This is a genomic window from Roseateles sp. P1_C6 (assembly GCF_056406315.1).
In genome coordinates this window covers 276,916-331,207 of the sequence record NZ_JBFUAK010000006.1, presented here as the reverse complement: position 1 = coordinate 331,207, position 54,292 = coordinate 276,916, and the positions used below count along the sequence as shown (strand labels likewise).

The following is a 54,292-nucleotide window of genomic DNA, read 5'->3' as shown; positions in this document are numbered from 1 at the left end:
GCATCGGCCGCATCACGGTCGAGTCCGGGGGCTGGATGCCGCGCATGGAGCTGGGCGACGTGCGCGTGCTGGACGCCGCCGGCCGCCCGGCGCTGCAGCTGCCGCGCATCGCGGCCGTGCTGTCGGCCCATTCCCTCGTCGTGCTGCAGCCGCGCTTCTCGCAGCTGCTGGTGGACGCGCCGGAGCTGACCATACGCCGCGACGCCCAGGGTCGCATCTTCATCGGCGGCATGGGCCTGGACGACGCCGAGCGCACCGACACCGGCACCACCGAGGCCGGGCTGGACTGGCTGTTCAGCCAGCCGGAGCTCGCCATCGTGCACGGCCGCGTGCGCTGGGTGGACGAAAAACGCGCCGACGCGCGGCCGCTGGAGCTGACCGAGCTGAACTTCATCATGCGCAACGGCCTGCGCCGCCACCAGCTGCGGCTGGACGCGACGCCGCCGGCCGACTGGGGCCAGCGCTTCAGCGTGCGCGGGCAATTCCGCCAGTCCCTGCTGAAGCGGCCAGGCGAGTTCCAGCACTGGAGCGGCCAGGTCTACGCCGAGCTGCCGCGCGCCGACCTGAGCCAGCTGCGCCGCCATGTCGACCTGCCCTTCCAGCTCAGCGAAGGCGACGGCGCCGTGCGCGCCTGGGCCGACGTCAAGGAAGGCCAGCCAACGGCCGCGACGCTGGATCTTGCGCTGCGCTCGGTGCGGCTGAAGCTGCTGGACGCCGCGCCGGAGCTGGACCTGGACCACATCGAGGGCCGATTGGACCTGGCGCGTGCCAAGGACAGGCTCAGCGTGCAGGCCCGCCAGCTCGGCTTCGTCAGCGGCGACGGCGTCGTCTGGCCACGCTCGGACTGGGGGGTGAGCCTGCAGCTAGGCGCCAACGACGCGGTGCAGGGCGGCGAGGTCAACGCGCAGCGGCTGGACTTCGCGCTGATGGCGCAGATCGCTCAGCGCCTGCCGCTGGGCGAGCGCGCGCACCAGCTGCTGACCGAACTGGCGCCGCAGGGCGTGCTGAGCGCGCTGTCCGGCCAGTGGCAGGGCGCGCTGGACGCGCCGCGCAGCTACCGCGTCAAGGCCCAGCTGGATGGCCTGGCGATCGCTGCCAAGGACAGCGCGCAGGAAGGCCATCTGGGCCGGCCGGGCCTACGCGGCGCCAGCCTGACGCTCGATGCCAGCGAGCTCGGCGGCTCGGCCAAACTGACCGTGCACGACGGCGAGGTCGAGCTGCCAGGCCTGTTCGAGGAGTCGCGGCTGCCCATCACCCGGCTGGCCACGCAGCTGAGCTGGCGGCTGCCGCCGGCGGGCGGCAAGACGCCGGGCGACGTGGAGCTGAAGCTGCGCGAGCTGCAGCTGCAGACGCCCGACCTGAGCGGCGAGTTCGACGTCACCTGGCGGCGCCAGGCCGGCGCGACGACGCCGGGCTTCCTGGACCTCAGCGGCCGCGCGCAGCGCGTCGACGCCACGCGCGTGGCGCGCTACATCCCGCTGCGCCTGCCGGCCACGCGCAGCTATGTGTCGCGCGCCGTGCTGGGGGGCGAGGCGCGCAACGTCAGCGTGCGCATCAAGGGCGAGCTGAGCGACTTCCCGTTCGACGCGCCGCGCGCCAACGGCATCTTCCGCGTCGCGACGCATGCGCAAGGCGTCACGCTGGCCTATGTGCCGCCCAGCGACAACGGCCCCAACTGGCCGGCTTTTGAAGGCGTGGACGCCGAACTGATCTTCGAGCGCGCCGGCATGCAGATCAAGGACGGTCGCGCCAAGGTGCTGGGCTACGAGTTGAGCGGCGTCAACGGCGGCATCAAGGACTTGCACCACGGCCGCACGCTGACGCTGGACGGCGCAGGCCGCGGCATGGGCGCCGACCTGCTGCACTTCGTGCGCGCGTCGCCGCTGGACGACTGGCTGGGCCATGCGCTGAGCACGACGACGGCCCTGGGGCCGGTGGCGCTGAAGCTGGGCATCAGCATCCCGCTGGAAGACGTCAGCCAGACGACGCTCAAGGGCCAGCTGCAGCTGGGCGGCGTGGACCTGAAGCTGCGGCCCGAGCTGCCGGCGCTGGCCACCGTGCGTGGCCGCGTGGACTTCGACCGCAAGGGCTTGCAGCTGGCCGGCATGACGGCACGCCTGCTCGGCGGCGACGCCGGCATCGAGGGTGGCAGCTTGGCCGGCGGCGGCCTGCGCTTCGCCGTGCAAGGCCAGGCCACGGCCGACGGCCTGCGCCGCGCGACCGAGCTGGGCGCCGTCACGCGGCTGGCCCAGGCCGCCAGCGGCCAGACGCCCTACCGCTTCCAGCTCGCGGTCAGCAAGGAGGGGCAGAGCGAGCTCAGCGTGACCAGCTCGCTGCAAGGCCTGGCGCTGGACCTGCCCGCGCCAGCGCGCAAGGAGGCCGACGCCACGCTGCCGCTGCGCCTGCTGATGACGCCCACCGGCACCGGCCGCGACGAGCTGCGCCTGGAAGTGGGCACGGCCGCGATGCCGCTGCTGCAGGCCCAGTTGCAGCGCGATGTGTCCGGCGCCAGCTCGCAGGTGCTGCGCGGCGCGCTGGCCGTGCAGGACAAGCTGCCCGCGCTGCCGGCCTCGGGCGTGCTGCTGCAGGTCAATGTCGCCAGCCTGGACCTGGACGCCTGGCAGCAGCGCCTGGGCGCGCTGGCGGGTGGCAATGGCGCGCCGGGCAACGGCACGCCAGCGGAGGGCGACGACCTGGGCCTGCTGCCCAGCCAGATCGGGCTGCGCAGCCAGGCGCTGAAGGTGGGCGGCCGCCAGCTCGGCCGCGTGACGGCGGTGGTTGCGCGCGACGGCGCGAACTGGCGCATCAACCTTGACTCCGAACAGATCACGGGCCGCATCGAGCTCAAGGGCGTCAAGGGCGGGCAGATCGACGCGGTGCAGGCGCGCCTCGTGCGGCTGTCGCTGCCGCGCCAGGAGGTCGACTCCGTCACCGACCTCATCGACCCCGGCAAGCCGAGCGCCAGCAGCAGCCCGCTGCCGTCGCTGGACATCGAGGTCGACGACTTCGAGCTGCGCGGCAAGCGCCTGGGGCGGCTGGAGGTGCTGGCCCAGGCGCCGGCGGCGTCGCGCGACTGGAAGCTGGACAAGCTGCAGATCCAGTCGCCCGACGCGACGCTGCACGCCAGCGGACGCTGGGGCGACACCAGCGGCCGCCGCCGCACGCTGCTGGACTGGAAGCTGGACATCGCCGACGCCGGCAAGCTGCTGGAACGCCTGGGCCAGGGCCAGAAGGACAGCCCCGTGCTGCGCGGCGGCAAGGGTGTGCTGGCCGGCCAGGTCGGCTGGGACGGCTCGCCGCTGGCGCCGCACTACGCCAGCATGGCCGGCGCGCTGAACATCCAGCTCGACACCGGCACCTTCATGAAGGCCGAACCCGGCGTCGGCCGGCTGCTGGGCGTGCTCAGCCTGCAGTCGCTGCCGCGCCGGCTGCTGCTGGACTTCCGCGACGTGTTCGCCGAGGGCTTCACCTTCGACGGCGTGACCGGCGACGTGAAGATCGCCGCCGGCGTGGCGCGCAGCGACAACATCCGCATCCGCGGCCTGCAGGCGGCCGTGCTGGTGGACGGCAGCACCGACCTGGCGGCCGAGACGCAGAAGCTGCGCGTGGTGGTCGTGCCCGAGGTGTCAGCCGGCGGCGCGTCGCTGGCCTACGCGGCCATCAACCCGGCCATCGCGCTGGGCGCCTTCCTGGCCCAGCTCATCCTGAGCCGCCCGGTGGCCGCGGCGAGCACGCGCGAGTTCCACATCACCGGCACCTGGGACGACCCCAAGGTGGAGAAGGTCGACGGGCCGGCCGCCAAGGCGGCCAGCGCACCCTAGCGCGCCGACCGCGCCGTCCTGAACGTGACCGACCAGCGCAGCGCATCCACCGGCGCGACGCTGTGCTGCCAGCCCCAGCGCGCCTCGCCGCGCAGCGCGTAGATGGACCGCGGCTCGGCGCGCAACCTGACGATGTCTTCGCGCCGCGGCTGCTGCGGCGGATAGGGCCGAAAGCGCAGCAGCGCATCGCTGCCCAGCGACACGCCGAAGACGTCCTCGAAGTCCGGCACGTCGCGGTGCCAGCCCAGCGGCGTGCCGGGCGCGTACTCGGCCACCAGCACATGCACCAGGCCATCCGGCGCCACGCCGGCCCAGCGCGCGACACGTTCGCGCAGCGGATGCAATTCCTCGACCAGCGCCGCGGACGGCAGCAAGGCGTTGCTGTCGTCATCGAACTGCCCGCCATAGCTGACGACGCGGCGGCGCGCCACGTAGCCCTTGTAGCTGGCCTGCTGCAGCGGCAGCTGCCTGATCAGCGCGATCAGCGCGGCTTCGTCGGCCACGGACAGCCAACCCGTCTCGTAGCGCAGCCCCGCTGGCAGCGCCCCCGGCGACGGCGGCAGGTCATCGAACAGTCCGGCCTGGTTCATGCCACGCAGTTCAGGCCGGCGCGTAGGCCTTCAAGTCGGCGGCCGTGACGCGGGCCTCGGCGCGCACCCAGTCGGCAAAGCGCCGCACCACCGGCAGCGCCGCCGCGTCCTCGCGCACGACCAGCAGGTTGGCACGCGGCGACGGCAGCAGCAGCTCGTGCGCCTGCACCAGCGTGCCCGCGCGCAGCCGCGGCAGCGCCAGCGACAACCGCGTGACGGCGACACCCAGGCCCGCCTCGGCCGCGTCCAGCGTCAGGCCGGCATCGTTGAAGGCCGGGCCCTCCGGCGCCGCCGTCGCGCCGGCCGCGGCCAGCCACAACGGCGCGTCGCCCGTCACATGGCTGAGCAGGCGCGCGGCCGGCCAGCGCGCGGCGTCGCGGCCCAGCTCGGCCGCCACCGTGGGCGCGGCCACGGCCAGCAGCCGGTCGTCGAACAGCCGCTCGCCGCCGTCCTCGGGCCGGCCGTGGCGCAGCGCGACCAGCGCCACGCGCGGCGGCGGCCGCACCAGCGCGTAGTCGGTCTGCACGATGAGGCGCACCGTGGGCGCCTGCGCGATGAAGCGGCTCAGCCGCGGCAGCAACCACGCCCGAGCCAGCGAGCCCAGCGTCGCGACCTGCAACGTCGTGCGCACATCGGCCGGCTCGGGGTAGACGGCCTCGTGCAGCGCCGCCAGCGGCCCGCCCAGCCGCGCCAGCAGCTCCTGGCCCTCGGCCGTCAGCCGCATCGCGTTGCCGACGCGCTCGAACAGCGTCTGGCCGCACCAGTCCTCCAGCTGGCGCACCTGGCGGCTGATGGCGCCGGGCGTCAGGTGCAGCTCCCGGGCGGCACGGCTGAAGTTGCCCAGCCGCGCGGCCGCCTCGAAGGCTTGCAGGGAGAACAGCGGCGGCAGGCGGTCGCGGGTGGGCATGTGAGAAAAACGCAAAGCAGGTGTGCGAAGGCCTCGCTGGCGCGCCTGGCGCGCGGGGCCGACAGTGGCGCGACGTTACCGGAGAGCTGGATCCCCATGCCCACACAAGCCATCGTCATCGAGCAGTTCGGCGGCCCTGAGGTGCTGAGCCCGCGCGAGCTGCCGCCGCCCGCCGCCGCGGCCGGCCAGGCCGTCGTGCGCCTCGCGTTCGCCGGCGTCAACTTCGTCGACCTGTACCAGCGCGAGGGCCGCTACCCCGGCATCTCGCTGCCCTGGCGGCTGGGGCTGGAGGGCGCGGGCGAGATCGTCGACATCGCGCCCGGCCAGGGCTTCGCCGTCGGCGCGCGCGTCGCGTTCACGACCGGCGTGCAGGGCGCCTATGCGACGCACCTGGCCGTGCCCGTCGACCACCTCGTGCCGGTGCCCGACGCGCTGCCGCTGCGCGACGCCGCCGCGGCGCTGGAGCAGGGGCTGACGGCGGCGATGCTGCTGGACGACGTCGCGCGCCTGCCGCCGGGTGAGCCGGTGCTGGTGCATGCCGCGGCCGGCGGCGTGGGCGGCTGGCTGGTGCAGTGGCTGGTGGCGCGCGGGCACAAGGTGTTCGGCACCGTGTCCAGCGCGGCCAAGGCCGACTGGCTGCGCACGGTGGGCGCCACGCCGCTGCTGGCCGACAGCGACTGGGCCGCGGCCGCGCGCGGCGTGGCGGTCGTCTTCGACTCGGTCGGCCGCACGACGTTGGCCGGCAGCCTGGATACGCTGCGCGTGGGCGGCCACCTGGTGCTGTTCGGCGCGGCGAGCGGACAGCCCGAGCCCGTGGACGTGCTGGCGCTGCAGAAGAAGAGCCTGACGCTGACGCGGCCCGTGCTGCCGCATTTCCTGCCCGACGCCGGCAAGCGCCGCGCGCGCGCCGCCACCGTGTTCGACGCGCTGCTGAGCGGTGCGGTGCAGCTGCGCATCCACGCCGAGTTCCCGCTGGCCGACGCGGCCCGCGCCCATGCGCTGCTCGCGTCACGCACGACGCAGGGCAAGCTCCTCCTCCAACCTTGAACGCCATGAACACCTTGAATGACCGCCTCGCCGAGCTGGGCCACACGCTGCCGGCGCTGGCCGCACCGGCCGCCAACTACCTGCACCACCGCGAGGGCGATGGCCTGCTGGTCATCGCCGGCCAGATCGGCACGCCGGGGCTTGGGGCCGGCCTCGATGCCGACGCGGCGCGCGTCGAAGCCGAGGTCGCCGCACTCAAGCTGCTGGCCGTGCTGAATGAAGCCGTGGGCGGCGACCTGGGCCGCGTGCGCCAGGTGCTGCGCCTGGGCGTGTTCATCGCCGCCGCGCCGGGCTTCACGGCGCACAGCACGGTGGCCGACGGCGCGTCGGACCTCGTCGTGGCCGCGCTGGGCGAGCGCGGCCGGCATGCGCGCGCCGCCATCGGCGTGGCCAGCCTGCCGGCCGGCGCGGCGGTGGAGGTGGACGCCCTCGTGCAGGTGGCGCCGTGATCACCGCCGCGCAGGTGGCCGCCGGCCGCGCGGCCACGCCGGGCTGGGGCGAGTCGCTGCTGCTGAACCATGCGGGCGCGTCCGTGATGTCCGCCGCGGTGCTCGCCGCGTTGCAGGGCCACCTCGCGCTCGAAGGCCGTGTCGGGCCCATGGACGCCGCCGATGCCGCTGCACCACGCCTGCAGCAACTGCGCGCCAGCGCGGCCCGGCTGCTGAATGCCGGCAGCGACGAGGTGGCGGTGCTGGGCAGCGGCTCGGCGGCCTTTGGCGCGGTGTGGTCGGCCTTCACGCACACGGCGCCACTGCGCGCGGGCGACCGCATCCTCGTCGGCCGCCAGGAATGGGGCGGCAACCTCGCGACCTATGAGCGTGCCGCCGCGCGGGCCGGGGCGACGGTGGAGGTGCTGCCCAGCCGCGCGGACGGCAGTGTCGACGTGGAGGCCAGCGCGGCGCTGATGGACGCTCGCGTGCGCTGGCTGTCGCTGACCTGGCTGCCAGCCAATGGCGGCCTCATCAACGACGCCGCGGCGCTGGGGCGGCTGGCGCGCGCGGCCGGCGTGCCCTACCTGATCGATGCCGGCCAGGCGCTGGGCCAGCTGCCGGTGGACGTGCAAGCGCTGGGCTGCGACGTGCTGAAGGGCGCCGGCCGCAAGCACCTGCGCGGGCCGCGCGGCACAGCGTTGCTGTATGTGCGGCGCGGCTTCCTGGAGCGGCTGGAGCCGCCCTGGGTGGATGTGCAGTCCGCGCCGTGGCAGGCCGGCCTGCGCGACGACGCGCGGCGCTTCGAGACCTCGGAGCAGCCGGTGGCCCTGCAACTGGCCTTGGGCGTGGCGCTGGCGGAGGCGCTGGCACTCGGCGTCGACCGCATCGCCGCTCGCGTGCAGGCGCTTGCCGCGCTGCTGCGCGAGCGGCTGAGCACCCTGCCCGGCGTGCAGGTGCGCGACCTCGGCACCGGGCCGCGCTCGGGGCTGGTCAGCTTCACGGTCGATGGCGAGGCCGCCGGTGACGTGAAGGCACGGCTGGCGGCGCAAGGCGTCCGCGTGGGCGCCAATGGTCCGGCCTACACGCCGCGGGACATGCAGGCCCGCGGCCTGGCCGGCGTCGTGCGCGCGTCGCTGTCATGGTTGAACGACGAGGCCGACGTCGACCGACTCGTCACAGCGCTAGCATCCGGCGCATGAAGATCGCTGCCTGCCAAATGGTCTCCGGCCCCGACCTGGGCGCCAACCTCCTCGCCGCGCGCCGCCTGCTCGAATCGGCCGCCGCTCAAGGCGCCCACCTCGCCGCGCTGCCAGAGTACTTCTGCCTGATGGGCCACCAGGACAGCGACAAGCTGGCCTATGCCGAGACGCCGGGCCAGGGGCCCATCCAGGCCATGCTGGCGCGCGCGGCCCGCGAGCTCAAGCTGTGGATCATCGGCGGCACGCTGCCGATGAAGGCCGAGACGCCCGACCGCGTGCGCAACACGACGCTGGTGTTCTCGCCCACCGGCGACTGCGTGGCCCGCTACGACAAGATCCACCTGTTCGCCTACGACAACGGCCGTGAAAGCTACGACGAGGCGCGCGTGCTGGAGGCCGGCAGCCAGCCCACCCGTTTCGACGCCGAAGGCGTGCGCACGGGCCTGTCGGTCTGCTACGACCTGCGCTTCCCCGAGCTGTACCGCAGCTACAACCCCTGCGAGCTGATCGCCGTGCCCGCCGCGTTCACCTACACGACCGGCCAGGCGCACTGGGAGCTGCTGCTGCGCGCCCGCGCGGTGGAGAACCAGTGCTACGTCATCGCGCCGGCCCAGGGCGGCAGGCACGAGAACGGCCGCCGCACCTGGGGCCACAGCATGATCGTGGACCCCTGGGGCGAGGTGCTGGGCGTGCTGCCCGAGGGCGAGGGCGTCGTCTGCGCCGACATCGACCCGGCGCGGCTGGCCCAGGTGCGCCAGCAGCTGCCCGCGCTGGGGCACCGACGCCTGGGTTGACCCCAGGTCAGTGACTTTGGGCTCGGCAGGGGGCGGCTCTTAGACTCGCCGGCTTCAGTCATTCCCTGCACTGCCATGAGACTCAAACTCGCAGGCGCCGCACTGGCGCTGGCCCTGGCTTTCCCCACATGCCAGGCGCAGGCTGCTGCCGGCGCGCCGCTCGGCCCAGTGACTCAGCCGCTGTGGCTGCGCCAGTCCAGCATGTCCCCGGACGGCCGGCAGATCGCCTTCACCTTCCAGGGCAACCTCTACCTCGTGCCCGCCGCGGGCGGCACGGCGCGGCTGCTGGTGGCCAGCGGCCACCACAGCTCGGCGCCCGTGTGGTCGCCCGACGGCAAGCTGCTGGCCTATGCGGCCAATGTCTACGGCAACGACGACGTCTTCCTGGTCGCCGCCGACGGCGGCCCGTCGCGCCGCTTGACCACGCACTCCGCCGGCGAGCTGCCCATCGCCTTCACGCCGGACGGCAAGTCGGTGCTGTTCTCGGCCCAGCGCCAGGACACGCGCACCAGCCTGGCCTTCCCGTCGCCGGCCCTGGGTGAGCTCTACAAGGTCGGCATAGCCGGCGGCAAGCGGCCCGAGCAGGTCTTCAGCGAACCGGCGCTGGCCGGCCGCTACAACAAGGCCGGCACGCAGCTCGTCTACGAGGACTGGAAGGGCTATGAGAACGCCTTCCGCAAGCACCATGTCTCGCCGGTGGCGCGCGACATCTGGCTGTGGGACGCCAAGACCGGCCAGCACCGCAAGCTGACCAGCAGCGGCGGCGAGAACCGCAACCCGGTCTGGTCGGCCGACGAGACGGCCATCTACTACCTCAGCGAGAAGAGCGGCTCCTTCAACGTCTGGAAGATGCCCGTCAACCAGCCCGAGGCGGCGCGCCAGATCACCCAGTTCACGAAGAACCCGGTGCGCTTCCTGTCGGCCGCGGCCGACGGCACGCTGGCCTTCGGCTACGAGGGCGAGATCTACACGCTGGCCGGCGACGGCGCCACGCCGCAGAAGCTCGGCGTCAGCATCGCTGCCGATGCGCTGGTGCCCAAAGTCGAGAACCTCAAGCTCTCCGACGGCGCCACCGACATGGCGGTCAGCCCGGACGGCAGCGAGGTGGCGCTGGTCGTGCGCGGCCAGGTGTTCGTCGCGTCCGCCGAGTTCGGCAACACGCGCCGCATCACCGAAGGGCCGGGCCAGAAGCGTTCGGTCAGCTTCAGCCCCGACGGCCGCAAGCTGCTGTACGCCTGCGAGCAGAACGGCCAGTGGAGCCTGTGCGAGGCGGCCCTCCAGGGCGACAAGAAGGCGGTGCCCAGCTTCTTCAACGCACCGCGCGTGAGCACCAAGGTCCTGCTGAAGAACGAGCACCAGAACTTCCAGCCGCGCTACTCGCCCGACGGCAAGCAGGTGGCCTACCTGCGCGACCGCGCGGCGCTGCACGTGCTGGACATCGCCAGCGGCAAGACCCGCGAGGTGCTGTCCAGCGAGTTCAACTACTCCTACGAGGACGGCGACCAGTGGTTCGACTGGGCGCCCGACGGCAAGCGCCTGATCGTGCAGTTCGTCGACCGCAACCGCTGGAGCAGCGAGGTGGGCGTGGTGCCGGCCGACGGCAGCGGCAAGCTGGTCAACCTGAGCAACAGCGGCTACGAGGACCTGCGGCCGATGTTCGCGCGCCAGGGCCAGATGGCGATCTGGCTCAGCGACAGCCACGGCCTGCATGGCAACGGCGGCGGCGCACGCACCGACGCCGATGTGTACGGCATGTTCCTGACCCGCGCCGCCTTCGACCGCTACCAGCTCGACAAGGCCGAGTACGCGCAGCTGAAGAAGCGCGAGGAGGACGAGAAGAAGGACGCGGCGAAGAAGGACGACAAGAAGGAAGAAAAGAAAGACGGCGACAAGAAGGACGCCGACAAGAAGGACGAGAAGAAGGACGACAAGAAGCCCGAGGAGCCGGCCAAGCCGGTCGTCATCGAGATGGCCGGCCTGGAGAACCGCATCGCGCGGCTGACGCAGACCTCGGGGGACATCAAGGACTTCGCCCTGACGCCCGACGGCGAGCAGCTGTTCTACGTCGTCAAGGCCGGCGAGGGCTATGAGGTCTGGCAGGCCCGGCTGCGCGACAAGGAAAGCCGCCGCGTGGCGTCCCTGCCGGCTGGCCGCGGCAGCGACGTCGGCATCGCGCTGGACGCCAAGGGCGCCACCGGCTTCGTGATGGCGGCCGGGCGGGTGCAGAAGTTCAAGGTGCCCGGCGACGACGGCAAGGGCGACGTGAAGGCCGAGCCGCTGAAGTTCAGCGCCGAGCTGCGCATCGACCACGCGGCCGAACGGGCGCAGATGTTCGACCACGCCTGGCGCCAGACGCAGGAAAAGCTCTACGTGTCCGACATGGGCGGCGTGGACTGGGCCTACTACCGCAAGGTCTACGAGCGCCAGCTGCCCTTCGTGGCCGACGGCGTGGACTTCGCCGAGCTGCTCAGCGAGATGCTGGGCGAGCTCAATGTCTCGCACACCGGCAGCAGCTACCGCCCCAGCCCGCGCGGCGACGCGACGGCCGCGCTGGGCGTCTTCTACGACCCGGCCCACCAGGGCGCGGGCGTCAAGGTCGGCGAGGTCATCGAGGGCGGCCCGCTGGACACGGCGCTGAGCAAGCTGAAAGCCGGCATGGTCATCGAGTCCATCGACGGCGAGGCCATCGCGGCAGGCGCCGAGTTCGACTCGCTGCTGAACCTGAAGGCCGGCAAGCAAGTCGTGCTGGAGGTGCTGGATCCGGCCACGGGCAAGCGCTTCGAGGAGACGGCCAAGGCCATCAGCATCGGCGCCGAGCGCGAGCTGCTCTACAAACGCTGGGTGCGCCAGCAGCGCGCGCTGGTGGACAAGCTGTCCGGCGGCCGCCTGGGCTATGTGCACGTGCGCGGCATGAACGATGCGAGCTTCCGCCAGACCTACGCCGACGCGCTGGGCCGCGCCAGCGGCAAGGAGGCGCTGATCGTCGACACCCGCTTCAACGGCGGCGGCAACCTGCACGATGAGCTGGCGACCTTCCTGGCCGGCAAGCCCTACCTGGAGTTTTTGCCGCGCGGCCAAGGCCTGGGCTGGGAGCCCATCGGCAAATGGGTCAAGCCGTCCGCCGTGCTGATCAGCGAGAGCAACTACTCCGACGCGCACCTGTTCCCGTGGACGTACAAGCATCTGGGCATCGGCAAGCTGATCGGCATGCCGGTGGCCGGCACCGGCACGGCCGTCTGGTGGGAGACCATGCAGGACGGCGCCACGGTGTTCGGCATCCCGCAGGTGGGCTTCCGCGCCAAGAACGGCGACTTCATGGAGCGCGCGCTGATCACGCCGGACATCGTCGTGCCCAACGACAAGGCCAAGCTCGACGCCGGCGACGACCAGCAGTTGGAGGCGGCCGTGAAAGCGCTGCTGGCCAAGTGAGCGGCGTGCTGCAAGGGGCGGCCGGCGCGCAGCCGGCGCGCACGACGGCCTGGATCGTCGGCGTGCTGGTGGCGATCTCGCTGTTCGGCAACTTCTACGTCTACGACTCCATCGGCCCGGTAGCCGACCTGCTGCAGCAGCAGCGCGGCTTCAGCGACACGCAGGTGGGCCTGCTGAACGCGATCTACAACCTGCCCAACGTCGTGCTGATCCTGGTCGGCGGCGTGCTGGTGGACCGCTTCGGCGCGGCGCGCATGACGCTGGTCACGGCGGGCATCTGCGCTTTAGGCGCGGCGCTGACGGCCTTCAGCCCCAACTTCACCGGCATGGCCGCCGGCCGGCTGCTGTACGGCATCGGCGCGGAGACCTTCAACATCGCGACGCTGGCCGCCGTGGCGGACTATTTCGGCGGCCGCGGCCTGGCGCTGGCCATGGGACTGGAGCTGGCCATCGGGCGCCTGGGCTCCTACGGCGCCGACATGTCGCCCACCTGGTTCGCCGACGCCTACGCGCAGGGCTGGCAGCCGCCGCTGGTCATCGCGGCCGTCATCGCCGCCACGTCGTTCGCGGCGTCGCTGGCCTACTGGTGGGTGGACCGCGGGCCACGCCGCGCCGGCCTGCTGCCCACCGGCAAGTCGGCCGAGGGCTTCGTCTGGCGCGACCTGCTGCACTTCGGCAAGGCCTACTGGTACCTGCTGACGCTGTGCGTGCTGTGGTACTCCGTCATCCTGGCGTTTCGCAGCACCTTCTCGATCAAATATTTCCAGCACACGCACGGGCTGGATCTGGCCACCGCCGGCGAGATGAACAGCTATGTGTTCCTGGCGGCCGTGTTCGCCACGCCGGCCTTCGGCTGGCTGTGCGACCGCGTGGGCCGCTACGCGCCCTTCCTGGCCTTCGGCGCCTTCCTGCTGCCGGTGGCGCTGGCCGTCATGGCGCTGACGCCCGCCAGCTTGTGGGTGCCGACGGCACTGATCGGCATCAGCTACTCGCTGGTGCCGGCCGTCATGTGGCCGCTGACCAGCCGCCTGGTCGCGCCCAACCGCTTCGGCACGGCCATCGGCCTGATGTGGGTGGTGCAGAACGCGGGCATCGGCGCCGCCAACCTGGTGGCGGGCTGGCTGAACGACCAGTACAGCGCCAGCGCCGCCAACCCGGCAGGCTATGCGCCCATGATGTGGTTCTTCGGCGTCACCAGCGTCGTGGGCGCGGTCTTCGCGCTGCTGCTGTGGTTCACCGCCGGGCGGCGCGACCAGGAGGCGGTCACGCACGCCGCCTGAACTACGGGCGCAGCGTCACCAGGTCGCGCAGCAGCAGGTTGATGTTGCCGCGCAACGCGCGCTCGTTGGCGATGCGCAGCCGCTCGTTGGGCGACACCACGGCCTCGGTGAAGCCGGCCTCGTCGGTGTTGGCGATGCGGCGCTGGTAGACGACCCGGCCGCCGGCCTTCTCGACCAGCGTGTACTGCACGGCCACGCCCACCGTCACGCCCAGCGCCGGCACCAGCGGCTGCTCCAGCTGCACCAGTTCGGCCCGCAGCTCGAAGCGCGGCGCCGGCTCGGGCGCGGCGGGCTTCATGCCGACGGCGTAGAGCGACTCCTCCAACGCCTGCTGCAGCGCGATGGCGCTGACCTTGGAGCCCCACCAGCGGCCCGTCTCCTGGCCGCCCTGCACCGGCGCCAGCGCAACCTGGGACTTCAGCGCGCCCGGCACCCAGCCGCGGATCTGCAACGCGTCCGCTGCCGTGACGGCCATGGGCAGTGGCTGGCTGGGCGTGCCGCAGCCGGCCAGCACGAAGGCCAGCAGCGCGGCGGGAATGAGGGTCAGGCGCAACATCGGTGGCTCATGCTAGGCCCAGGCGCGCCGGGCGTAGCCAAAAAAAAGAGGCACCAGCGCCGGCTTATTCAATGCCCGGCCAGCGGCTCGGGCGCGCCCAGCGCGGAAATGGCCTCCAGCATGCCGCGCACCTTGAAGGGCTTGAGCAGCAGCCGGCAGACGTCCAGTTGCTTCAGGCGCAGCGCCAGCTCCACGTCGCAGCTCAGCGCCGTGGCGGCGACGGGCAGGTCGCTGGGCTGCGAGGTTTCGCCGGCGCGCAGCTTGCGCAGCAGCTCCAGCGCCTCGCCGTCCTCGTCGATGGCGATCAGCAGCGCATTGAAGCGGCGCTCGAACAGCATCTTCTCGGCCAGCGCCGTGCTGGTGGCCTCCTGCACGTCGGCCAGGCCCATGTCGCGCGCCATGGTCGACACGGTGCGGCGCAGCACGAACTGCGGCTCCACGAGCAGCAGCCGGCCGCTGGGGGTGACACGAGTGCTCATGCGGCCTCGGCCCCGTCGTCTGCTTCACCGGCCAGCTCGGCCACGACCAGGTCGCGCAACGTGCCCAGGATGGCGCGGTCCATCGCGTCGAACTCGCGCGGCTGCGTGTCGATGAGGCACAGCGTGCCGATGCTGGCCCCCGTGGGCAGGATCAGCGGCGCGCCGATGTAGAAACGGATGAAGGGGTCGCCGACGACCAGCGGGTTGTCAGCGAAGCGCGGGTCCTGCAGTGCGTCCATGACCTGGAACAGCTCGCTCTGCACGATGGCATGGCCGCAGAAGGAGATGTCGCGCGAGGTCTCGCAGGCGGCAAGACCCACGCGGGCCTTGAACCACTGGCGCTCGCGGTCGATGAGGCTGATCAGCGCAATGGGCATGTCGAACTCGCTGGCGGCGAACTCGACGATGCGGTCGAAGCGCTCCTCGGGGGGCGTGTCCAGGATGAGCAGCTCACGCAGCGCGCGCAGCCGCTCGTCGTCATTGGCAGGGATGGGGGCGGGCAGCATGGCGTCGCTCGGTGACAGGCTGCGGTCAGTGTAGAGATGCGGGCAGATTTGTCACGGCCGGATTCGCCGTGATGCGGGGCCGCTCAAGCCGTGGGCGCCGGAGCGGGCGGCACGGGCGCCAGGCTGAGCCGCGCGCGCAGGCCCGGGCCGGCGTGGGCGTCCAGCAGCTCGAGCCGGCCGCCGTGGCGCGCGGCGATGTCGGCCGCGATGGCCAGGCCCAGGCCGCTGCCCGTGCCGGCCGCCTTGTCGCCGCGCCGAAAGCGCATCATGGCCGCCGGGCGCTCGGCCGGCGGGATGCCGGGGCCGTTGTCCTCGACCTCCAGCCACGACCCTTCGGCCGACGTGCCGCAGCGCACCGTGATGCGTGCGCCGATGCCGGCATAGCTGACGGCGTTGTGGATCAGGTTCTCCAGCAGTTCGCGCAGCAGGAAGGCATGCCCCAGCGCCGGCGCCTCGGCCAGCTCGAAGCCCAGGTCCACGCCGGTGGGCAGGCTGCGGTGGGCCCAGTCCTGGCCGCTCTCGGTCGCGATGTCGCGCAGGTCGATGCGCTGGCCCACGTCGACACTGCGGTCCTCGGCACGCGCCAGCGACAGCAGCTGCTGGGCCAGGCGGGCACTGCGCACGACGCGCGCGCGCAAGCGCTGCAGCATCGGGTCGACCCGATGGTCGTGCGGCTCCAGCAGCGCCAGCTCGATCTCGGTCTGCAGCGAGGTCAGCGGCGTGCGCAGCTGGTGTGCCGCGTCAGCCAGGAACTCGCGCTGCGCACCGGCGGCCCGGCTCAGGCGTTCGAACAGGCGGTTGAAGGCGGCCTGCAGCGGCACCAGCTCGCGCGGCAGGCGCGCCGTCAACGGCGTCAGCCGGTGCAGGTCGCGCCGCTCCAGCTCCGCGGAGAGGCCGGTCAGTGGCGCCAGGCCCTGCCGGATGGCCCACCAGCCGGCCAGCGCCAGCAGCAGCGCCAGCGCCGCGCCGTTGAGTGCGACGAGGCCGCCGATCTCGCGCTGCAGCGCGTCGCGCTTGTGCAGCGTCTCGGCCACCAGTACCTGGCAGGCGCCCGTGCCGCAGTCGCGCCCCAATTGCACGAGTCGCAGCTCGCGGCCGCGCAGCTTGACGTCGCCGTAGTGCGCATCGCCCGCCGCCTGCGGCCGCAGCCGGGGCTGCAGGTCGGTCAGGCCGGCATCACCCTGCAGCACCTCCCCCCGGGGCCCGAGCACGAGATAGAAGACGTCGTCCTGGCGGTCGAAGCGCAGCGCGCGGTCCATGGTCGCGCTGATGTCGATGCGCGGCTCGCCGCTGCGCAGGTCGATCTGGCCGGCCAGCGTCAGCGCCGTGTCCTCCAGCCCTTCGTCCAGCCAGCTCTGTGCGCTGTGCTGCACCTGCTGGTACAGCGCCGTGCCCAGCACCGGCAGCGCCACCAGCAGCGGCAGCATCAGCCAGCCGAAAAGCCGGCGCTGCAGGCTGGAGCGCGCTCCTTCAGCCAATCTCAGTGGCCTACGGCGCAGAAACCTTGGGCTTGCGGGCCGAGCGCCGGGCCGCTCCCAAGCCGGCCCGGTTGCCGATGTGCTTGCGGCTCGATGCCGCAAGCATCGGCGCCCCCTCGGGGGGCCGGCCAGGATCGCCCGCGTTCAGCGGTGCGAGGCTGGACGAGGGGCTTCATTTCAGCCGATTTCCTCGAGCAGATATCCGAGGCCGCGCACGGTGCGCAGCTGCAAGCCGCCGGGTTCGATCTTGGCGCGCAGCCGCGACAGGCAGACCTCGATGGCGTTGTCGCTGACGCCCTGGTCCCAGGCATTGCTGGCCAGCGCGATGTGCTCCTTGGGCACGACCTTGCCGGCGCGCGCCATCAGGAAGCCCAGCACGTCCCACTCGCGCGCCGACAGCGCCAGCGGCTCCTCGTCGATGTAGGCGCGACGCGCCTCCTGGTCGATGCGGATGCGCGCCAGCTGCAGCTGGTTGCTGGTGCGCGCCTGGCTGCGCCGCACCAGCGCCCGCGCGCGCGCGACCAGTTCGGTCAGCGCAAAGGGCTTGACGAGGTAGTCATCCGCGCCGCCTTCCAGGCCGCGCACGCGGTCCTCGACGGCGTCGCGCGCGGTCAGGATCAGCACCGGCACGGCCAGGCCCTCGGCCCGCACGCGGCGCAGCGTCTCGAAGCCGTCGATGCCGGCCAGGCCGATGTCCAGGATGAGCAGGTCGTAGGCGTCTTCGCGCAGCGAGCGCGGCACCGGCTCGCCGCGAGCCGTGCAGTCCACGACCCAGCCTTGCGAGCGCAGGGCCCGGGCGGTGGTTTCGACGAGTTGTTCGTCGTCTTCGACGAGCAGGATGCGCATGGTGCGTCAGTATGGCGCGGGAGCGCCCAGGCTGCTGACGGGTGGCTGTCACGGTGCGTCAAGCCGTGGCAAGTCCGCGCCCAGGCATGCCGGGCGCAGCGCTGGACTACCATGGCCCGAACTTCAACAGAGCGGGTAGCGCATGAGCCAGATCCACTTCATCGGCGGTGAGAAGGGCGGCGTCGGCAAGTCGCTGGTGGCCCGCGTACTGGCCCAGCATTTCATCGACCGCGGCCTGCCCTTCCTGGGCTTCGACACCGACCGCTCGCACGGCGCGCTGACCCGCTACTACACCGACTTCGCCGCGCCGCTGCTGCTGGACGCCCACGACAGCCTGGACCCCGTCATCGAAGCCGCCGCCGAGCAGCCCGAACGCCGCGTGCTGGTGGACCTGGCCGCGCAGACCCAAGGCGCGCTGACCCGCTGGCTGGACGAGGCCGGCGCGGCCGACGTGGCCGCCGAGCTGGGCGTGCAGCTCAACTACTGGCATGTGATGGACGCCGGCCGCGACTCGGTGGACTTGCTGCGCGCCTGGCTGGACGGCCCCGCCGCCGCGCTGCCGCTGGTCATCGTGCTCAACGAGGTGCGCGGCGAGCGCTTCGAGCTGCTGGCGGCCAGCGGCCTGCTGGCGCGGGCCCAAGCCCAGGGCGCACGGGTGCTGCACCTGCGCAAGCTGCCCGACTCGCTGCTGCAGAAGGTGGACGGCGCCGGCGCGAGCTTCTGGGCCGCCTCCCAGGGCCCGGGCGGCCTGGGCCTGCTGGACCGCCAGCGCGTGCGCGTCTGGTTGCAGCGCGTGGGTGCCGAGCTGGACGCCGCCGGCGTCTGAGCACGAAGGGCCAGGCAGGGCCTGCGCTAGTTGCCGCCGAACTCCTTCAGCCACTGCCTGAGCTTCTTGCGCCCGTCGCTGTTGGTGCCGCGAAAGACCTTCAGCGCCTGCGCGAGGAATTGCTGCTCGGCCGGCGTGAGGCCCGTGGGCTCGCGTTCCTCGTCCATCCAGCCGGCATCCTTGCCGCAGTGGTGCTCGATCTGCCGCGCCAGCTTGTCGCCGATAGGGCGCGCGCCGCTCTTGGCCATGGACCAGGTCGCACCGCTGACGCCGATACGCGCGGCCCAGGCGGCCTCCAGGCCCTTGGGCGGGTCGCCCGCGGTGATGCGCTCCTCGGCGAAGGCCTGGAAGAGCGCGATGGCATTGAGCCGGCGGATGGTGGCGGGACTGGACACGTAGGGCGGCTGGCTGATGGAGTGTTGTGAAAACACTTCACATGCATTCTAGGTGGTCGCCGGCACTTGACCGCGGCGTGAACATTTTTCACAATGCATGGATTCGCTCAAAACACCTGAGCGTTCCGAACCAACCAACCGACGACCAACCGCTTTCTCCCACCGCCATGAACCGCCATCTCGCCACCGTCATCGACCTCACCGGCTCCCTGTGCCGGGGCGATGCCGCACGCAGGGTTCAGGCTCAGGGATCGAAGCAGGCGGGCTTGCCCGCACCGGTCGCCTATGCACATGACTTCGGTCGTGAGAGCAATGACATCCACCCATCGGGTGAAGGCCACGGCTAGACGCCGCCTTCCACGCTCATTTGAGGCCCGGTCTCCGCAAGGAACCGGGCCTTTTGTTTTTCCGCCGCCGGGGCTGCCTCGGTGGCCGTCGATCTTCGGATCGCCGTGGCGCCTGGCGCCCGCATGCTCTTTAACAACTCGCATCGAGTGCAGCGCCGTCTTCCAGTCGGCCCTGCTCTCAGAGAACTGGCAGGCGCCGGGGTTCCCTCGGCCGCACTGCCCCATCTCGGGTGTGCCCACGCACAAGCACCGGCCGGCCCGGTGTGCATGTGCGCTCGGGCGGCCGCCTGTCGCGTGCAGCGACGCATCTCTGGCTTGCGCAGGCCAGTCGCGTCGCGTGTGGACACAGCCGAGATGGTTTCTCTTTTTTGCCTCGTCAGCTCAGCGGAGCGAGAGCACCGGCCTACGAAGCCGGCGGTCGGACGTTCGAATCGTTCACGAGGCGCCAAGCATCTCGACGTAGCCAAGCGGTCGAAGGCGGCGGCCTGCAAAGCCGCCGGCGTCATGCCCACCTCGGTTCGAATCCGAGCGTCGAGTCCATTCATCAACGTGCCCCGTTGGACTTCCGGTTGAGGTCCTCGGCCCTTCAAGCCGAAGGGGCGGGTTCACTCTGAGCGGCGCAGCCGATCAGGACGCAGCTTGCTGCGGGCCGCAGGCCTGGCGCATGGCGCCAGCACTCCCGCACGGGGCACCAGACCCTTCAACCCGAAGTTCCTCGTTGAGCTCACGCCCCGAGGGACGCAAACCGGCCGCAACGATTGGGCGGCGTCGGAACCCGTCACCGACAACCTTTCATTTCGATCATCCGGGTGTAGCTCAACCAGGTAGAGCGCCTGCTTTGGGAGCAGGTGGCTGCACGTTCAACTCGTGCCACCCGGACCATGTCGCCATAGCTCAGCTGGGAGAGCGCCGGTCTGTCGAACCGGAGGTCGCGGGATCAAAGCCCGCTGGCGGCGCCAGATTTTTCTCCTGCATGTTGTGCCACGTAGCCGTCCGGCTGCGCGCGCGCATGCAACAGTCGGAGCATTGCTCCATCCCCGTGCCAGCCCAAGGAAAGGAGGTCACCATGCACGACGTTTTGCAGTTGGACATCACCGGCCTCCCGCAGGCCTGGATCTCGGTGGAGGACGCCGCCGGCCTCGTGGCCACCGACTCGGTGGTCTGGTCGGCGGGTGAGCGGCCGCTGGCCGTGCTGCGCGGCGGCTTCAACACCATCTCCGGCCGGCAGTCGATGCTCGAGGTGCCACCCATCGTGGCGCTGCGCGGCGTGTCGAGGATCAATCTCTTCGACCTGACGCCCACGTTCAGCAAGCTCAAGGTCATCAAGCGCGACCGCTGCACCTGTGCCTATTGCGGCGACGTGTTCGACGTGCGCTCGCTGACCGTGGACCACATCCAGCCCGACAGCCGCGGTGGAGCCTTGAACTGGATGAACACGGTCGCGGCCTGCCGCAGCTGCAACATGCTGAAGGCCGACCGCACGCCGGACGAAGCCCGCATGCCGTTGCTGTTTGCGCCGTTCGTGCCCAGCCGCTTCGAGGATTTCATCCTCAAGGGCCGGCACATCCGCGCCGACGTGCACGACTGGCTGGCCGCGCGCCTGCCGAAGGGATCGCGCCTCAGCTGAACGCTGGGGCGCCAACAAATCTGCCGAGGAAGGCAAAGGCTCACAGGTCGGGGTTCTGAACCCCGCCGGTGCGCCGCGGCCAGGTCCGCCTGTCGCCGCGGCGTATGCCGCCCTGCCGGAATCGGTCGATACGGCGAAGACATGGTTGTCCCGCAAGGGCTCGGGTTCGACTCCCGGTTCGTCACCACTGGATAGCTCAGTTGGGTAGAGCAACGAAATCTGATTTCGTCTGTCGCGGGTTCGACTCCCGCTCCAAAACCTTGGATTTCCCATCCAGGAACCATCGGTCGCAAGACCACCCCGCCGAACGTGCGCCCCGGCCCCGGCCGTACCCGCGCATCAACGACTCGCGCCCGTGCGCCGGGCAGCGAGGCCATGCATCCACGGCCAGCCGAGAGCGTCTTCAAAGGAGGAGGCGCTCGACGCACACCGTGGCTCCAGGCCCTGGCATCCGGCGTCCACGCGAACCGCTGTAACGGCACCCTCATCCCATCACCACGCGTCACCAGAAGGAGAACACCATGACGATCAAGCGTGTGACTGTGAAGAAGAACGAGCGCGGCCTCCTGCTGCGCAATGGCGATTTCGAGCGCGTGCTGCAACCCGGAACGCACTGGCTGTTCGCCGGCCTGGACGAGCTGAAGGTCGAGCTGTTCGCCATCAGCCAGCCGGCCTTCGTGCACCCGCTGACTGACTACCTGCTGGCCAAGGAGCCCGCCGTGGTCGAAGTGGAATTCTTGCGCGTCGAGCTGAACGAACACCAGGCGGGTCTGCGCAGCGAGAACGGCGTGCTGGTCGAAGTGCTGCCGCCCGCCACGCGTCGCCTGTACTGGCGCGGCCTGGTGGACGTGCAGGTCGAGGTGATCGACCTGCGCGCAGCCGTCGAGCTGCCCGCAGCCGTGACCGCACGCCTGGCACAGCCGCAACTGCGCCCGCGCGCGGTGACCGGCCTGGCCGGCGTGCTGCAGGTCGAAGTGCCGGCAACCGGTGCCGGCCTGCTGCGCGTGGACGGCAAGGTGGAACGCCTGCTGACCGCGGGCGCCTACGCCTTCTGGCGGTTCAACCGCAACGTGGCGGTGGAACTGGTGGACCTGCGGCTGCAGGCGCTCGAAGTCACGGGACAGGAGATCCTGACCCGCGACAAGGTGGCGCTGCGGCTCAACCTGTCGGCCACCTGGCGCTACACCGACGTGCTGCGCGCGTTCGAGCAACTGGCCAAGCCGGCCGACCACCTCTACCGCGAGCTGCAGTTCGGCCTGCGCGCCGCCGTCGGCACGCGTTCGCTGGACGAACTGCTGGAGAACAAGTCGGTCATCGACGAGGTCGTGACCGCCCAGGTCACCGCGAAGCTCGCAGGCTACGGCCTGCAGCTGGACGGCGTGGGCGTGAAGGACATCGTGCTGCCGGGCGAGATGAAGACCATCCTCGCCCAGGTGGTGGAAGCCGGCAAGGCCGCCGAGGCCAACGTGATCCGCCGCCGCGAGGAAACCGCGGCGACGCGCTCCCTGCTCAACACGGCCAAGGTGATGGAGGACAACCCCGTCGCCCTGCGCCTGAAGGAGCTGGAGACGCTGGAACGCGTGGCCGAGCGCATCGACAAGATCTCCGTGTTCGGAGGTCTGGACCAGGTGCTCAACGGGCTGGTGAAGCTGCGTTGATACCCCACCCCGCCGCCTCGTGCGGCGGGGTCTTTCAATCCACGACGCAGTGAGACGGGTTCGAATCACGTCGCGTCCATCAACGCACTGAATCGAGCACCTCATGAAAACCAAACGACTCACGTCCGCGCAGCGGCGCCACCTCGAGTGGCTCCCACAGCGCGTTGGCCTCGCGCCGGAGCTCTATGCGGCGGCGGTGCGCCACTTGTTCGACCGGCCCGTTTCCAACAACTCGGCGCAGGATTGGTACTGGGACATCGACGCGCCCGAGTTCGAGGCCACGCCGCTGGAATGGACGCGCATCCAGACCGTACTGTTCGCGAACGCGGGCACCGACCTGGCGGCCTACAGCGACGAACAGGTCGGCCTGGGCCTGAACTATGTGATGAGCAACGGCATCAGCGACGTGCCGTTCGCGGCCACCCACGCCAGCGTGCCGCTCGACGAAGCCATGCGGATGATGCAGGCCATGCCGGCGCTCTGGCGCGACTGCATCGGGCCGCGGCTGGCCCACGTCCGGGCACCCATCGGCGCTTCTCAGGGTCGGCTCGCCTATGTCTGCTACATGTGGTTCGACGTCTGGCCGACGTTCTGGAATGCGCGGCAGGAGCCCCGCTGGCAGGCCGCGGTCTGGCATGTGCTGCGCGAGATGCTGGACGTGCCCTGCCGCGAGGTCCAGGTCGCGGCGCTGCATGGCATCGGCCACGAGCTGAACCACCTCAACCGGCGCGACGAGATCGAGCGCACCGTCGCCGCATTCATACGTTTGATCGACCCGAGCGATCAAAACCTCAAGAACTACGCGGAAGCAGCCCGCCAAGGCATGGTGCTGTGACGCAGGAAGGAATCCCCATGGAACCCCAACACATCCACGAAGACGTCCCCGGCGGCGTGCCGCTGAAGATGTGGACACAAGGCGTGCCGGTCGAAGACTCGGCCAAGCGCCAGTTGCAGAACGCGGCCCGCCTGCCCATCGTCTTCAGGCACATCGCCGCGATGCCCGACGTGCACTTCGGCATCGGCGCCACCGTCGGCTCGGTCATCCCCACCGTCAAGGCCATCATCCCGGCCGCCGTCGGCGTGGACATCGGCTGCGGCATGATGGCCTGCAAGACCACGCTGAGGGCCGAGGACCTGCCCGACAACCTCGGCCCGCTGCGCGCGGCCATCGAGCGTGCCGTGCCGCACGGCCGCCAGCCGGGCAACCGAGACCCGGGCGCCTGGCAGAAGCCGCCCGGCTCCATCAACACCGCCTGGGCGCAGCTGGAACCCGAGTTCACCGCGCTGTGCCGCGACTACCCCAAGATCGCCAAGACCAACCACATCCAGCACCTGGGCACGCTGGGCTCGGGCAACCACTTCATCGAGGTCTGCCTGGATGAAGCGGGCGCCGTGTGGTTCATGCTGCACTCGGGCTCGCGCGGCGTGGGCAACTTCATCGGCACGATGTTCATCGAGCTGGCCAAGCAGGACGCGCTGCGCCACCAGGCGAACCTGCCGGACCGCGACCTGGCCTACTTCGAGGAAGGCAGCCGCTACTTCGGCGACTACGTGCGCGCGGTCAGCTGGGCGCAGAAGTTCGCGGCCACCAACCGCGAAGTGATGATGAAGCGCGTCATCGAGGCGGCCAAGACCGTCATCCACAAGAACTTCCAGAGCCACATCGAGGCGGTGAACTGCCACCACAACTATGTGCAGAAGGAAACGCACTTCGGCCAGGAGGTCTACCTGACCCGCAAGGGCGCCGTGAGCGCCAAGGCGGGGCAGCTGGGCATCATCCCAGGCAGCATGGGCGCGCGCAGCTACATCGTGCGCGGCAAGGGCCATGCGGACAGCTTTGAGAGCTGCTCGCACGGCGCCGGCCGCGTGATGAGCCGCGGCGACGCCAAGCGCCAGTTCACGCTGGCCGACCACCGCGCCGCGACAGAGGGCGTCGAATGCCGCAAGGATAAGGACGTGCTCGACGAGACGCCCGCGGCCTACAAGGACATCGACGCCGTCATGGCCGCGCAGCGCGAGCTGGTGGACGTGGTGCACACCCTCAAGCAGGTGGTCTGCGTGAAAGGCTAGCCAGGCAATGCGCACCGCTTCAGGGCGCCCGACTTCGGTCGGGCGCCCTTTTTTATGGGCGTTTCGCCGTGCGCCAGGGGAGCATTCACGAAGGCCGGTCGGCACCGGCCGGCACTACCATTGCCGCCCCTACGAGGTCACCATGAAACTGCTCGTCAAATTCAACCTGGTCTATCTGCTGGTGATGAGCCTGGGCATCGCCGTCAGCGGCTACATCGCCCGCCAGCTGCTGCAGGACAACGCCCAGCAGGAGGTCGTCGGCAGCGCGCGCATGCTGATGGAGAAGGCGCTGGCCGTGCGCGCCTACACCAACACGCAGATCAAGCCGCTGCTGGCGTCGCAGATGGCGCATGAGTTCCTGCCGCAGACGGTGCCCAGCTATTCCGCCACCGAGGTGCTGGGCACGCTGCTGGCCAAGCACCCCGAATTCGCCTACAAGGAAGCGACGCTCAACCCCACCAACCCGCGCGACCGCGCCACGGCGTGGGAAGCAGACATCGTGGGTCAATTCAGGAGCGTCGCCGACCTGAAGGAAACCGTCGGCACGCGCGACACACCCGCCGGCCCGTCGCTGTACATCGCCCGCCCGCTGCGCATCACCGACCCCGCCTGCCTGGCCTGCCACAGCAGCGTGGATGCCGCGCCGGCCACCATGGTCGCCAAGTACGGCCCCGCCAACGGCTTCGGCTGGAACCTGAACGAGGTCATCGGCGCGCAGATCGTGTCGGTGCCGCTGGGCGTGCCGCTGCAGCGCGCCGACCAGGTGTTCAAGGTCTTCATCACGTCGCTGGTGGGCGTGTTCGTCGTCGTCGGCATCGTGCTGAACCTGATGGTGTGGATGCTGGTGGTGCGCCCCGTCACGCGGCTGTCGGCGCTGGCCGACCGCGTCAGCCAGGGCGACCTGGAAGCCCCGGAGTTCAGGACCAGCGGCCGCGACGAGATCGCCACGCTGTCCGACTCCTTCTCGCGCATGCGCGCCAGCGTCGTGCAGGCCATGAAGCTGCTTGACGCTTGAAGGCCGCGAACACCGTCTTCCTTTCATGGCCACCACGAAGCATCCGACGCAGCTCGGCAAATACCGCATCACCGAGGTTCTGGGTGAAGGCGCGATGGGCGTCGTCTACAAGGGCTTCGACCCCGACATCCAGCGCACCGTCGCGCTGAAGACCATCCGCCAGCAGATCGACGCCGACGACGACAGCCCCGGCGCTGCCGCCTCGCGCTTTCGCAACGAAGCGCAGGCGGCCGGCCGGTTGATGCACCCGGGCATCGTCGCCGTCTACGACTTTGGCCGCGACCAGCAGATCGCCTACATCGCGATGGAGTTCGTCGAGGGCCGCTCGCTGGCGAGCTATCTCAGCGCCAAGCTGCGCTTCACCGACACCGACATCCCCGGCATCATGAGCCAGCTGCTCGACGCGCTGGGCCATGCGCACGAGAACGGCGTCTGGCACCGCGACATCAAGCCCAGCAACATCATCATGACGGCCGCCGGCCGGCTGAAGGTGGCCGACTTCGGCATCGCCCGCATCGAAAGCACCAGCCTCACGCAGACCCACTACATGGTCGGCACGCCCAGCCACATGGCGCCCGAGCAATTCCTCGGCAAGCCCATGGACCGGCGCGTGGACATCTACGGCGCCGGCGTCGTGCTGTACCAGCTGCTGACCGGCCGCGCGCCCTTCGCGGGCACGACCGAGGCGCTCATGTACAAGGTCGTCAACGAAGACCCCATGCCGCCGTCCATGGTGGAGGGCGCCGACCGCCCCGGCTGGTTCGACGCCATCGTCCGCCGGGCGCTCGCCAAGCGCGCGACCGACCGCTTCGCCACCGCCTACGAGTTCAAGCAGGCCCTCATCTCCGGCGCGGGCCGCAGCATCGACGACAGCAGCTGGGAGCGCACCATCATGATGGCCCCGCCGCGGGCCGAGCGGCCGCCGCAGTCGCCACCCACCTTCGCGCCGCCGTCCACGGCCGGCGGCTCCAGCGGCGCGCCACCACCCACCCACTGGGACAAGGCCCAGCTCACGCAGGCCGAGCACACGCTGGCCAGGCATGTCGGCCCGCTCGCCAGCGTGCTGGTGCGCCGCGCCGCGCGCGAATGCCAGGACCTGAACGAGCTCTACAACAAGCTCGCCGAACAGGTCAGCGACCCACGCGCCCGCGACGCCTTCCTCGGCCAGGCCAGCCTGGTCACCGGCGGCAGCGTGAAGACGGCGGGCGGCACCGCTGGCGCGGCGCCAGGCTCCAAGGGCACGAAAGGCTCGGCGGGTTCGGCGGGTTCAGCGTCTGCAACCGCCATCGGCGGGCCGCTGAACGAGGCAGTCATGGACAAGGCCCAGGTGCTGCTGGCCCAGCATGTCGGGCCCATCGCCAAGGTGCTGGTCAAGCGCGCGGCGTCCGGGACGGACAGCCGGGCGGTGTTCTTCAACCGGCTGGCGGAGGCGGTGAGCGACGCGACGGCACGGGAGAAGTTGCTGAAGGAGCTGGGGCGCTTGGCCTGAGGTCAGCCCCCGGCCGACTCCGGCAGCCGGTAAGCCACGACCTTCAATCCCCGGTCCTCCGACACGTCTTCAAACGCCGCCGGATTTGCCACCCGCTGCACAAACTCCAGCGCCGGCGCGTTCTCCGCCACCACGTCGCGCACGAAATCCAACCCCAGCTTCGGCGTGTTCAGACACAGCAGCGCCATGCCACCCGGCGCCAGCAGCGACGGCAGCCGCCGCGCCAGCCGCGCGTAGTCCTTGGTCGCGACGAAGCTGCCCTTCTGGAAGCTGGGCGGGTCGCAGATGACGAGGTCGTAGGGCCCGCCGCGGGTCAGCTTGCCCCAGGAGTTGAAGATGTCGTGCGGCAGGAATTTCGCGCCGGCCGCCACGCCGTTGAGCGCATGGTTGCGGCGGCCGATGGCCAGCGCGCCGTCGCTCATGTCCACGTTGACGACCTCGGCCGCACCGGCCTGCAGCGCGACGACGGAGAACGCGCAGGTGTAGGCGAACAGGTTCAGCACCTTGGCACCTGGCTTCACGTGCTCGCGCACCCAGCGCCGGCCTTCGGCCATGTCCAGGAACAGGCCGTGGTTCTGGCCGCGCAGCAGGTGCACGCCGTAGCGCGTGCCAGCCTCGGTGACGACATGGGGCTCGGGCACCGCGCCGGCCATCAGCCGCGTGTCCGTGCGACCGCCTTCCTGGCGGCATTGGTAGACCCAGTTCAGGGCCTCGCCTTGCCGGGAGATCTCGCGCCAGCGTGCCTCGAGCGCGGCACCGATGGCAGCCAGCCCCTCATCGGCCAGGGGCTCGAAGCTGGTCAGCAGCAGCACCGGCGGGTAGGCATCGAGCGCCAGGTGCTCGCACCCGGGGAAGCGGCCGCCGCGGCCGTGGAACAGGCGCTGGGCGTCCGTCGGGACTGCCGCCAGCGAGGCGATCGTGTCGAGCAGGGCTTGCATGGGCGCGATTGTCCCGGGGACAGAATGGCCGCCATGGACTTTCAAACCCTCCTCGACGAGATCCACACCGAATTGCGCCCCTTGATGGGCACGGGCGGCAAGGTGGCGACCTACATCCCGGCGCTGGCGCGGGTGTCGCCACACCAGTTCGGCATCGCGCTGCGCACCTGCGCGGGCGAGACGGCGGCGGCCGGCGACAGCGCGGTGCCGTTCTCCATCCAGAGCATGTCCAAGGTGTTCTCGCTGACGCTGGCCATCCGCGCGCTGGGCGAGGCGATGTGGGACCGCATCGGCCGCGAGCCCTCGGGCAGCCCGTTCAACTCGCTGGTGCAGCTGGAGACGGAGCGCGGCATCCCGCGCAACCCCTTCATCAATGCCGGCGCCATCGCCGTGGCGGACCGCCTGGTGTCGCAGGGTGACGCCAAGGCGGAGCTGCTGGCGCTGCTGAGCCGCCTGTGCGGTGAGCCCGTCGCCATCGACGCCGAGGTGGCGCGATCGGAAGCCGACACGGGTTTTCGCAACACCGCACTGGCCAATTTCATGAAGGGATTCGGCACGCTGGACAACGACATCGCCACGGTGCTGGACGTCTACTTCAACCAGTGCGCCATTCACATGAGCTGCGAGCAGGTGGCCTGCGCCGCCGGCTATCTGTGCCGCGACGGCCGCCACCCGCTGGCCGGCACGCCCGTGCTCAGCACCGCGCAGACGCGGCGCGTCAATGCGCTGATGCTGACCTGCGGCACCTACGACGCGGCCGGCGAGTTCGCCTTCCGCATCGGCCTGCCGTGCAAGAGCGGCGTGGGCGGCGGCATCGTCGCGGTGGTGCCGGACCGCCTCACGCTGTGCGTGTGGTCGCCCGCGCTGGATGACACGGGCAACTCCTGGCTGGGACGCCAGGCGCTGGAGCTGTTCGTCGCGAAGACGGGGCTGTCGGTCTTTTAGCCCCTCGCCCAGTCTCGCGGCGCTGAACGCGCGCGAACCTGGTCGGTCCCCCGAGGGGACGGCGCTGCTTGCGGCATCGAGCCACAAGCACGTCGCCCGGGCGGGCCGGCTCGGGAGCGGCCCGCCGCTCGGCCCGCAAGGCGCCAAAACGCCATCAGCTCGCGTACTTGACGCTGCAGCCGTAAGGCCGCGTCGACGCCTTCTCGACCTTCTTGCCCGCGGCCACGGCGGCCAGGGCCTCGGTGACATAGGGCTCGGCCTTGGCGATGTCGGCCTTGTCGGACGTGGCGATGCTGTCGATGCCGCCCTTGTAGGCCAGCGTGCCATCGGCCTTGATGACGTACAGGTGCGGCGTGGTCTGCGCGCCGTAGGCTTTGCCGATCTCGCCCTTGGGGTCCAGCAGCGTCGCGGTGGGCGCGGCACCGCGGTCGGCATTGAGCTTCTGAGCCGTTGCACCGTCGACGAAGCCCTGCTGGCCGGGCGCCGACGAGATCACCTGCAGCCAGACGACGCCCTGCGCGGTGGCGGCCTTCTGCTGGTTCTGCATGTTGCTGCTGCCGTAGTGCTTCTTCACGTAGGGGCAGTCGTGGTTGGTCCACTCCAGCACGACGGTCTTGCCCTTGAAATCGGCCAGCGAGACGGTCTTGCCATCGGCCGTGGTGGCCGTGAAGGCGGGCGCGGGCGCCTCCACCGTGGCGTTGGCCAGCGCCAGCACGGGGGCGGCGACGGCAGCGGCAATCAGGGAACGGCGTAGCAGTTTCATCATGTCGAACTCCGGGGGGCGGTGGGGGAGGAAACAGCCTCGACCGTCTCAACGACGAGGCCGGGGGTGAGGATCTGCGGCAGCACCTGGGCCTCGGCAGCGCCCGGCGCGTAGTAGAGGTACAGCGGCACGCCGGAGCGACCATGGGCCTTCAGCACGGCGGTGATCTTGGGGTCCTCGCGCGTCCAGTCGCCCTTCAGGTAGACGACGCTGTGCTTGGCGAAGGCGTCCTTCACCTCGGGGCGGGACAGCGCCACGCGCTCGTTGACGAGGCAGGAGATGCACCACGCCGCCGTCAGGTTGACGAACACCGGCTTGTTCTGGCCACGCAGCTCGGCCAGGCGCTCGGCGCTGTAGGCCTCGGTGCCGGACTCGCCCGCGGCGCGCACGTCGGCCGAGACCGGCTTGATCCACGCCGCCACGCCCAGCGCCAGCACGACGCTGGCGACCGCCGCGCCGGTGCCGACCCAGCTCGCGCCGCTGCTGTGCCGCCACCACAGGCCGAAGGCCATCAGCACCAGGCCGCCCAGCGCCAGCGCCACGCCGTCCGGCCCGGCCTGCTGGGCCAGCACCCACAGCAGCCAGACGACGGCCGCGTACATCGGGAAGGCCAGGAACTGCTTGAACTTGTCCATCCACGCGCCGGGCCGCGGCAGCCAGCGCTGCGCGGCGGGCCAGAAAGCCAGGATCAGGAAAGGCAGCGCCAGCCCCAGGCCCAGCGCCAGGAACACGGCCACCATGACCGCCGCCGGCTGGGCCAACGCAAACGCCAGCGCCGCGCCCATGAACGGCGCCGTGCATGGCGTGGCGACCACCGCCGCCAGCACGCCCGTGAAGAAGCTGCCCGCCAGGCCGTCGCGCGCGGCCAGGCCCGAGCCGATGCCCGTGAAGCTGCCGCCGATCTCGAACAGGCCCGACAGGCTCAGGCCCACGAGGAACAGCACATAGGCCACCACCAGCACGAACACCGGCGAATGGAACTGGAAGCCCCAGCCCACCTGCTGGCCCCCCGCGCGCAAGGCGATCAGCACGGCGGCCAGCGCCGCAAAGCTGGCCAGCACACCAGCCGTGTAGGCCAGGCCTTCGGCCTTGTGGTTGCCCTTGTTCACCAGCGCCAGCGCCTTGATGGACAGCACCGGGAACACGCAGGGCATCAGGTTCAGGATCAACCCGCCCACCAGCGCCAGCGCCAGTGCGGGCAGCAGGCCCAGGTCGCTCTCGGGCGCAACAGCCGGCGCCGGCGCCTCCGCCGCGGGCGCGCTGAGGTCGGCCGGGCCGGGGCCTTTGCCGGCACCCTCGGGCATGGGGGCAGCCACCGTCCAGGCCTGCGGGCCGGTCGCCGTCGTCAGCACGATGACGCCGGACAGCGGCTTGCCCGCCGCGACCGGCTCGTCGCCGGCCGGGATGTCCAGCGCCCAGCCACCGCCCTCGGCCTTGAGGGCTTGCGGCGCGCTGTGGGCCACCGCGCCCCACGTGTCGGCGAAGAAATAGGCCTGGGTCACACCGGCCGTCGGGCCACCGAGCTTGAAGCCCTGCGCCGCGGGCTTGAGCGTCACGGCAAAAGGCGCCGCCTTGGGGATGAGGCCGCGCCATTCGTCGATCTGCGCCGCATCGCCACCCATCTTGGCCTCGGCCGCCGAACCCACGACCGGCAGGTCCAGGCCCAGGCTCACCTGCTCCGGGATGCAGACGTCCTTGCAGACCAGCCAGCGCACCTCGGCGCCCGGCTTGAAGCGGCCGCCGGGCTTGGCATCGGCCGGCACGGTGAGCTCGACCAGCAGCGCCGCGCGGCCCTCGTAGCCGTAGTTGACGATGGGGCCGATGGCCTGGATGGACGGCGTGGGCCACTGGATGGGCGCAGCTTCGGCGCCTGTCCAGGCGATGGTGGTGGCCTGGCCGGAGTCGCCCGGGTTCAGCCAGTAGGTGTGCCAGTGCGCCTTGATGCTCTGCTCCAGCGCGACCGTGAATCGCTGGCCCGGCGCGACGCTGGCCTGGCTGGACACGAGGCGGGCCTGCACATGCTCGGTGGCGGCCTGGCTGGGGGCTTGCGGCGGCGCGGCCAGGGCGGCCAGCGGCGCGGTCAGCAGGGCGAGAAAAACGGAGCGCAGGGAAGAGAGCATCCCGAAATGCTAGGGCATCCCGGTTTCACCCCGCCGATAAAGGCCTGCCTGGACGAAGGCTTCGAACGCCGTCCACAGCGGATCGAAGCGCTCCGGCGCGCCTTCCAGCAGCGCCAGCGCCTGCAGGCCGGCTTCCAAGGTGGACAGCTGGCCGGGGCGGTGGGCGCGGCGGATGGCGTAGCGGCCGGGCTGCTCGGCCAGGCTCACCCGCGGCAGCCCGGCCAACCAGGGGTTGGCGGCCAGCAGGCGGCGGCTCTGGCGCCAGCTGCCGTCCAGCAGGATCAGGCGGCGCACATCCGCCGGGGCTGGGGTGCCGGCCTCGCCGGGGTAGAGCAATGCCGTGCCGGGGCCGGCCAGCGCGGCGTCGAAAGCCTCGCCGCGCAGCAGCCGCGCGGCCTGCAGGCCCAGCGTCAGGAAGGCCGCGGTGTTCTTCGCATGACCGGCCTCGGCCGGGTGCTGCAGGATCAGCAGCTCGGTGCGGTGGGCCAGCGGCGCCGGCAGCGTGGCGCACAGGCAGGTGGACGCCGGGCGCTCACAGCGCGGGCAGGCCGCGCGGGCCATGGCGGTGCGGCCTCAGTGCGGCGGCGAGACGGTGTTCGGGCCGATGGTCGACACCGTGCCGTCGGCGTCCACTGCGGGTTCGGGCTCGTCGACATGGCGGCGCGAGCGCGTGCTTGGCAGGCTCAGCTGCTTGCGCTTGGCCAGCGAGCCGGCCACCCAGGCACCGCCCAGCACGCCGAAGATGTTCAACGCGCCGAACAGCGGCGCCGCGTTGGACGACAGCAGCAGGTTCTGCAGCGGCGCGGAATAGGCGCGCGGCTTCAGCGCGAAGCTGAAGGCGCCGAAGATCAGCCAGCAGGCCCAGGCCACGCCGATGCCCGACATCATCCAGGCGACGTAGGGTCGGTGGCGGCGGCGCGTCGGGCGCAGCGTCAGATAGCCCCAGACGGCCGCGACGACGAACAGCAGCGCCGCAATGCCCAGCGCCTCGCCCAGCATGACCGGCAGCGCATTGCGGCCGCCGAACGGCGCGTAGAGCTGGCGCGGCAGGCCGACGCTGGCGTACCTCATGGCGGCGGCAGTCCCGAAGGAGTACAGCAGCACGCCCGAGGTGAAGGCAATGGAGCGACGGGCAGCTTTCATGGGGGCACATTCTCGGTGCAGCCGCGGCGAAGGCCTGGCCGGGGATGTTTCGCGGCGCGACGTAGTCCACAGATCGCGGCGCCGGGAAAAACAAAACCCGCCGTCCGGGAGCCGGGCGGCGGGTGGGGCGCTGGTCCTGCCAGCCGGCTGGCATGCCGGTTGGCCGTCTTCGCGTGGTTCGGTTCAGCGCTTGCGGTCCAGGCGCATGGCGCGGGCCAGGCCGCGGCGCTCGCCGCTGTAGAAGCCCGTGTCGAAGGCCTCGTGCTTGCGGCCCTTGTCGACGGATTCCTCGGCGCTCCACGCCTGGCCCATCTCGGGCACGGGGAGGCGGCGGTGCTGCGGTTCGGTGCGGAATTGGATCTTCATCATGGCTGTCTGACCTGGTGAGAGGCCATCTCACGCCGATTGCGGCGCGATTGGGAGGCACAACGCCGGCACGGCCGGGCTGGTTGACAGGGCGCTCACACTTCTTTGCACTCTTCTGTGCAGACAATGCCGGCTTCGAATTCCAGGAACCGCGCGATGACCGTCAAGCTGAAGAAGTCCCTCCCGGCCAAGGCCACCCCCATCACCGTCGTCGACCGCGCCGCCTTCCAGGCGCTGGCGCCGGGCCTGCCCGCGGCCACCCGCGCCTGGCTGGCAACGGTCGGCTTCGTCGGCGCCGCCGACAGCCATGCCCTGGTGCCCGCCGCCGACGGCGGCCTGGGCCAGGTGTTTGCCGGCGTGGCGCACAGCGCCCACCCGTTCGCGCTGGCCAGCCTGCCGCTGGCGCTGCCGGCCGGCGACTACCGGCTGGACGAGGACGGCCTGGGCCTGCACCCGGAAGCCGCAGCGATGTCCTGGGAGTTGGGCGGCTACCGATTCGACCTCTACAAGCCGGCCAAGCGCGAGCCGGCCACGCTGCTGCTGAAGGCCGGCGCGGACGCCGAGCGCGGCGTGGCCCTGGCCGCGGCCATCGCCGCGACGCGCGACCTCGTCAACACGCCGGCCGAGCACATGGGCCCGGCGGAACTGGCGGGCGCCGCCAAGCTGCTGGCCCAGCAACATGGCGCCAGCTTCTCCGAGATCGTCGGTGACGCACTGCTGAAGAAGAACTTCCCCAGCATCCATGCGGTTGGCCGCGCGAGCACGCGCTCACCTCGCCTGATCGAGGTAAGCTGGGGCAACCCCAAGCACCCCAAGCTGGCCCTGGTCGGCAAAGGCGTCTGCTTCGACACCGGCGGCCTGAACATCAAGCCCGGCGAGGGCATGCGCCAGATGAAGAAGGACATGGGCGGCGCGGCCAACGCACTGGGCCTGGCCGGCCTCATCATGGCGCTCAAGCTGCCGGTGCGCCTGCAGCTGCTGATCCCGGCGGTGGAGAACTCGATCGCCGGCAACGCCTACCGGCCGGGCGACGTCATCAAGACGCGCAAGGGCTTGCACATCGAGATCGGCAACACCGACGCCGAAGGCCGCGTCATCCTGTGCGACGCGCTGGCCTACGCGGCCGAGAGCAAGCCCGACCTGGTCATCGACCTGGCCACGCTGACCGGCGCGGCCCGCGTGGCGCTGGGCGCGCAGCTGCCGGCGCTGTTTGCCAAGCACATGGACACGGCGCGCGACCTGGTGGACCTGGGCCTGAAGCTGGACGACCCGCTGTGGCACATGCCGCTGTGGGCGCCGTACCACGCCGGCATCGAGAGCACGATCGGCGACATCGTCAACACCGGCAAGAGCCCGCTGGCGGGCGCCATCAATGCGGCGTTGTTCCTGGAAGACTTCCTGCCGCCCCAGCAGGACTGGCTGCACGTGGACCTGTTTGCGTGGAACGACGCGCCGCGCCCCGGCCGCCCGGTGGGCGGCGAGGCGCAGACGATCCGGACGCTGCTGGCCTACCTGGAGCAGCGCTACACGAGGGCCTGATTACTCGGTCGGGTCCTGGGCCGGAGGCTGCTCGGCGGCCGGCTCGGCCTTGGCGGCCCGGGTGGCGGCCTGGAGGGCTTGCGCCATCTGGGACGGCGCGGGCTGATCGGGCTGCTGAGGAGCAGGCTTGCGGCCCGGCTGCGGCGGGCGGCCGCCTTCACCACGCGCAGGGCGTTCGCCGCGCGACTGGTCGCGCCGGCCGCCTTCCAAGCGCTGCTCGGGGCGGCGCGGGCCAGGGCCTTCCGGTCGGCCGGCACCGGGGCGGCGGTCGTCACGGCGATCATCGCGGCGCCCGCCATCACGATCCTGGCGCGGCGGCGCCGGCGGTGCCTCGGCGCGCTCCTTGCGCGCGATCTCCAGCAGGCCGGGCAGCTCTTCGGGCACGACACCCTTGAGCACGCAGAAGTTGGCCTCGGTCAGCGTCGTGCGCTCGAAGTCCCACAGCAGCTGGGCGCGGTTGCGGCGCTGCTGGAACTCCAGCTGGTGGCGCTCCTGCTCGGCCTGCTGGCGCTCCTGCTGCACGCCCTTGCGGCGGGCCAGCTCTTCCCTGGCAGCCGTCAGGTGCTCTTCGGTGATCTCGCCGGCCGGGTTGCCGTCGAGGTCGAAACGGGTCTTGGCCTGGGTCAGTGCGATCAGGTAGCTGGTACCGCCGGTGTGGCGGCGCAGGAAGGCGCTGAGCTGGGCCTTGCTGAACTTGCCGGGCGCGCGCTCCTGGATGTCGGCCTGGATGCGCAGCTTGACGGGCTTGGGCTTGCCGGTGAACAGCGCCGGGAACAAGGCCTTCAGCTCGGCGCTGGCGTCAGCCACTGGTGCGGCGGAAGCGGTCGCAGCAACGGGTTCGGCAGGCACAGGGGCCTCGGCAGTCGCGGCTTCGGCGGCAGCGGGCACCACGGCCTCTTCGGGCACAGGCGCGGGGGCGGCCGTTGCCGGTTCGTCGGACGGGGTGACGGGATCGGGAAGATCGGAATTCATCGCAGAGCGGCTAGAGACGCGAACGGGCAAGGGCCGGGATTGTCGTTCACAAGGGCGAGAAGGCCCAGGCGGCTCGTGGGATGGCGGTGCGGCGCCGGACGCGGCCATCATCGTCCGGGTCGCCACAGCGCGGAGCGCCGCCCATGCACCTCGAAGGTTCCTGCCACTGCCGCAGCGTGAAGTTCTCGGTCCAAGCCGACTCGCCCGTGCCCTTCATGCGCTGCTATTGCTCCATCTGCCGCAAGACGGCGGGCGCCGGTGGCTATGCCATCAACCTCGGTGCGCTGACGCACACGATGAAGGTGAAGGGCAAGCGCCACCTGCGCATCTACCGCGCGCAGCTGGCCGACAAGGATGGCAAGGGCACGCACACCAGCAGCGGGCGGCGCTACTTCTGCAAGCGCTGCGGCAGCGCGCTGTGGCTGTGGGACCCGACCTGGCCCGATCTGGTGCACCCGCATGCCAGCGCCATCGACACGCCGCTGCCGACACCGCCGGACCACGTGCATTGCATGGTGGGCTCCAAGGCACCCTGGGTCGGCATCGAAGGCCAGCCGAACGACCCGCGCTTCGACGGCTACCCGGACCAGTCGCTGGCCGAGTGGCATGAGGCGCACGGCCTCTAGTCCCAGGGCTTCAAAGGCCGCCGAAGACTTTCTTCAGGATGGCGCTGCCCGTGCCGACCGGGTCCTTGCGGATCTTCTTTTCCTCTTCGGCAATGATGCGATAGAGGCCGTCCAGCGCCTTGCCCGTCACGTACTGCTGGATGTTGGCGTCCTCACCGCGCACCAGGCCGAAGCCCGAGGCCTTCTTGGCGACGGCGTTGTACTTGTCGGCCAGCGACACCTTCTCGGTCGCCTTGGTGACGATGGGCAGGAACTGATGCCCCAGCGGCTCGCGGGTCTTGTCAGCGAAGAAGTTGGTGACCGAGTCGTCACCGCCCTTCAGGATCTTCAGGCCGTCCTCGACGCTCATGTCCTTCACGGCCTTGACCAGCAGCGGCTTGGCCGCGGGCACGGCCGCCTCGGCGGCGCGGTTCATCGCGGTGACGAGTTCGTCCAGCTTGGCGCCCTGGCCGGTGGCCTTGAGCAGCTTGGCGGCGTCCTTCAGGTAGCCGGGCAGCTCGATCTTGACGAGCGGGTTGCCGAGAAAGCCATCGGGCCGGCCCAGCAACGCGACGGCCGCGTTGGCACCACGTTCCAGCGCCGTGCGGATGCCGGCATTCGCGTCACCTTCGCTCAGGTTCAACGCCCACGCCGGGCGCAGCAACAGCAAGGCGGGGGCGCTGGCGATGACGAGGCGGCGTTGCATGGCGGGCTCCGGTCGGGTGGAAGCCTCATCTTGCCACCGCCATGTGCCGGTTGGCTCAGGCCGCCACGGGCCGGTGCGCGCGTTTGTGGTGGTACATGCGCTGGTCGGCCAGTTCCATGAGGCGGCCGAGGTCGTCGCCATCCTCCGGGAAGCGCGCCGCGCCCATGCTGGCGCCGACGTGCAGCGTGCGACCCTCGAACAGGAAGCCGCCATTGAGCTGGTGCGTCAGGCGGCTGATGGTGGCCTCCAGGCCGCCCTCCGGCGCCAGCGGGCGCAGCAGCACGCCGAACTCGTCGCCACCCAGCCGCGCGGCCGTGTCGGACTGGCGCACGCTGGCGTTCAGGCGACGGGCAAATTCCAGCAACGCCGCGTCACCGGCCCGGTGACCGTGGCGGTCGTTGATGGGCTTGAGGCCGTTCAGGTCCAGCATCATGACGGCCAGCGGCTGGCCATCGCGCACGGCCTGGGCCAGCGAGGCGCGCAGGCGGTCCAGGAACAGCGCGCGATTGGGCAGGTCGGTCAGCCCGTCGTGCGTGGCCTTGTGGAAGAGGTCGCCCGGCGCATAGCGGGTGGCGAAATACATGGCCGCGCCGACCAGGTCGGACAGCAGTTCCAGCAGCGCGACATGGCGATCATTGAAATGAGCCACGTGGGACGACATCGCCTTCAGCACGCCCACCGTCTCGCCGTCATGGCGCAGCGGCACGACGATCATCGAGCGCAGGCCCAGGCGCTCGCAGGCGGCGCGGTCGGTGCGAGGGTCGGTCAGCGCGTCGTCGCAGAACAGCGCCCGGCCCTCGCGCACGCACAGGCCCGACAGGCTGGTGCCGCGCTGCAGCCGCAAACCCAGGCTGTTGGCGGCCATGCCGGCGGCGGCGCGGTAGACCATTTCGTCGCCCTCGGCCATCTCGACGGCGGCGCCATCGGCCGTGGCCAGGTTCAACGTGCGGCCGACAACGAGGTTCATCAAGCCGCCCAGGTCCAGCCCCAGACGGGCCACCTCGGTCTGTATGGCGATCACCTCCAGCAGCTTTTCCCGGCTCGGCACCGTCTCTCCTTGCCTGCGCCGCCGCGGAGCGATGTGCCCTTGGTCGGATCAGTCTCCGTTGCAAGGTGAATTTTTACATGCCGACATAAATGATGTCGACAGGGATTTTCCGGTGAGGAATGACGTCTATCCGAGCCGCGCCAGGCGCTCGGTCAGCAGCGCGAAGAAGCCGTCCGAGTCGACATGGCGCAGCACCTGGGCATTGGCCGGCAGGCCGGTGACGGCCCACCAGTCGATGACCGTCATGCCGCGCGTCAGCTCGCTCCGCGTTTCGACGCGCACGTTGCAGTCCCGCCCGGTGAAGAGTTCGGGCCTCAGCAGCCAGGCGATGACGCAGGGATCGTGCAGCGGGCCGCCGTCCTGGCCGTACTTGGCTTCGTCGAAGCGCTCGAAAAATTCCATCCAGGCCGCGACGACGCCGCCGGCGCGATTGCCGATCGCGCGGATGGCTTCGATGCGCGCGGCCGTCGTCAGCGCCTCGTGCGTGACGTCCAGCGGCGCCATCGTGATGGGCACGCCGCTCGCAAAGACCTCGTGCGCAGCCTGCGGGTCGACGTAGATGTTGAACTCGGCAGCCGGCGTCACGTTGCCGCCCTCGAAGAAGCCACCCCCCATCAACACGATGCGGCGGATGCGCGGCGCGATGTCGGGCGCGCGGCGCAGCGCCAGCGCGATGTTGGTCAGCGGGCCCAGCGGACACAGCGTCACCGTGCCGGCGTCGCGTTCGCGCAGCGTCTGGATGATGAAGTCGACCGCGTGCCGCGGGTCCAGCGCCAGCGTCGGCTCGGGCAGCTCGACACCGTTCAGGCCGGTGTCGCCATGCACGTGCTCGGCGGTGACCAGCGGCACGTCCAGCGGCCGGTCGGCGCCGGCGCAGATGGGCACGTCACGGCGGCCGGCCAGCTCCATGACCTTGCGGGCATTCAGTGTCGTGAGCGCCAGCGGCACGTTGCCGGCCACCGTCGTCACGCCCAGCAGCTCCAGCTCGGGGCTGGCGGCCGCCAGCAGCAGCGCGATGGCGTCGTCCTGGCCAGGATCGGTGTCGATGATGATGGGCAGGGCGGTCATTCCGGCAAGCTTCCGAGGTCGATGTCGATGGCGCCAAACAGGCTGGTACTGCCGTCGGCGGATTTGAGGTCCAGGCGCAGGCTGTCGCCCGGCGCGAGCGCGATGTCCAGCGCGTCCAGCGCGGCGCCGGCAAGCTGGCCGGCGCGCAGCGCCCGCAGTCGGGCCAGCCGCGCGAGCGATTCACCCGGCACAGCCGTCACATCACGCGGGTCGAGCTTGCTGCCGTTGTGCAGGGCCACGAGACGGGCCTGAAAGCGGCCGGCAGCCCAGGCCTCGCCCAGCTCTTCGGGCGTCACGGCCAGCGGCGCGCAGTGGCTGGCCACCAGCTCGCCGTCCACCCGCCAGTCCACGGCCAGGCCCAGCAGCCGCAGCGCGTCCAGCGCGCCGCCGGCGTCGCTCGCGGCATTCAGGTCACCCGCGATGGCCGCCAGCACGGCCTCGCCGCTGGCCACGGCCCGCAGCGGATGGTGGGGGCCCAGGAAGGCGCCGGCCTCGCGTCGCACGCCGCCGTCCGCGTCGACCACCGCCCAGCCGTAGGCGCGGGGCAACGGCGCCAGGCACTTCTCGGGCTCGAAGGCAAAGGCGTGGCGCAGCTTGCCATGGTTGAGCTGCACGGCGAGGTCTTCGAGTTGCGGCGCGATGAAGCCCCAATCGTCCAGGACTTGCTGCATGCGCGTGGCGATGCCGGTGGCGTAGTGGGCCTGGGTCTGGTCGCGCGACACGACGACGAGGTGGCCGTCGCGCGAGCCGTCGGCGTAGCTGGCGAGTTTCATGGAGTGGGGTGCGGGACGATGGCAGCATTGTGCGATGAGCGCCGCCTTCCCTCCCCGCCGCGCCGCCGCGACCGCGCTGGCGGCCAGCCTGCTCGCGCATGCAGCGCTGCTGGGCGGCGGGCCGGCCGCGCGGGAGCCCGTGCGGCCGGCAAAGGCCGTCAGCCTGGCCTTGCAGCCACCGCCCACGCTGCCGATGGCGCTGCCCGAACCGGCGCCGCCTGCCTTGCCCGCGACCCAGGCACGTTCACCCAGGCCCAGCCCCCAGGCGCCCACGCCCGTCGTGGACGCCCCCGCGGCGGTGGCCGATGCGCCGCCGCTGCGCTTGGCCGGGCCGGCCGCCTGGCTCTACCGGCTGCGCCAGGGCGGCCAGGACGGCGAGGCCCTGCTGGACTGGCAGCCCCAGCCGGACGGCCGCTACAGCCTGCGCCTGACGCGGCGCGTCGGCGAACGCGCCCTGCCCGCCTGGGAAAGCCTGGGCTCCACCGGCGGCGCCGGCCTCTCACCGGAGCGCTTCGCGCTGCAGCAGCGCGGCCGCGACCGCCAAGCGGTCAATTTCGATGCCGAGGGCCGGCGCGTCAGCTTCTCTGCCAGCCCGGCCCAGCTCGATCTGCCCGAGGGCACGCAGGACCGCCTGTCCTGGTGGCTGCAGCTGGCCGCCCTCGTGCAGGCGGCGAACGCCCAGGCCGTCGCCCCGGGCGGGCGCTGGCGCGTCTGGGTGGCCGGGCTGCGCGGCGAGCTGCGCGAATGGACCTTCGAGGCCGTGGACGGCGAGCCCGACGATGCCGGCACGCTGCACCTGCGCCGGCTGCCGCTGGGCGAGCGCGACCCCGGCATCGATCTCTGGCTGGACCCGGCGCGTGGCTATTGGCCGGTGCGGCTGCGCCAGGGCGACCCTGAAACGCGCGGTTTCGAAATCCGGCTATCCCACGTGAACTCCTGACGCTTCCTACACGTTGTCGGCGCATGGGAGGACCCGATCTGGGCCCCGTTCTGCCAGTATCTGAACCGACCGGGGCTTGAAACCACAGGCCTCACCCGCAGTTGAAGCCGAGAGGAGAACTTCATGCACATGCTCTACAACTCCGACAGCTTCATCGTCGTCCAGTTCGACGTGCCGACTGCCGAGCCACAGATCGTGCCCGCGGGTCCGCAGCTGAATCGGGGCGGTTTCGAGATCGTCGACAAGTTCGCCCGCAAGGAGATCTTCATTGAGGGCGCGCTGGCCGAATCCTTCCAGCAGGGTGTGCAGGCGCTCATCGACGAGGGCGAGCCGTCGGAAGACGACCTCGACGCCTTCATCGAGCGCTACGCGCTGATGGGCCAGCAGCCGGTCGTGATGCACTGAACACTCTGAGGAGCCGTTCTTACATTGATCTGCGCCCAAGCCTGATACAAGATGGGTTCGCGCTGGCCGCTGCAGGCCGCGCAAGGAGCCCATCGAATGGTGAAGCGAGCCGCCGCTGAGACAGCCCCCCGGGCACCGGGCCGCGTGCTGCCTTCGCCCGGCCTGGACAGCGCCCCGGTGCTGGACCGCATGTGCTCACAGTTCGTGCTGACGCTGACCGTGCGGCACGCCGGCCGCTTCAACCTGCGACGCGATTTCAACGGCCTGCTGTCCTTCACGGGCCGCCACCTGGTCTGGCCCACCCGCGTGCTGCAACGGTTGCGCGTGTATCTGACGCAACGCTGTGCCGGCAACGAGTTGTGGCGCGGTCATGAAAGCCTGAGCGACGAGGTCTTCCTGGAACGCTTCGGTCAGTGGACCGGCCCGTTCTCCGAAGGCACGCTGTTCTTCTACCTCGACGAGTACGTCAAGGACGCGCCCAAGGACATGATGGCCTTGCTGGCCACCACCTGCGAGCACCTGGACCGCCAGCTCAAGCGCGAGTCCACGCTGGTCGAGAAGAACATCGACGCCCTGGGGCAGCTGCTGCAGCTGAACCCGGCCGAGCGCGCCATCCTGCTGTACGGCACGCTGGCCCGCTACCAACGCGAGCTGCGCGGGGCGCTGGTGGAGTTCAAGGTCAACACGGCGCAAGAGGCCTTTGCGGCCATCGCCGCCGTCGCCGGCGTCGACGAGCGCGAGGTGGCCGAGGCGCTGCGCGCGGGCTCGCGGCTGGAGCGCATCGGCATGGTCGAGAACCTGATCTCGGAGCACAACATCACCGACCTGGCCGACCTGATGAAGGTCAGCGACCAGTTGCCGCCAGTGCTGATGCGCGAGTACCAGGGCCCGCACGACCTGATGGCCGTGTTCACGCGGCCGGCCACGCGCAGCACGCTGGCCAGTGGCGACTTCCAGTTCGTGGCCGAGGACCTCGCGCTGCTGCAAGGCCTGCTGCGCCAGGCCGTGGCCACGCATGCCAGCGGCGTCAACGTGCTGCTGTACGGCCCGCCGGGCACGGGCAAGACCGAGCTGGCCAAGGTCGCGGCCGCGGCCGCGGGGCTGGACTTGTACGAGGTGGAGTACGCCGACCGCGACGGCAATTCGCTGTCCGGCCGCGACCGCTACCGCTCGCTACAGATCAGCCAAGTCTTCCTGAAGGCCAGTGCCAACGTGGCGCTGCTGTTCGACGAGGTCGAGGACGTGTTCCCGCCGCTGTCCAGCGACACGGCGTCGCTGCTGAGCCGGCTGGACGCCAGCGTGGACGGTGGCGTGGGCAATTCGGTCAGCGGCAAGGCCTGGGTCAACCAGATCCTGGAAACGAATCCGGTGCCGGTCATCTGGGTCACCAACCGCATCGAGCAGATCGACCCGGCGTTCCGTCGCCGCTTCCAGTACCACCTGGAACTGAAGTCGCCACCGCCCGGCGCGCGTCGCGGGCTGGTGGCGCGGTCGCTGGGCGAGGTCGCCGTCAGCGAAGCCTTTGTCGGCAAGCTGGCCGAAAGGCCGGGCCTGACGCCGGCGCAGATCCGCACCGCGGTGCGCTTCGCGCAGTTGGCCGGTGCGGCCGACGAGGCCGAGAAGCTCATCGAGCGCCAGCTGCTGAACGCCGACAAGGCGCTGGGTCGCGACGACGTCAGCCTGGCCCGCCCCTGCGTGACCCGCTATGCGCTGGAACTGCTGAACTGCGAGAGCCGCTTCGAGATCCCGCGCATCGTCGAGGCACTGCGCCGCAAAGGCAGCGGCCAGCTGTGCTTCTACGGCCCGCCCGGCAGTGGCAAGACCGCCCTGGCCGAGCACATCGCGCAGGCGCTGGGCCGGCCGCTGATGGTCAAGCGCGCCAGCGACATTGCCAGCAAGTTCGTCGGCGAGACCGAGCAGAACATGGCGCGCATGTTCGAGATGGCGCAGACCGAAGGCGCCGTGCTGCTGCTGGACGAAGCCGACAGCTTCTTGCGCAGCCGCAAGCGGGCCGAACGCAACTATGAGGTGTCAGAGGTCAACGAGATGCTGGCCGGCATGGAGCGCTTCAGCGGCCTGTTCATCTGCACGACCAACCTGTTCGACGACCTGGACGAAGCCGCGCTGCGGCGCTTCGCGTTCAAGATCAGGTTCAAGGCGCTGAGACCTGAGCAGCGCGTGGCGATGTTCGAGCGCGAGGCCGCCGTCGCGCCGGACGACGAGCAGCGCTCACGGCTGGTGGCGATGGACTGCCTGACGCATGGCGATTTCGCGGCCGTGCGGCATCAGGTCGAGATCCTCGGCGAGGCCTTCACGCCGGACGAGTTCCTGGCTCAGCTGGAGGCGGAGCATCGGGCGAAGCCGGAAGTCCGCGAGCGGCGAGGCATAGGGTTCAGAGCGGCTTGAAGTAGTAGGTCGTCGAACACGGCGGCCCGTCAGGCATCAGCGCGTAGTTCGGGATGTCCCCCGCAAGCCGCCAGCCCAGCCTTTCATAGACCCGCGATGCGTCGCTGCCCGTGACGGTGTCCAGCACCAGCGTTGTCTTGCCCAGCTCACGCGCCCGCGCCTCCAGCGCCCGCAACAGCCGCTCGGCCACGCCCTGGCGGCGCATGCGGCGGTGGACCAGCATCTTGCTGACGTCGGCGCGGTGGGGCTGGTTGTCGGGCATGTCGACGACCAAAGACAGCGTGCCGCAGATGCGACCGGCCTCGTCCTCGGCGATGAAGAGGTGGCGATCGCCGGCAGCGACACCTTCGGCAACTCGGCGCCAGAAGGCTTCGGGCCGCCCTTCGGCCAGCGGCAGCATGAAGCCGACCGACGCGCCGCCCTCCACGCAGTCGCGCAGCACCTCGGCCAGTTCGGTCACGCGGGCCAGCGCCTCCGCGCCGTCGAGTTCGCGGATGACAACAACGCTCATGGCCGGGCTCCGGTGAGGGCGACGAGGTAGCGCGCCGGCTTCGCGCCGGGGTTGTGGAAGCGGATGGGCGCGTCCAGCCGCATGGCCAGGCAGTCGCCGGGGTTGAGCTGCCACTGGTCGTCGCCGTGGGCGATCTCCATGACGCCGTCGATCATCCAGACCAACTGGTGGATGTCGGCGTCGCGCTCCGAGGTCTCGAAGGACACGCGCTGGCCGGCCGGGAAGACGACATCCACCAGCTGCAGCGGCGACACGCCGGCGGGCGACACGTTGCGGCGGACATAGCCCGAGGCGGGGTCACTCCAGACGGGCTGCTCGGCCACGCGCGCCAGCGGTGACGGCACCGACGGCGCCGGGCCGGACTCGAACATCGACGCGACGCTGACGCCCAGTGCCGACGAGAGCTTGTCCAGCACGACCGCTGTCGGGCTGCTCTGGCCGCGCTCGATCAGCGAGATGTTGGAGCGGCTGACGCCGCTCTTGTGCGCCAGCGCGTCCAGTGACAGGCCGGCGTCGGCGCGCAAGTCGTGCAGGCGCCGGCCGATGCGTTGTGTGATGTCCATGCATTCCAGTTTACTGGAATTTTTATTCCATCAAAATGGAATAGCCCGTTCGACGGCGCGACGCCAAGCCGGGTCGGGCCAGTGGCGGCCCAGGCGCCAGGCCGCGTGGGTGAGCTTGATGACGTGGGCGTCGTCCTGCGCGCAGGCGGCGGAGATCAGCGCCGGCCAGGGGCGGCTGGGCGGGCGGTCCAGCATCAGCGCGGGCGGGGCACCGCTGGCCAGCAGGCCGGCCGCGGCGGCGACGCTGAAGCCGCGCGCGAGCTCGGGCGCGGGCCACCAGGGCTGCAGCACCGTCATCGCATGGCTGGCCGTCAGCAGGTGCAGCGCGGTGAAGTTGCCGGTGGCCGCATAGGTGCGGGCGGCCAGCAGCGCGAGGTCGCGCAGCGTGTCCGGCCCATGGCGCAGCCGGCCGGCAACGGCGGCGAAGCCGGGCGACGCGCCCCAGGCCTGCATGCGGCCGGTGATGAGGCTGCCGCCCGGGTAGGTGGGGCGTGGCAACTGCATCAGCGCCTGCAGCCAGTCGGCCAGGTCCAGCGGCGGGCCGTCGTGTGCGATCGGCAGCGGCATGCGGTGCGCGGCCCAATGCGCCAGGCCGGCCGCCATTTCGCCCTCGTGGCCGGCCAGCACCGCATGGCCGGTGCGGATCAGGCCATGGAAGGCGATGGCGCCGGCACCCGGCAGCAGCAGGGCCAGCGCCTCGCGCAGCGCGTCGCCCGAGCCCAGTTCCGTAATACGCGCGGCAAAGTGGGCGCGCCAGGCGGCGTCGCTGTCGAGCCGGCCGAGGTCGCGCTCGAGGACGATGCGCGCCGGGCGGCCGGCGGTGCGCGGCTCCAGCATCGTTTCATGCGCCTCGCTCCAGGCCTGCAGCCGCTCGGCCGAGGCGCCCAGCTCCAGCAGCGCCTGCTGGGCCATGGGCAGGTGGTTGCTCAGCTGGCCGCGGTAGGTGGCGGACAGCGCCTGGCCGGCGGCCAGCAGGTGGTGCAGTTGCGCGATGCTGGCGGGCGCGGGGCGCGGCGACGGCGTGGCGGTCTTCATCAGCATGGGGGCCTCGTCTGTGGGAATATCGCGCCATGCTCAAAGTTGAAGTGGACTTGAAGTCAAGCCCTGATTCACCCAGCGCGCCGCTGACCATCGGCCAGCTGGCCCAGCGTGCGGGCGTGGCGACGAGCGCGTTGCGCTTTTACGAAGCCCAAGGACTGCTGGCGGGCAGCCGCAGCGCGGGCGGCCACCGCCAGTACCCGCGCCATGCACTGCGCCGGGTGGCCTTCATCCGCGCGGCCCAGACGGTGGGGCTGACGCTGCCTCAGATCAAGGCGGCACTGGCCACGCTGCCCGATGGCCGCACGCCCACCAAGGCCGACTGGACGCGGCTGTCGACCAGCTGGGCGCCGCTGCTGGACGCACGCATCGCGGCGCTGCAGCAGCTGCGCGGCCGGCTGACCGGCTGCATTGGCTGCGGCTGCCTGTCGCTGAAGGCCTGCGCCCTCTACAACCCCCAGGACAAGGTGGCCGACGAGGGTGCCGGAGCCAGGCTTCTGCGTATCGAAACGGCCTGATGACCCTTATGCGACTCCCGCATATCACTTCCGGGCGAAAATCCCGGGGTTAACCCCGCCAAGATCACCGCCCATGAGTGCCTTCCACGAAGAGACCGTCCTGACCGTCCACCACTGGACCGACCGCTTGTTCAGCTTCACGACAACGCGTGACCAGGCCCTGCGTTTTTCCAATGGCCACTTCACGATGATCGGCCTCAAGGGCGAGAACGGTAAGCCGCTGCTGCGCGCGTACAGCATCGTCAGCGCCAACTACGAGGAACAGCTGGAGTTCCTGAGCATCAAGGTGCCGGACGGCCCGCTGACGTCCAAGCTGCAGCACATCAAGCCGGGCGACAAGATCGTCGTCGGCCGCAAGCCTACGGGCACGCTGCTGGTGGACTACCTGCTGCCAGGCAAGAACCTCTACCTGCTGGGCAGCGGCACGGGCCTGGCACCCTTCATCAGCATCGTGCGCGACCCGGTCACGTACGAGCGCTTCGAGAAGGTCATCATCGTGCACGGCGTGCGCCACGTGAACGAGCTGGCCTACCACGACCACCTCACCGTGGACCTGCACCAGCACGAGTTCCTGGGCGAGTTCGCCAGCGAGCAGCTGCTGTACTACCCCACCGTCACGCGCGAGCCGTTCAAGAACATGGGCCGCATCACCGACCTGATCCAGACCGGCAAGTTGCAGGCCGACCTGGGCCTGCCGCCGCTGGACCCCGAGACCGACCGCATCATGCTGTGCGGCAGCCCCGAACTGCTGAAGGACATGCAGGCGATGCTGGAAGTGCGCAAGTTCAAGGAAGGCAGCACGACGACGCCGGGCGACTACGTCATCGAGCGCGCATTCGTCGAGAAGTGAGCCTCGGCCGCCGCGGGAGCGGCGGCGCGCCACAAACGGCATCAGGATCACATAAGGGCGGCACTGCTGTGGCCCGGTGATTTGTGACTTTCGGCCCCGCCCTTATCGCGGGCACACTCCGCACCTGTCTCAAGGCGAGAACACGACAGGAACACGGCAGGAGGCCAGAAAGTCCGATGAACAACCCCAAGCGCATCGCCGGCACGCTGGTCGTGCTGGCCGTGTTCGGCAGCGCCCTGTTCTGGGCGCTGCGCAGCAACCACCAGACCCAGGCGATCGAGCAGGAGCAGACCGTCATCGCTCAGACGGCGCCGCTGAAGGGACTGATCGCGGTGGACGTGGAGCCCTTCTTCAAGGACGAGCGCGTCGCCAGGCTGCTGGCCGCCCAACGCCTGCCGGTGCAGGCCGTGCGCGTGGGCAGCCGCGACATGGCGGGCAAGCTGGACGAGGCGCCGGACTTCTTCCTGGCCAGCGGCGTCGTGGCGGCCAACATGATCCTGGACGCCGCGCGCAAGGCCAACAAACAAGCCACGCAAAGCTCGCCCTTCCACACGCCGCTGGTGGTGGCGTCATGGGAGCCGGTGGCCAAGATCCTGGTCGCCAACCAGATCGCCAAGCCGCTCGCGCCCAAGGTCTACGGGCTGGACATGGAGAAGCTGACCGAGGCCATGCTGGCCAAGAAGCGCTGGCGTGACCTGAAGGACAGCGGCGAATACGCCGTGTCGCGCAGCGTGCTGGTGTCGACGACAGACATCCGGCGTAGCAACTCGGCGGCGATGTATCTGGCGCTGACCTCGCAGGCGCTCAATGGCGAAGTGGTCAGCGACCGCGCGAAGGGCCAGGCGCTGGCCCTGAAGCTGGCGGAGCTGTTCAAGCGCCAGGGCTTCCAGGAGAACTACGTCAACGGCGCCTTCGACGACTACCTGTCCATCGGCATGGGCAAGACGCCGCTGGCCTTCATCTACGAGAGCCAGATGCTGGCCCAGGCACAGAAGCAAGGCGGCGGCCTGCGGCCCGACATGGTGCTGATGTACCCGCAGCCCACCATCGTCAACAAGCTGGTCATCGTGGCGATGAACGAGCGCGGTCGCAAGCTGGCCGAGCTGCTGACGACGAACAAGGAGCTGCAGGCCATCGCGCTGGAGCAAGGCTTCCGCACCGGCGACCCAGCGTCATTTGCCGCCACGGCCAAGCAGGCCGGCCTCGCCGTGGACACGCAGCTGCGCCAGGTCGTCGACCCGCCGGGCTTCGATTTGATGTTCGACATGATCGACACCGTCAGCCGGGAGATGAACCAATGATGCGACGCCTTGCCCTGGTCGCTTTTGTCGTGTCGGCCGTGGCGCTGTCCGCCTGCGGCAAGCGCGACGAAGCTCCCGCTGCTGCACCGAGCGCGCCAACTGCGCCGAAGACCACGCTGCGCGTGCTGGCCACCAGCGACCTGAAGGACATCGAGCCGCTGGCCGCGCAGATCGAGGCCGCCACCGGCGTGGCCGTGCAGTTCCGCTTCGGCGGCACGATGGAGAGCACGCAGGAGGTGCTCAGCGGCACGCCCAACGCCGACGTGGCCTGGTTCGCCAACGCCAAATACCTGCTCAGCGACGCTGCCGGCCAGGGCCGCGTGAAGCTGCAGGAAAAGATCATGCTGTCGCCCATCGCCGTGGGCGTCAGCGAGAGCGACGCGGCGCGCTTCGGCTGGAACAAGGCCGACGCCAAGCTGACCTGGGCCGACATCACCAAGGCGTCCAGGCAAGGCCAGCTGCGCTATGCGCTGTCCAACCCGGCGACGAGCAACCAGGGCTTCATGGCGCTGCTGGGCGTCGTGGCGGCCGCGGGCGGCAAGGGCGAGGCGCTGACGGCCGCGGACGTGGACCGTCAGGCGATTGCCGACTTCCTGACCGGCTACAAGATCGTGGGCGACAACTCGACCTATCTGGCCGAGCAGTTCACCAAGCTGCAGGGCACGCGCGCCAATGCCTTCATCAACTACGAGAGCTGGCTGCTGACGCTGAATGCCAGCGGCAAGCTGCGCGAGAGGCTGCACCTGATCTACCCCTTCGAAGGCGTGTCGACGGCGGACTACCCCTTCATGCTGCTCAACGACGCCAAGCGCGCGGAATACCTGAAGGTGGTCGACTACCTGAAGGGCGACACCGCCCAGCTGTGGCTGGCGCGCCAGACGCTGCGCCGGCCGATGAAAGCCGAGCTGGCGGCCAAGGTAGCCGACATCCTGCCCTCGCGCGGCTTCCAGGTGGAGCTGCCGTTCTCGCCCGACCGCCAGCTGGCCGACGGCCTCATCGACGCCTACCTGAACGAGTTCCGCAAACCCATCGCTTCCACCTTCGTGCTGGACACCAGCGGCAGCATGCAGGGCCAGCGGCGTGAGCAGCTGGTGGAGGCCATCCACTACCTGGCCGGCGCCGATGTGTCGCTGACCGGCCGCGTGGCCAAGCTGACCAACCGCGAGAAGCTGTGGTTCCTGCCCTTCAGCGACCGGCCGCGCGAGCCGGTGCTGTTTGAGATCCCCGCCGGGAGCCAGAAACGCAAGGGTGTGCTGCCGCAGGCCGACACCGAGGCCAAGACCGCCGAGCTGCAGCGCGTGCGCGACGCGGCCGACGCGCTGCGCATGGCCGGCGGCACGGCGCTGTACGACTCGGTGCTGGCCGCGCTCAACCACATGCTGGAGCAGCGCAAGCTCAAGCCCGACTACCAGTACTCGGTCATCGCTTTCACCGACGGCAAGAACACCGTGGGCCGCAACCTGGAGGCCTTCAAGCAGGCCTACGAGCAAATGCCCGAGGACGTGCGCGGCATCCCTGTCTTCATGGTGTTGTACGGCGACGCGGCCGAGGCGGACCTGAAGCAGCTCGTGTCCATCACGGGCGGGCGCGTGTTCGACGCGCGCAAGACGCCGCTGTATGCCGTGTTCAAGGACATCCGCGCTTACCAATGACGGCACTCTTCCGATGGCTCAACGCGCCGGCCAACTGGTGCGGCCTGCTCGCAGCAACCGGCGTGCTGGTGTTGAAGGCACTGGGCCTGCTCGGCGGGCTTGGCCTCGGCGTCGCCGCGCTGGGCTACGTTGGCGGCCTGGTCGTCGGCGCGATGTGGTGGGGCTGGCCCAGCTTCAAGGAGGCCGAGTGGGAGGCCCTGGAGTTCAAGGACGAGGGCGACGCCCGCGAGGCCATGGGCCGTGCGCTGGCCGGCGTGCGGCGGCTGACCGAGCACAACCCCGGCAGCCGCATCCCCGCGCCGCTGGCCACGCGCATCCAGCAGCTGTGCAGCAAGCTCGAAGCGCTGCTGGATCAGTGGGAGCGCAGCAAGGGCCAGCTGCCGCTGCAGGAGAGCTTCCACGCGCGGCACATCGCCATCAGCTACCTGCCCGACGCACTGAACACCTATCTCAGCATCCCACCGCAGTTCGCGACCAAGAAGCTGCTCAGCAACGGCATGACGGCGCAGGCCACCTTCGAGGGCGTGCTGGCCGAGCTGGAGGGCAAGGTCGAACAGCTGGGCGATGACCTGGCCGGGCAGGACGCCCAGGCCTTCCTGCGCCACAGCGAATTCCTGAAGCAAAAGTTCGGAGCCAAGACACCATGAGCGACACCACCACCCAACCCGCCTTCACGCTGACCGCGCCCGAGGTCATCATCCCCGTCGAGCCGCCGCAGGCTGTCGAGGCCGTGCCGCTGAAGCCCGAGCTGGCCAGCAAGGTCGACGAGCAGGTGCAGCGATTCATCGACGCACTGGAAAAGGAAGACCTGCACAGCGAGCCCTTCAAGGCCCGGCTGGACAGCGCCTTCCAGCTCGGCCGCCAGGAGATCAGCCTGGCCGCCAGCCTGATGCAGGGCAGCCTGATGCAGCGCAACTTCGTCGGCGCAACGGACACGCCGGCCTACCAGGCCATCAACGCCATCCGCGCGCAGCTCGACGAGCTCAACCCCGGCAAGGACGGCGACCTGCTGCAGCCACGCAAGCTGCTGGGGCTGATCCCCTTCGGCAACAAGCTGGAGGCCTACTTCCGCAAGTTCGAGAGCGCCGCCAGCCAGCTGCAGACCAGCATGACGCAGCTGTACGCGGCCAAGGACGGCATCCAGAAGGACGTCATCGACATCGAGTCCACGCGCACCAAGCTGTGGGAGGCGATGCAGAACCTCGCGGCGGCGGCGCGCTTCGCCCGCACGCTGGACACGCGGCTGGCCGAGCGCGTCGACGCGCTCAAGCCCACCGACCCGATCAAGGCCAAGGCGCTGGAGCAGGAGGTTCTGTTCTACGCGCGCCAGAACCTCGCCGACATCCAGACCCAGCAGGCCGTCTGCGTGAACGGCTACCTGGCGCTGGACGTGCTGAAGAAGACCGGCCGCGAAATGATGATCGGCTGCGACCGCGTCGCCACCACCGGCATGAGCGCGCTGGCCGTGGCCCAGACCGTGGCGCGCGCCACCGGCAACCAGATCGAGGTCATGAAGATGCTGCAAGGCGTCAACGCCACCATCGGCAACCTCATCAACCAGACCGGCCAGGCGCTGAACCAGCACATCGACCAGACGGCCGAGTTCGCGTCCAACCCCATGCTGGGCATCGAGCAGATCCAGTCCATGTTCGACCAGACCTTCCAGGCCATGGACGCGATGGACAACTTCCGCTCCAAGGCGATTGCGACCATGGGCGCGAACAACAAGCTCATCGAGGCGCAGTTGCAGCGCGCCGGCAGCTACGTGGACCGCACTCGGCAGCAGCAGGCGCGGGCGGCGGTGTCGGGAGGGGATGTGGCGGGGCCGGTGAAGCTTTAAGGAAGATCGGGCGCTGCCGGGATGCGGCTGCGCGCAATTGCTCCGTGTCCTCCGGGCCGCTGCGCGGCCCTCCCCCTTTACCTGCGCAATTGCGCGCAGCCGCATCCCGGCTTTGCATCCGTGGTGTTTCGCGGCGAAAACCGAGGCAACGTGAAGCAGGATGCCGGGTAGGCCTGATGCGCAAGTAAAGGAGGAGGTCGCGCAGCGGCCGGGGGACATGGAGCATCAGGCCTACCCGGCCTCCTGCGCCCGCCCCACCGGCTCATTCGCCGTACTTCCTGACGATGGCCTGGACGGCACCCGAGCGTTTCAGCGCGTCCAGCGCTGCCTGCCAGCGGGCGACCTCGGCATCGGGGATGTCCTTGCTGCAGGCGATGAACAAGGGCAGCGACAGTATCTTCACGGGCGTCTGGACGACCGCGTCCGCAGCCAGACCCATCTGCTTCAAGGCATGGGCCACGCCCGGCGGCGAATCGCTGATGGCCAGGTCGCATCGGCCGAGCAGCAGCATCTCGTAGACGGCCTTGCCATCGACGGCTCTCGCGTTGAGGTTGGTGAAACCGGCCGCCCTCAGCCGGGAGACCGTCACGCCCGCATGGCGCGCACAGATCAAGGGCACCCTTTTGGCGTCTTCAAGGCTGGAGATCGCCAGCGGGCTGCCCTTGCGCTTGTAGAAATAGATCGAGCTGTCGCCCAGCGGGCCTATCCATTTGTACCGGTCCTCTCGCTCGGGCGTCCTCAGCATGGTGATCATGAAGGTCCTGGGCTGACTCTCCAGCGCCGCGGTCGCGCGCATGCTGGGCAGCAGCCGAAAGTCGACCTGGACCTGCAGCGCCTGAGCAAGCGCCTGGACGATCTCCACCGACGAGCCCTTCACACTGCCGTTCTCGGCATAGTTGTAGGGCGCCCACTCCTCCGTCACGACGTTCAGCTTGGCCTCTGCAGCCCGGACCGGCCCGACCAGCAGGGCCGCCAACGCCAGGGCGATCACGCCCGCCACCGTTGTGGCGCGGCGAGACGCGGTATGGCCGGACGACGCCCGGCGGTTTCGGCTCCATGGGCGGAACGGGTTAGCCCGCATGGCTCGCATGATCCCAAGCGCAAGTCTTTGACCCGCACCGAGCGGAGCACACGCTACATGCCCTTGAACAAATGGGTGTAGCTCCGGCTCACTTCCAGCTTCTCCGTCAGCCCCTTCACGCCCACCAACTGGCGCCCGCGGAAGTCCCGCGTGATGCCGTCGATGGCACGCGCGTTGACGAGCGTCGAGCGGTGCACCTGCCAGAAGACCTGCGGGTCCAGCTCGTCCACCAGCTCCTTGATGGGCTTGCGGATCAGCGCCTCGACCTTGGCGGTCTGCACGCGGGTGTACTTCTCGTCGCTGATGAAGAACAGCACGTCATCGACCGGGATCATCTGGATGGCTTGGCCGACCGTCGCCTGTATCCATTGCAGATAACTCGGCTTGCCGCTCGGGTTGATCTGCGATGACAGCTTGTGCAGCAGCTGCTGCAGCGGTGCCGATGAGGTCTCGACCGACTCGCTGCCTTCGCGCTGTGCCAGGCGCTTCTTGATGCGCGCCACCGTCAGCTGCAGGCGCTCGCGCTCGGCGGGCTTGAGCACGTAGTCGGCCACACCCTGCTCGAAGGCCTCCACCGCGTACTGGTCGTAGGCGGTGATGAAGACGATTTCGGGGACGAGCCAGTCGTCGTCCTCGGGCAGCTGGGCGATCTGGCGCGCAGCGTCCACGCCCGTCAGGCCCGGCATGCGGATGTCGAGGAAGACGAGGTCGGGCTTGTGCTCCTTCGTCAGTTCCACGGCTTCAAGGCCGTTCTTGGCCTCGGCGACGATCTCCAGCTCGGGCCAGACCTCGGTGAGGCGGCTGCGCAGCTGTTCGCGCATCAGTCGTTCGTCGTCGGCCAGAACGGCGCGGATGGGTGCATTGCTCATGGCCGACGATGCTACTAGGTCAGACCGGCTCCGTTCGCGTGGCGGCCGCGGCACGGCGGCGGTTGCGCAGCACGACGAAGAGCAGCAGGCCCAGCAGGATCAGCGGCGAGCCCACCACCGCGCCGACACCCAGCACGGCCACCAGGCCCACGCCCAGCACCGTGGCGACGATGAAGAGCGGCAGGGCCACGCCCAGCAGCAGCACCAGCGGCACGACCAGGCACAGCACCGCGCCGGCGATGAACAGGCCGATGGTGGCGCCCAGCCAGTCGCCGAGGTCGCCGCCGCCGAGGAAGAAGTCACCGTCGTCCAGCACGATGTGCATGTCCGAGCCATGGTGGTGCAGCAGCGCGAAGCCGCCGAACATGGCCATCAACACCATCAGCGCGGTGCCGATGAACAGGATCTTGAACAAGGTCTTCATGCTGTTGCTCCTTCGTCGTTGCGGCTGCGATAGGGCACGGTGATCGTGACGACCGTGCCGCTGGGTTGGTTCTCGGTGACGGTGACGCTGGCGCGGTTGCCGTGCAGCAGCTGCAGGC

The 54,292-nt window shown here is 70.3% G+C and carries 53 protein-coding genes and 6 tRNA genes (2 of these 59 running past the window's edge); 33 read left to right on the top strand and 26 right to left on the bottom strand.

Translation table 11 applies throughout. The features are described 5' to 3' along the window. Positions 1-3,821: the 3' portion of a YhdP family protein gene (locus AC1D29_RS15635; protein WP_477898939.1), read on the top strand. 226 nt of this gene lie to the left of the window's left edge; 3,821 of the gene's 4,047 nt are visible here — the last part of the coding sequence; the start codon falls outside the window, past its left edge; its stop codon occupies positions 3,819-3,821. On the opposite strand, the gene AC1D29_RS15630 is transcribed toward AC1D29_RS15635, so the two are convergent. Both AC1D29_RS15630 and AC1D29_RS15625 read right to left on the bottom strand, forming a co-directional pair. Further along, positions 3,818-4,411: an alpha-ketoglutarate-dependent dioxygenase AlkB gene (locus AC1D29_RS15630; protein WP_477898937.1), complete on the bottom strand. Its 594-nt coding sequence runs from the start codon at positions 4,409-4,411 to the stop codon at positions 3,818-3,820. The two genes, AC1D29_RS15635 and AC1D29_RS15630, sit on opposite strands and share 4 nt — an antisense overlap. A gap of 10 nt (positions 4,412-4,421) precedes the next feature. Then, the gene (locus tag AC1D29_RS15625; RefSeq protein ID WP_477898935.1) at positions 4,422-5,318 is read right to left on the bottom strand and encodes a LysR family transcriptional regulator; all 897 of its coding nucleotides are present in this window, start codon (positions 5,316-5,318) and stop codon (positions 4,422-4,424) included. Positions 5,319-5,414: 96 nt separating this feature from the next. Here AC1D29_RS15625 and AC1D29_RS15620 point away from each other — a divergent pair, with 96 nt between their 5' ends. The 6 genes from AC1D29_RS15620 (at position 5,415) to AC1D29_RS15595 (ending at position 13,498) form a co-directional block, all read left to right on the top strand. Beyond that, complete coding sequence (locus tag AC1D29_RS15620) at positions 5,415-6,365, top strand: quinone oxidoreductase family protein (protein ID WP_477898933.1); 951 nt, start codon at positions 5,415-5,417, stop codon at positions 6,363-6,365. A gap of 5 nt (positions 6,366-6,370) precedes the next feature. Continuing rightward, positions 6,371-6,814, top strand: a complete 444-nt coding sequence (locus AC1D29_RS15615; protein WP_477898931.1) for a RidA family protein — start codon at positions 6,371-6,373, stop codon at positions 6,812-6,814. Beyond that, entirely contained in the window at positions 6,811-7,995 is a 1,185-nt protein-coding gene (locus AC1D29_RS15610; RefSeq protein WP_477898929.1) for an aminotransferase class V-fold PLP-dependent enzyme, read from the top strand. The genes AC1D29_RS15615 and AC1D29_RS15610 overlap by 4 nt, the downstream gene beginning before the upstream one ends. After that, positions 7,992-8,789, top strand: coding sequence for a carbon-nitrogen hydrolase family protein (locus tag AC1D29_RS15605; protein WP_477898927.1), 798 nt, complete (start codon positions 7,992-7,994; stop codon positions 8,787-8,789). The genes AC1D29_RS15610 and AC1D29_RS15605 overlap by 4 nt, the downstream gene beginning before the upstream one ends. A gap of 75 nt (positions 8,790-8,864) precedes the next feature. Then, positions 8,865-12,218 (top strand): S41 family peptidase, encoded by a 3,354-nt coding sequence (locus AC1D29_RS15600; protein ID WP_477898925.1) that lies wholly within the window; start codon positions 8,865-8,867, stop codon positions 12,216-12,218. Then, entirely contained in the window at positions 12,215-13,498 is a 1,284-nt protein-coding gene (locus tag AC1D29_RS15595) for an MFS transporter (protein WP_477898923.1), read from the top strand. Before AC1D29_RS15600 ends, AC1D29_RS15595 begins: the two co-directional genes overlap by 4 nt. A 1-nt stretch (position 13,499) precedes the next feature. On the opposite strand, the gene AC1D29_RS15590 is transcribed toward AC1D29_RS15595, so the two are convergent. The 5 genes from AC1D29_RS15590 to AC1D29_RS15570 form a co-directional block, all read right to left on the bottom strand. After that, the gene (locus AC1D29_RS15590) at positions 13,500-14,054 is read right to left on the bottom strand and encodes a hypothetical protein (protein ID WP_477898921.1); all 555 of its coding nucleotides are present in this window, start codon (positions 14,052-14,054) and stop codon (positions 13,500-13,502) included. 68 nt (positions 14,055-14,122) lie between these two features. Continuing rightward, positions 14,123-14,533: a response regulator gene (locus AC1D29_RS15585; protein WP_477898919.1), complete on the bottom strand. Its 411-nt coding sequence runs from the start codon at positions 14,531-14,533 to the stop codon at positions 14,123-14,125. Continuing rightward, positions 14,530-15,039, bottom strand: a complete 510-nt coding sequence (locus AC1D29_RS15580) for a GAF domain-containing protein (protein WP_477898917.1) — start codon at positions 15,037-15,039, stop codon at positions 14,530-14,532. Before AC1D29_RS15580 ends, AC1D29_RS15585 begins: the two co-directional genes overlap by 4 nt. Positions 15,040-15,122: 83 nt before the next feature. Next, on the bottom strand, positions 15,123-16,517 hold the full coding sequence (locus tag AC1D29_RS15575) for a sensor histidine kinase (protein WP_477898915.1): 1,395 nt from the start codon (positions 16,515-16,517) through the stop codon (positions 15,123-15,125). Positions 16,518-16,694: 177 nt separating this feature from the next. Then, the gene (locus AC1D29_RS15570) at positions 16,695-17,363 is read right to left on the bottom strand and encodes a response regulator (RefSeq protein WP_477898913.1); all 669 of its coding nucleotides are present in this window, start codon (positions 17,361-17,363) and stop codon (positions 16,695-16,697) included. A 142-nt stretch (positions 17,364-17,505) separates the two neighbouring features. Here AC1D29_RS15570 and AC1D29_RS15565 point away from each other — a divergent pair, with 142 nt between their 5' ends. Then, positions 17,506-18,189 carry a P-loop NTPase family protein gene (locus AC1D29_RS15565; protein WP_477898911.1) on the top strand — a complete coding sequence of 228 codons (684 nt, stop codon included), beginning with the start codon at positions 17,506-17,508 and terminating at the stop codon, positions 18,187-18,189. Between the two features lie 26 nt (positions 18,190-18,215). On the opposite strand, the gene AC1D29_RS15560 is transcribed toward AC1D29_RS15565, so the two are convergent. Then, on the bottom strand, positions 18,216-18,620 hold the full coding sequence (locus AC1D29_RS15560) for a hypothetical protein (protein WP_477898909.1): 405 nt from the start codon (positions 18,618-18,620) through the stop codon (positions 18,216-18,218). Between the two features lie 131 nt (positions 18,621-18,751). Between AC1D29_RS15560 and AC1D29_RS15555 the strand changes: the two genes are divergently transcribed. The 13 genes from AC1D29_RS15555 (at position 18,752) to AC1D29_RS15495 (ending at position 26,790) form a co-directional block, all read left to right on the top strand. After that, positions 18,752-18,931 (top strand): hypothetical protein, encoded by a 180-nt coding sequence (locus AC1D29_RS15555; protein ID WP_477898907.1) that lies wholly within the window; start codon positions 18,752-18,754, stop codon positions 18,929-18,931. Positions 18,932-19,301: 370 nt separating this feature from the next. Beyond that, positions 19,302-19,379: transfer RNA gene (locus AC1D29_RS15550), tRNA-Arg, on the top strand. 5 nt (positions 19,380-19,384) lie between these two features. Beyond that, positions 19,385-19,471 (top strand) — tRNA-Cys (locus AC1D29_RS15545). An 11-nt stretch (positions 19,472-19,482) separates the two neighbouring features. After that, positions 19,483-19,625 (top strand) — tRNA-Glu (locus tag AC1D29_RS15540). Positions 19,626-19,736: 111 nt separating this feature from the next. Next, positions 19,737-19,813, top strand: a tRNA-Pro gene (locus AC1D29_RS15535). 1 nt (position 19,814) lies between these two features. After that, positions 19,815-19,890 (top strand) — tRNA-Asp (locus tag AC1D29_RS15530). Positions 19,891-19,997: 107 nt separating this feature from the next. Next, positions 19,998-20,558: an HNH endonuclease gene (locus AC1D29_RS15525; RefSeq protein WP_477898905.1), complete on the top strand. Its 561-nt coding sequence runs from the start codon at positions 19,998-20,000 to the stop codon at positions 20,556-20,558. A gap of 189 nt (positions 20,559-20,747) precedes the next feature. Continuing rightward, positions 20,748-20,813: transfer RNA gene (locus AC1D29_RS15520), tRNA-Gln, on the top strand. A 266-nt stretch (positions 20,814-21,079) separates the two neighbouring features. Next, positions 21,080-22,216, top strand: coding sequence for a slipin family protein (locus tag AC1D29_RS15515; RefSeq protein ID WP_477898903.1), 1,137 nt, complete (start codon positions 21,080-21,082; stop codon positions 22,214-22,216). A 103-nt stretch (positions 22,217-22,319) separates the two neighbouring features. Continuing rightward, positions 22,320-23,051 carry a hypothetical protein gene (locus AC1D29_RS15510; protein ID WP_477898901.1) on the top strand — a complete coding sequence of 244 codons (732 nt, stop codon included), beginning with the start codon at positions 22,320-22,322 and terminating at the stop codon, positions 23,049-23,051. A 17-nt stretch (positions 23,052-23,068) separates the two neighbouring features. Next, entirely contained in the window at positions 23,069-24,286 is a 1,218-nt protein-coding gene (locus AC1D29_RS15505) for an RtcB family protein (protein WP_477898899.1), read from the top strand. A 142-nt stretch (positions 24,287-24,428) separates the two neighbouring features. Beyond that, positions 24,429-25,301 carry a c-type heme family protein gene (locus AC1D29_RS15500; RefSeq protein ID WP_477898897.1) on the top strand — a complete coding sequence of 291 codons (873 nt, stop codon included), beginning with the start codon at positions 24,429-24,431 and terminating at the stop codon, positions 25,299-25,301. A 25-nt stretch (positions 25,302-25,326) separates the two neighbouring features. Further along, positions 25,327-26,790 carry a serine/threonine-protein kinase gene (locus tag AC1D29_RS15495; RefSeq protein ID WP_477898895.1) on the top strand — a complete coding sequence of 488 codons (1,464 nt, stop codon included), beginning with the start codon at positions 25,327-25,329 and terminating at the stop codon, positions 26,788-26,790. Between the two features lie 2 nt (positions 26,791-26,792). On the opposite strand, the gene AC1D29_RS15490 is transcribed toward AC1D29_RS15495, so the two are convergent. Next, positions 26,793-27,728 (bottom strand): class I SAM-dependent methyltransferase, encoded by a 936-nt coding sequence (locus AC1D29_RS15490; RefSeq protein WP_477898893.1) that lies wholly within the window; start codon positions 27,726-27,728, stop codon positions 26,793-26,795. A 24-nt stretch (positions 27,729-27,752) separates the two neighbouring features. Between AC1D29_RS15490 and AC1D29_RS15485 the strand changes: the two genes are divergently transcribed. Further along, positions 27,753-28,673 carry a glutaminase gene (locus tag AC1D29_RS15485; protein WP_477898891.1) on the top strand — a complete coding sequence of 307 codons (921 nt, stop codon included), beginning with the start codon at positions 27,753-27,755 and terminating at the stop codon, positions 28,671-28,673. A 154-nt stretch (positions 28,674-28,827) separates the two neighbouring features. On the opposite strand, the gene AC1D29_RS15480 is transcribed toward AC1D29_RS15485, so the two are convergent. The 5 genes from AC1D29_RS15480 to AC1D29_RS15460 all read right to left on the bottom strand — a co-directional run bounded on the left by AC1D29_RS15480 (position 28,828) and on the right by AC1D29_RS15460 (position 33,068). Beyond that, entirely contained in the window at positions 28,828-29,439 is a 612-nt protein-coding gene (locus AC1D29_RS15480) for a redoxin domain-containing protein (RefSeq protein ID WP_477898889.1), read from the bottom strand. Beyond that, positions 29,436-31,556 (bottom strand): protein-disulfide reductase DsbD family protein, encoded by a 2,121-nt coding sequence (locus AC1D29_RS15475; RefSeq protein WP_477898887.1) that lies wholly within the window; start codon positions 31,554-31,556, stop codon positions 29,436-29,438. The genes AC1D29_RS15480 and AC1D29_RS15475 overlap by 4 nt, the downstream gene beginning before the upstream one ends. 9 nt (positions 31,557-31,565) lie before the next feature. After that, the gene (locus tag AC1D29_RS15470; RefSeq protein ID WP_477898885.1) at positions 31,566-32,117 is read right to left on the bottom strand and encodes a tRNA-uridine aminocarboxypropyltransferase; all 552 of its coding nucleotides are present in this window, start codon (positions 32,115-32,117) and stop codon (positions 31,566-31,568) included. Between the two features lie 12 nt (positions 32,118-32,129). Continuing rightward, a complete protein-coding gene (locus AC1D29_RS15465) occupies positions 32,130-32,699 on the bottom strand; it encodes a hypothetical protein (RefSeq protein ID WP_477898883.1) in 570 nt (189 codons plus the stop codon). Between the two features lie 183 nt (positions 32,700-32,882). Beyond that, positions 32,883-33,068 carry a hypothetical protein gene (locus tag AC1D29_RS15460; protein ID WP_477898881.1) on the bottom strand — a complete coding sequence of 62 codons (186 nt, stop codon included), beginning with the start codon at positions 33,066-33,068 and terminating at the stop codon, positions 32,883-32,885. Positions 33,069-33,221: 153 nt separating this feature from the next. Here AC1D29_RS15460 and AC1D29_RS15455 point away from each other — a divergent pair, with 153 nt between their 5' ends. After that, positions 33,222-34,604: a leucyl aminopeptidase family protein gene (locus AC1D29_RS15455; RefSeq protein WP_477898879.1), complete on the top strand. Its 1,383-nt coding sequence runs from the start codon at positions 33,222-33,224 to the stop codon at positions 34,602-34,604. On the opposite strand, the gene AC1D29_RS15450 is transcribed toward AC1D29_RS15455, so the two are convergent. Beyond that, positions 34,605-35,411, bottom strand: coding sequence for a ProQ/FINO family protein (locus AC1D29_RS15450; protein WP_477898877.1), 807 nt, complete (start codon positions 35,409-35,411; stop codon positions 34,605-34,607). Between the two features lie 308 nt (positions 35,412-35,719). On the opposite strand from AC1D29_RS15450, the gene AC1D29_RS15445 reads away from it, so the two are divergent. Then, on the top strand, positions 35,720-36,202 hold the full coding sequence (locus AC1D29_RS15445) for a GFA family protein (RefSeq protein WP_477898875.1): 483 nt from the start codon (positions 35,720-35,722) through the stop codon (positions 36,200-36,202). A gap of 10 nt (positions 36,203-36,212) precedes the next feature. Here AC1D29_RS15445 and AC1D29_RS15440 read toward each other — a convergent pair whose 3' ends face one another. The 4 genes from AC1D29_RS15440 to AC1D29_RS15425 all read right to left on the bottom strand — a co-directional run bounded on the left by AC1D29_RS15440 (position 36,213) and on the right by AC1D29_RS15425 (position 39,776). Next, a complete protein-coding gene (locus AC1D29_RS15440) occupies positions 36,213-36,887 on the bottom strand; it encodes a DUF4197 domain-containing protein (protein ID WP_477898873.1) in 675 nt (224 codons plus the stop codon). Between the two features lie 55 nt (positions 36,888-36,942). Next, positions 36,943-37,935, bottom strand: coding sequence for a diguanylate cyclase domain-containing protein (locus AC1D29_RS15435; RefSeq protein ID WP_477898871.1), 993 nt, complete (start codon positions 37,933-37,935; stop codon positions 36,943-36,945). Between the two features lie 126 nt (positions 37,936-38,061). Continuing rightward, positions 38,062-39,003: a nucleoside hydrolase gene (locus AC1D29_RS15430; protein ID WP_477898869.1), complete on the bottom strand. Its 942-nt coding sequence runs from the start codon at positions 39,001-39,003 to the stop codon at positions 38,062-38,064. Then, positions 39,000-39,776: a fumarylacetoacetate hydrolase family protein gene (locus AC1D29_RS15425; protein WP_477898868.1), complete on the bottom strand. Its 777-nt coding sequence runs from the start codon at positions 39,774-39,776 to the stop codon at positions 39,000-39,002. Before AC1D29_RS15425 ends, AC1D29_RS15430 begins: the two co-directional genes overlap by 4 nt. 34 nt (positions 39,777-39,810) lie before the next feature. Between AC1D29_RS15425 and AC1D29_RS15420 the strand changes: the two genes are divergently transcribed. From AC1D29_RS15420 to AC1D29_RS15410, 3 genes are all read left to right on the top strand, one after another. Next, positions 39,811-40,716 (top strand): DUF3108 domain-containing protein, encoded by a 906-nt coding sequence (locus tag AC1D29_RS15420; RefSeq protein ID WP_477898866.1) that lies wholly within the window; start codon positions 39,811-39,813, stop codon positions 40,714-40,716. Positions 40,717-40,839: 123 nt separating this feature from the next. Beyond that, positions 40,840-41,121, top strand: a complete 282-nt coding sequence (locus AC1D29_RS15415) for a BTH_I0359 family protein (RefSeq protein WP_477898864.1) — start codon at positions 40,840-40,842, stop codon at positions 41,119-41,121. A 96-nt stretch (positions 41,122-41,217) separates the two neighbouring features. Further along, a complete protein-coding gene (locus tag AC1D29_RS15410) occupies positions 41,218-43,527 on the top strand; it encodes an ATP-binding protein (RefSeq protein ID WP_477898862.1) in 2,310 nt (769 codons plus the stop codon). Here the strand turns inward: AC1D29_RS15410 and AC1D29_RS15405 are convergent. Genes AC1D29_RS15405 through AC1D29_RS15395 form a run of 3 tightly spaced genes read right to left on the bottom strand, consistent with a single transcriptional unit; the run spans position 43,514 to position 45,642 of the window. Continuing rightward, on the bottom strand, positions 43,514-44,038 hold the full coding sequence (locus AC1D29_RS15405) for an N-acetyltransferase family protein (protein WP_477898860.1): 525 nt from the start codon (positions 44,036-44,038) through the stop codon (positions 43,514-43,516). The genes AC1D29_RS15410 and AC1D29_RS15405 overlap by 14 nt on opposite strands. Further along, positions 44,035-44,601, bottom strand: a complete 567-nt coding sequence (locus tag AC1D29_RS15400; RefSeq protein WP_477898858.1) for a helix-turn-helix domain-containing protein — start codon at positions 44,599-44,601, stop codon at positions 44,035-44,037. The genes AC1D29_RS15405 and AC1D29_RS15400 overlap by 4 nt, the downstream gene beginning before the upstream one ends. Before the next feature lie 30 nt (positions 44,602-44,631). After that, entirely contained in the window at positions 44,632-45,642 is a 1,011-nt protein-coding gene (locus AC1D29_RS15395; protein ID WP_477898856.1) for a questin oxidase family protein, read from the bottom strand. Between the two features lie 50 nt (positions 45,643-45,692). On the opposite strand from AC1D29_RS15395, the gene soxR reads away from it, so the two are divergent. From soxR to AC1D29_RS15365, 6 genes are all read left to right on the top strand, one after another. After that, complete coding sequence (soxR, locus tag AC1D29_RS15390) at positions 45,693-46,157, top strand: redox-sensitive transcriptional activator SoxR (RefSeq protein WP_477898854.1); 465 nt, start codon at positions 45,693-45,695, stop codon at positions 46,155-46,157. 73 nt (positions 46,158-46,230) lie between these two features. Beyond that, on the top strand, positions 46,231-47,007 hold the full coding sequence (locus AC1D29_RS15385) for a ferredoxin--NADP reductase (RefSeq protein ID WP_477898852.1): 777 nt from the start codon (positions 46,231-46,233) through the stop codon (positions 47,005-47,007). 176 nt (positions 47,008-47,183) lie between these two features. After that, complete coding sequence (locus AC1D29_RS15380) at positions 47,184-48,308, top strand: hypothetical protein (protein ID WP_477898850.1); 1,125 nt, start codon at positions 47,184-47,186, stop codon at positions 48,306-48,308. Continuing rightward, positions 48,305-49,960: a substrate-binding and vWA domain-containing protein gene (locus AC1D29_RS15375; RefSeq protein ID WP_477898848.1), complete on the top strand. Its 1,656-nt coding sequence runs from the start codon at positions 48,305-48,307 to the stop codon at positions 49,958-49,960. Before AC1D29_RS15380 ends, AC1D29_RS15375 begins: the two co-directional genes overlap by 4 nt. Continuing rightward, positions 49,957-50,607, top strand: a complete 651-nt coding sequence (locus tag AC1D29_RS15370; RefSeq protein WP_477898846.1) for a hypothetical protein — start codon at positions 49,957-49,959, stop codon at positions 50,605-50,607. Before AC1D29_RS15375 ends, AC1D29_RS15370 begins: the two co-directional genes overlap by 4 nt. Further along, complete coding sequence (locus AC1D29_RS15365) at positions 50,604-51,800, top strand: toxic anion resistance protein (protein ID WP_477898844.1); 1,197 nt, start codon at positions 50,604-50,606, stop codon at positions 51,798-51,800. The genes AC1D29_RS15370 and AC1D29_RS15365 overlap by 4 nt, the downstream gene beginning before the upstream one ends. Positions 51,801-52,062: 262 nt before the next feature. On the opposite strand, the gene AC1D29_RS15360 is transcribed toward AC1D29_RS15365, so the two are convergent. The 4 genes in view from AC1D29_RS15360 to AC1D29_RS15345 are tightly spaced (at most 53 nt apart) and all read right to left on the bottom strand, a layout consistent with a single transcriptional unit that may run on beyond the window. Then, the gene (locus AC1D29_RS15360; protein ID WP_477898842.1) at positions 52,063-52,881 is read right to left on the bottom strand and encodes a substrate-binding periplasmic protein; all 819 of its coding nucleotides are present in this window, start codon (positions 52,879-52,881) and stop codon (positions 52,063-52,065) included. 53 nt (positions 52,882-52,934) lie between these two features. After that, on the bottom strand, positions 52,935-53,750 hold the full coding sequence (locus AC1D29_RS15355; RefSeq protein ID WP_471853820.1) for a LytR/AlgR family response regulator transcription factor: 816 nt from the start codon (positions 53,748-53,750) through the stop codon (positions 52,935-52,937). A gap of 19 nt (positions 53,751-53,769) precedes the next feature. Next, positions 53,770-54,174: a hypothetical protein gene (locus AC1D29_RS15350; protein WP_477898840.1), complete on the bottom strand. Its 405-nt coding sequence runs from the start codon at positions 54,172-54,174 to the stop codon at positions 53,770-53,772. Beyond that, a protein-coding gene (locus tag AC1D29_RS15345; RefSeq protein ID WP_477898838.1) for a sensor histidine kinase crosses the window boundary here: on the bottom strand, positions 54,171-54,292 show its final stretch. Its footprint extends 1,312 nt past the window's final position; only the last 122 of its 1,434 coding nucleotides appear in the window; the start codon falls outside the window, past its right edge; its stop codon occupies positions 54,171-54,173. Before AC1D29_RS15345 ends, AC1D29_RS15350 begins: the two co-directional genes overlap by 4 nt.

Bases quoted from the DNA above. Each gene is read 5' to 3' on its own strand.
- AC1D29_RS15630 (WP_477898937.1), bottom strand. From the start codon at position 4,411: ATGAACCAGGCCGGACTGTTCGATGACCTGCCGCCGTCGCCGGGGGCG.
- AC1D29_RS15625 (WP_477898935.1), bottom strand. From the start codon at position 5,318: ATGCCCACCCGCGACCGCCTGCCGCCGCTGTTCTCCCTGCAAGCCTTC.
- AC1D29_RS15620 (WP_477898933.1), top strand. From the start codon at position 5,415: ATGCCCACACAAGCCATCGTCATCGAGCAGTTCGGCGGCCCTGAGGTG.
- AC1D29_RS15615 (WP_477898931.1), top strand. From the start codon at position 6,371: ATGAACACCTTGAATGACCGCCTCGCCGAGCTGGGCCACACGCTGCCG.
- AC1D29_RS15605 (WP_477898927.1), top strand. From the start codon at position 7,992: ATGAAGATCGCTGCCTGCCAAATGGTCTCCGGCCCCGACCTGGGCGCC.
- AC1D29_RS15600 (WP_477898925.1), top strand. From the start codon at position 8,865: ATGAGACTCAAACTCGCAGGCGCCGCACTGGCGCTGGCCCTGGCTTTC.
- AC1D29_RS15590 (WP_477898921.1), bottom strand. From the start codon at position 14,054: ATGTTGCGCCTGACCCTCATTCCCGCCGCGCTGCTGGCCTTCGTGCTG.
- AC1D29_RS15585 (WP_477898919.1), bottom strand. From the start codon at position 14,533: ATGAGCACTCGTGTCACCCCCAGCGGCCGGCTGCTGCTCGTGGAGCCG.
- AC1D29_RS15580 (WP_477898917.1), bottom strand. From the start codon at position 15,039: ATGCTGCCCGCCCCCATCCCTGCCAATGACGACGAGCGGCTGCGCGCG.
- AC1D29_RS15570 (WP_477898913.1), bottom strand. From the start codon at position 17,363: ATGCGCATCCTGCTCGTCGAAGACGACGAACAACTCGTCGAAACCACC.
- AC1D29_RS15565 (WP_477898911.1), top strand. From the start codon at position 17,506: ATGAGCCAGATCCACTTCATCGGCGGTGAGAAGGGCGGCGTCGGCAAG.
- AC1D29_RS15555 (WP_477898907.1), top strand. From the start codon at position 18,752: ATGAACCGCCATCTCGCCACCGTCATCGACCTCACCGGCTCCCTGTGC.
- AC1D29_RS15525 (WP_477898905.1), top strand. From the start codon at position 19,998: ATGCACGACGTTTTGCAGTTGGACATCACCGGCCTCCCGCAGGCCTGG.
- AC1D29_RS15515 (WP_477898903.1), top strand. From the start codon at position 21,080: ATGACGATCAAGCGTGTGACTGTGAAGAAGAACGAGCGCGGCCTCCTG.
- AC1D29_RS15510 (WP_477898901.1), top strand. From the start codon at position 22,320: ATGAAAACCAAACGACTCACGTCCGCGCAGCGGCGCCACCTCGAGTGG.
- AC1D29_RS15505 (WP_477898899.1), top strand. From the start codon at position 23,069: ATGGAACCCCAACACATCCACGAAGACGTCCCCGGCGGCGTGCCGCTG.
- AC1D29_RS15500 (WP_477898897.1), top strand. From the start codon at position 24,429: ATGAAACTGCTCGTCAAATTCAACCTGGTCTATCTGCTGGTGATGAGC.
- AC1D29_RS15495 (WP_477898895.1), top strand. From the start codon at position 25,327: ATGGCCACCACGAAGCATCCGACGCAGCTCGGCAAATACCGCATCACC.
- AC1D29_RS15490 (WP_477898893.1), bottom strand. From the start codon at position 27,728: ATGCAAGCCCTGCTCGACACGATCGCCTCGCTGGCGGCAGTCCCGACG.
- AC1D29_RS15485 (WP_477898891.1), top strand. From the start codon at position 27,753: ATGGCCGCCATGGACTTTCAAACCCTCCTCGACGAGATCCACACCGAA.
- AC1D29_RS15480 (WP_477898889.1), bottom strand. From the start codon at position 29,439: ATGATGAAACTGCTACGCCGTTCCCTGATTGCCGCTGCCGTCGCCGCC.
- AC1D29_RS15475 (WP_477898887.1), bottom strand. From the start codon at position 31,556: ATGCTCTCTTCCCTGCGCTCCGTTTTTCTCGCCCTGCTGACCGCGCCG.
- AC1D29_RS15470 (WP_477898885.1), bottom strand. From the start codon at position 32,117: ATGGCCCGCGCGGCCTGCCCGCGCTGTGAGCGCCCGGCGTCCACCTGC.
- AC1D29_RS15465 (WP_477898883.1), bottom strand. From the start codon at position 32,699: ATGAAAGCTGCCCGTCGCTCCATTGCCTTCACCTCGGGCGTGCTGCTG.
- AC1D29_RS15460 (WP_477898881.1), bottom strand. From the start codon at position 33,068: ATGATGAAGATCCAATTCCGCACCGAACCGCAGCACCGCCGCCTCCCC.
- AC1D29_RS15455 (WP_477898879.1), top strand. From the start codon at position 33,222: ATGACCGTCAAGCTGAAGAAGTCCCTCCCGGCCAAGGCCACCCCCATC.
- AC1D29_RS15445 (WP_477898875.1), top strand. From the start codon at position 35,720: ATGCACCTCGAAGGTTCCTGCCACTGCCGCAGCGTGAAGTTCTCGGTC.
- AC1D29_RS15440 (WP_477898873.1), bottom strand. From the start codon at position 36,887: ATGCAACGCCGCCTCGTCATCGCCAGCGCCCCCGCCTTGCTGTTGCTG.
- AC1D29_RS15430 (WP_477898869.1), bottom strand. From the start codon at position 39,003: ATGACCGCCCTGCCCATCATCATCGACACCGATCCTGGCCAGGACGAC.
- AC1D29_RS15425 (WP_477898868.1), bottom strand. From the start codon at position 39,776: ATGAAACTCGCCAGCTACGCCGACGGCTCGCGCGACGGCCACCTCGTC.
- AC1D29_RS15420 (WP_477898866.1), top strand. From the start codon at position 39,811: ATGAGCGCCGCCTTCCCTCCCCGCCGCGCCGCCGCGACCGCGCTGGCG.
- AC1D29_RS15415 (WP_477898864.1), top strand. From the start codon at position 40,840: ATGCACATGCTCTACAACTCCGACAGCTTCATCGTCGTCCAGTTCGAC.
- AC1D29_RS15410 (WP_477898862.1), top strand. From the start codon at position 41,218: ATGGTGAAGCGAGCCGCCGCTGAGACAGCCCCCCGGGCACCGGGCCGC.
- AC1D29_RS15405 (WP_477898860.1), bottom strand. From the start codon at position 44,038: ATGAGCGTTGTTGTCATCCGCGAACTCGACGGCGCGGAGGCGCTGGCC.
- AC1D29_RS15400 (WP_477898858.1), bottom strand. From the start codon at position 44,601: ATGGACATCACACAACGCATCGGCCGGCGCCTGCACGACTTGCGCGCC.
- AC1D29_RS15395 (WP_477898856.1), bottom strand. From the start codon at position 45,642: ATGCTGATGAAGACCGCCACGCCGTCGCCGCGCCCCGCGCCCGCCAGC.
- AC1D29_RS15385 (WP_477898852.1), top strand. From the start codon at position 46,231: ATGAGTGCCTTCCACGAAGAGACCGTCCTGACCGTCCACCACTGGACC.
- AC1D29_RS15380 (WP_477898850.1), top strand. From the start codon at position 47,184: ATGAACAACCCCAAGCGCATCGCCGGCACGCTGGTCGTGCTGGCCGTG.
- AC1D29_RS15375 (WP_477898848.1), top strand. From the start codon at position 48,305: ATGATGCGACGCCTTGCCCTGGTCGCTTTTGTCGTGTCGGCCGTGGCG.
- AC1D29_RS15370 (WP_477898846.1), top strand. From the start codon at position 49,957: ATGACGGCACTCTTCCGATGGCTCAACGCGCCGGCCAACTGGTGCGGC.
- AC1D29_RS15365 (WP_477898844.1), top strand. From the start codon at position 50,604: ATGAGCGACACCACCACCCAACCCGCCTTCACGCTGACCGCGCCCGAG.
- AC1D29_RS15360 (WP_477898842.1), bottom strand. From the start codon at position 52,881: ATGCGGGCTAACCCGTTCCGCCCATGGAGCCGAAACCGCCGGGCGTCG.
- AC1D29_RS15355 (WP_471853820.1), bottom strand. From the start codon at position 53,750: ATGAGCAATGCACCCATCCGCGCCGTTCTGGCCGACGACGAACGACTG.
- AC1D29_RS15350 (WP_477898840.1), bottom strand. From the start codon at position 54,174: ATGAAGACCTTGTTCAAGATCCTGTTCATCGGCACCGCGCTGATGGTG.